This is a genomic window from Acerihabitans arboris, from assembly GCF_010131535.1.
Taxonomy (GTDB): domain Bacteria; phylum Pseudomonadota; class Gammaproteobacteria; order Enterobacterales; family Enterobacteriaceae; genus Acerihabitans; species Acerihabitans arboris.
The window spans coordinates 1-56,487 of sequence record NZ_WUBS01000013.1 but is presented as its reverse complement, the minus strand read 5'-3'; the positions used below and the strand labels follow the sequence as shown (position 1 = coordinate 56,487).

Sequence of the window (56,487 nt, the reverse complement as noted above, 5' to 3'; positions counted from 1 at the left end):
GCCTGGGTCAGGGTCGCCTGACGCAGGCGCGGCTCTTCGCGCCACAAATGGATCAGGGAGGCCATCAGCGCCGGGTAGCCAAGCGGGCTGCGCGTGGCCGCCGCTCCTTTAGGCAGCACAAGGTACATCAGCAGCGCGCCAAGCAGCGCCAACGGCGCGCCGAGCAAAAACATCGCCCGCCAGCCCGCATACCCCGCCACCAGGCCCGCGAGGGTGCGGCTTAGCAGGATGCCGCCCAGCAGGCCGCTCATCACGCTGCCCACCACCGCGCCGCGCCGGGCGGGCGCGGCCAGGGATGCCGCCACCGGCACAATCTGCTGTGCCGCCGTGGCGCCGATGCCTAACAATAACGACGCGCCCAGCAGCGTCCAGCCGGTCGGCGCGAATGCCGCCAGCAGCGAGGCCACCGCCAGCATCAGGAATTGCAGCACGATAAGCGTACGCCGTTCAAACACATCGCCGAGGGGAACCAGCAGCAGCAGCCCGGCCGCGTAACCCAGCTGGGTAACCGTCGGAATCAGCCCGGGACCCGATTGGCCGGTAAAACTTGCCGCGATTGTCACCATCATCGGCTGGTTGTAATAGATATTCGCCACGGCGATGCCGCTGGCCGCCGCCATGGCAAAAATCAGCGGTTGGCCGATCGTGCGGGTTTGCTGTTGGGGCACGCTGGTTACGATAGACATGGTATTTTCCGCCAAGTGAAATGCCGCCGCCCTCGCGACGGCCGTTAACATCAAGATTATCGTCTGGCGGGGATAGCCGGTAGACCCGGGGAATTGATAGCTTTTATTCCTGTTGGGAATAAGTGGCGTTCAGGTCCGTATCCGGCGCCGTTTCCATTACGCCGGCTAAATAGTCCACGAACGCGCGCGCCTTGGCGCTGGCCATGCGGCCGGTGGGAAATACCGCCCACAGATCCATCATCGGCAGATGCCAGTCGTTGAGCACCGTGACCACCTCGCCGCTCGCCTGTTCCGGCGCGAACATCCATTGCGACGCCATGGCCAGCCCCAGGCCCGAGCGCACCAGGGTGCGCATGCCTTCAGCGGCGGAAACCCGTATCCGGCCCAGGGCATTGATGGTGCAAATCTCTTCGCCGCGGGTGAATATCCACCTGGCGCCGCCGCCCCGGCTCTGGGTATATACCACCGCCTGATGGGAGAGCAGATCTTCCGGGTTTTTTGGCTCGCCGCGGCGGGCAAAATAGGCGGGCGTGCCGACAATCTGCAAGGGCGCCGCGCCAAGCTTGCGCGCAATCAGGCTGGAGTCGCTCAGCGCGCCCAGGCGCAGGCCTACATCGATGCCCTCGGCAATCAGGTCGATATGACGGTCGTCGAGCACCACGTCGACATTGAGCTCCGGATGACGGGATAAAAAGGGGCCGAGATGCGGCAAAATATGCATGCGGGCAAAGGTTACCGGCGCGCAGATCCGCAGCCGACCGGTTAAACCATGGCCCGCGCCGCGCACCGCCGCTTCGGCCTGGTTAATATCGTCAATGGCCCGCTTGGCGCTCTGATAATACTCTTCGCCCGCCTCGGTGGGCGTGAGGCCGCGGGTCGAACGCAGCAATAGCCTGACGCCGAACCGCTCCTCGAGTTGCGCAATGGTTTTGGAGACCGCCGGCTGGCCGATATTAAGCCGTCGGGCGGCGGCGGAAAATGAGCCGGTTTCCAATACATAGACAAACGTTTCCATTGCCGCTAATCGATCCACGATATTCCTCCGGGGAATGGACGACATCACTGTCGCCAGTGTACCCGCCGCGGCCGATGGTGTGCCAGCGGCTTTTCAGGCCGCCGCCACGCAGGAATCGGGATAATCGTCGATGGGGCGATAGCCCGGCGAGCGTGGCCGCGCCCCATTGCGCTTAATTGATTTCTGGGTGCTGGGCCGCCAGTGCCTGCCGTTTCTTTTCCAGTTGCTGGATTTGGTTATCGATATCCTCGATGCGATGCTCGATATTATCGTACTGTTCCTGCAACAGCTCTTTTGCCTCGGCTTTGTCCGCGGCCGCCGGCGCCGCGCCTTTCAGGGGCAGGTTGGCGGTTTCTTTCATATACAGCCCGGTCAGCAGGCCGACGACGGCAACCAGCATCAGGTAATAGGCCGGCATATACAGATTCTGGGTTTCCTCGACAATCCAGGCGATAAGCGTCGGGGTCAGGCCCGCCACCAGGATCGAGATGTTAAACGAGATGGCCAGCGCGCTGTAGCGAATATGCGTCGGGAACATGGCCGGCAGGGTCGAGGCCATGACGCCGGTAAAGGCGTTCAGCAGCACCGCCAGTACTAGCAGCCCCAGGAAAATCAGGCCGATCACGCCGCTGTTAATCATGATGAAGCAGGGGATGGCGAAGAGAAACAGCCCGATGCTGCCGCAGATCACAAACGGCTTGCGTCCGTACCGGTCGCTCATCAGCCCGATGACGGGTTGCACAAACAGCATGCCCGCCATGATGGCGATAATAATCAGCACGCCGCGGTTTTCCGAATAATGCAGGCTATGGGATAAATAGCTCGGCATATAGGTCAACAGCATGTAGTAGGTCACATTGGTGGCGATAACCAGGCCGACGCAGCTCAGCAGGCTTTTCCACTGCGTGGCCGCAATCTCGCGAAAGGAAACTTTGGGCGGCGCCTGGAGAGAGCTTTTGGCGTCTTTATCGATGGTGTCGATATGCTGCTGGAAAGTGGGGGTTTCCTCAAGCGCATTGCGTAAATAGATGCCGATAAGCCCCAGGGGCGCGGCCAGGAAAAAGGGTATGCGCCAGCCCCATTCGAGGAAATTGTGTTCCCCCACGATGCTTGAGATAAACACCACGAAGCCCGCGCCTAATACGAAGCCGGCAATGGAGCCGAAATCAAGCCAACTGCCCAGGAATCCGCGTTTCCTGTCCGGCGAATACTCGGCGACAAAGATGGCGGCGCCGGAGTACTCGCCGCCCACCGAAAATCCCTGGGCCAATTTGGCCGCCAATAATAACATCGGCGCCCACATGCCGATGGAGGCATATGAGGGAATCAGCCCGATGCAAAAGGTACTGGCGGACATAATGATGATGGTGACCGACAGCACTTTCTGCCGCCCGAACTTATCGCCCAGCCGGCCAAAAAACAGGCCGCCCAACGGCCTGACCAGAAACGGCACCGAAAAGGTCGCCAGGGCGGCAATCATCTGCACCCCGGGATTGGCACCGGGAAAAAATACCTGTCCCAGGGCGTAGGCGACAAAACCATATACCCCAAAATCAAACCATTCCATGGCGTTGCCCAGGGCGGCCGCGGTAATCGCCTTCTTGAGCTTCACGTCATCAATGATGGTGATGTCCTGGATCCGCATGGGTTTAACGCGTTTTTTTCGTAGTATCAACGTGCACATCCTTGGTACATAAACACTCCCCGGAAACCGTTACATTAGGGGATTCCATCATGCCGGTATGACAAAATTCCCGTGGAGTATAGTGTTTAAATCCCAAGGTGGTTAAATATAATGGATCTTCCCGTCAATAATGGGGCGTTGGGAGGCGACTAAGCGCCGCGTCATGCAGATTCAGGCGTTGCCAGAAATTCTGCTCGCCGTTGCCGCCGGACAGCGGATAGCCGTCCGCCAGGGCGGTCTTGGCCAGCAATGCGCGGCGCGCGGCGGCCGAAAGGTAGGGTAGCGGCGCTTCCAGCAAAACCTCCGCGCCCGCGGGCACGCTGACCGGCCTGGCCTTGGTTTTCTCAGCCGGCAGGCCGTAGGCCATGGAATAACGATAAAACGCGGTCATGTCGCTGTCCCGGTAAGGGTCGGTCTTGGCGTCGCTTTTGGCGCATTCAGCCAGCGTAATGCCGCACTCTTTTTCCAGCGCGCCGCGCAGCTGGCTTTTTGCCTGCTCGAACAGCGCCCGGTACCGCGCGTCATTGAGGAAATGCGCCACGTTGCGCTCGGCCACCATCCGCGAGCCAATGATATCCAGCGGGTAATGCACTCCCAGCACTATGCGGGAAAACCCGTAGCGGGCGCCGCGATCGACCAGCGGCACAAACCGCTCCGGCAGCATCTCCGCCAGCAGCAGGGCATCGGTATAACCGGTATTGGTATGGCCGCTGGGGAACGCGCCCGCGGTGGCGCTGTAGGGGTGGCCATCCTTTACGACCATGTCGTCCGGCACCAGATGGATTTGGTTGCCCAGACGTAAAAAGGGCCGATCGTAGTTAAAATGGTCTTTGGCCGCGGAAGTGCTGATTTCCGAGGTTTTAATCAACGCGGCGGCCCTGGCGATTTCTCCTTTTTCGTAAGCGTCGAGAAAGGCCTTGCCCAGCCGTGGACCCAACGCGTCGGCAAGGAAAAACAGATAATTTTGACCTTCGGCGTCCACCAGCGCCTGCTGGCGCTGTCCCCGGGTGGCGTCGCGGTTAATCTGGGTCACCGTGGCCAGGCTTTGCGCCTGCACCGCCGGCGATAGCCGCGTGAACTCCGCCAACAGCCCGATGCCCGCCTGCTGGTTCTGCTTAACGGCGAAATCATAACCGCTGGCGATCAGCCACTGCTTATCCGCCTGCCGCGGCGTTTGTTTGGCTTTTTCCAGTTGTGGCCGGGTTAGCGTCGCGGCGTCTCCCCGCAGGGCCTGGCGCAGATCCTGCTGGATGCGCTGCTCGAGGGTCACAAACTGCGTATCCCGGCTCGCCGGCGTGGTGGTGTCGACGATCGCGCCGATCCGGCGCGTATCCTGCGCCCCGGGCTGCGCCAGGGCTGAACCGATAAAAAGCATCGCGGTGGATGCGATGACCAGGGAAGAGAGAGGCCGCATGTTGAATCCTTTTAGTCTATTACGCATGGTAAGGGGAATTAACATCACGAAATAAAACTAGGCCGGATTTATGACAGTTTAATGTCGGCGGCGTCTTTAGCCGCCCAGGCCAGGCAGGGCGCCGTTGGCCGCCCGCCGTTGCTTTAGCGATTGGCCGAGTTCCAGTTGGTTCATGCGCACCACTTTCAGCGCCCCGGTAGGGCAGGCTTCGACGCAGGCCGGCCCCCGATCGCGTTCGCCGCAGAGATCGCATTTAAGCGCCGAGGCGCGTCGCGCCACCGGCCGCGTCGCGGTAGCGGCGACAGGGACTGCGCCCACGGTTATCATGCCGTAGGGGCACGCCAGCGCGCAGGTTTTACAGCCGATACACAGGGACTGCCGCACCTGGACGCAGTTGTCGAGATAGTGGATGGCCCCGGTGGGACAGGCGTTGGCGCAGGGGGCGTTTTCGCACTGGCGGCAGAGCACCGGCGTGGTGATCCTTTCGGTCTTGACCACCTTCAGCCGCGGCGCGAAATTCTGCGGGTTAAGGCCCGACGGCCCGCTGTGCGCCGCGGCGCAGGCAATTTCACAGGTGCGGCAGCCAATGCACTGGCTGCTGTCGGCGATAATAAAATGGTTCATAATCCGCCCTCGCCCCGTTTAGCGCACATGCAAATAACAACTGATGCTTTCGGCCGCCTTGCGCCCTTCGGCGATGGCGGTGACGATCAGATCGGCGCCGCGCACGATATCGCCGCCGGCAAAAATCTTGGCATTGCTGGTCTGGTAGGGATAGCCGGACACCGTAGGCGCCACCACCCGTCCCTGTTTATCCAGCACCACGTTATGATCCGCCAGCCAGTTCATACGGTGCGGCTTGAAGCCGAACGCCATGATCACCGCGTCGGCGGCGACCAGATGCTCGGAGCCGGCAATCGCCACCGCCTGCTGCCGGCCGTTTTCGTCCGGTTCGCCCATGGCGGTGGCGATCATGGTGACGCCGGTTACCCGGCCCTGTCCGTCGACTTCAATGCGCAGCGGCTGCTGGTTGAACATGAATTCCGCCCCTTCCTCGCGAGCGTTTTTCACCTCGCGCTTGGAGCCGGGCATATTTTTTTCGTCACGGCGATAGGCGCAGATAACCTGGGAGGCGCCGTGGCGCAGCGAGGTGCGCACGCAGTCCATGGCGGTATCGCCGCCGCCCAGCACCAGCACGGTTTTGCCTTCCATGCTGATATAGGTATGCTCCTCGGTGTCGGGATAGCCCATCAGGTGGCGGGTATTGGCAATCAGGAAGGGCAGGGCGTCCAGCACCCCGTCGGCCTGCTCGTTGTCCAGCCCCGAACGCATCGACTGATAGGTGCCGACCCCCAGGAACAGGGCGTCAAACTCACCTAACAACTGCTCCATGGTGATATCCCGGCCGATCTCGGTATTAAGCCGGAACTCAACGCCCATGGCGCTGAAGATGTCGCGCCGGCGGCTCATCACGCTTTTTTCCAGCTTAAAAGCCGGGATGCCGAAGGTCAGCAGCCCGCCAATTTCCGGATAACGATCGAATACCACCGGCGTAATGCCGCTGCGCACCAGTACATCGGCGCAGCCTAGGCCGGCCGGGCCGGCGCCGATTACCGCCACCCGTTTGCCGCTGGGTATCACCTGCGACATATCCGGCCGCCATCCCATGGTAAAGGCCGTTTCAGTAATATAACGCTCGATATGGCCGATGGTCACCGCCCCCTGCCGGTCGTTCAGGGTACAGGACTGCTCGCACAGGCGATCCTGCGGACAGACCCGGCCGCAGACTTCAGGCAGGCTGCTGGTTTTATGGCTCAGTTCGGCCGCTTCCAGGATCCGCCCCTGGTTGGCCAGTTTAATCCATTGCGGAATCGCGTTATGCAACGGACAGGTCCACTGGCAAATGGTCTGTTCCCCACAGCCAAGGCACCGCTCGGACTGCTCGCCGATCTGCGTTTCGTTAAACGGCTGGTAGATTTCGGCAAAACTGGTCTTGCGTTTCTCGAGCGCGATTTTAGTCGCTTCCAGCCGTGGCGCTCGTGGCATATCGAGCAGGTTAATGGTGGGATGCAGGCTGCGCGCGTTTGCCAGGGCCGGCGCGCTGGCCGGACGCGCGCCGGCTATCAGGTAGCTGGCCGGATCTTTTAACGCGGCGGCGAGACGCTTTTGCCGTTGCTGCTCGGCGATCTGCTGTTCATCCACCAGCGTCAGCGCCCGGGTCGGGCAGGCGCCGACGCAGGCCGGCTCGTAATGGTCCGCCGCGCATAAATCGCATTTTTGCGCTTCGGTTCTTTCATAGGCTTCCGCCAGGCGTTGGCTGGCGGGTTGTACGGTCTCGGTCACCACCGTCATCATGCCGAACGGACAGGCGATAACGCAGCTTTTGCAGCCGATGCATTTTTCCTGCAATACCTGGATGGAGTCATGGCTGCGTACTATGGCGTCGTTGGGGCAGGCGCTGGCGCAGGGCGCGTCTTCGCAATGATGGCAAGAAACCGCGATGCTGGCTTTTGTCCCCTTGATGACTTTTAGCCGCGGCGTAAAATATTCGCGCTTGGTGGGGAACTGGCCGCCATGATGGGCGACGACACAGGCCACTTCACAACTGCGGCAGCCAATACAGGTTGCTGATTCTGCCACGATAAATCGGTTCATAACGTCTTTCCTGCCGTGGCAAGCCCCACGGCGCAGCGATAATGGTTATTTTGCCCGCGCCGCAATACTCAAGCTGGATAAGCGTGCCGCAAATAATAGCCCTATATTTATAAAGGTTACTGTTTCAGCAATGCAATCTTTTTTACGCGGGAAAGACGGATGTTGCGCACTTTTACCACCACTTTGTGCAGGGCGCGAAAAAGGGGGCTGGCGCTTGGGGTATATGCACAAGCGCCAGGGAGATAAATCCACGGCGTCGCCAGGTGGACAAAAGATGCGTTTTTGGGCAAACGTCCGGAAATTTAGGCATCCCGACCATGATCGGCCGGAGACATTTCGTTATACTTATTAACTATTTGTTCACGGGCGGGCTCCGGTCCTGCCGCCCTTTGTCGTGAGTATGATGTCCATGCCTGGTTCTTCACCTCAGCCGGCCGCCAGCGGATGGCGTCTTAACCTGAATATTCTCTCCATCGTTGTCTTCAATTTCGTTAACTACCTGTCTATCGGCCTGCCGCTGGCGGTATTGCCCGGTTATGTGCATAACCATATGGGATACAGCGCGTTTTGGGCCGGCCTGGTGATAAGCCTGCAATATCTCGCCACCTTGCTGAGCCGTCCCTGGGCCGGACGTTATGCCGATCGCGTAGGACCAAAGCCTGTTGTCGTGCTGGGCCTGTTCGGCTGTCTGTTAAGCGGGGTCTTCTACCTGTTTTCCCTGATTGGCGACGCGCTGCCGTTCGCGGCGTTAATCCTGCTATGCGCCGGGCGGGTGATCCTCGGCATCGGGCAAAGTTTTGTCGGCACCGGCGCGACCCTATGGGGCGTGGGGGCGGTCGGCTCGCTGCATATCGGCCGGGTGATTTCCTGGAACGGGGTGGCAAGCTATGGCGCTCTGGCCATAGGCGCTCCGCTGGGAGTATGGCTGTATTATCTCGGCGGCCTGGGATTATTGTCGGGGACGATTATCCTGGTTTGCGCTCTGGCGATTATGGCGGCGATACCACGACCACGGGTGAAAACCGCGTCCGGCAAGCAGATCCCTTTTAAGGCGGTGGTTAGTCTTATCTGGCGTTATGGGCTGGTGCTGGCGTTCGCATCCGGCGGTTTTGGCGTGATCGCCACGTTTATTACCCTGTTTTATGCCGATAAAGGCTGGAACGGCGCCGCTTTTGCCCTGACGTTGTTCAGCATCGCGTTTGTCGGCACCCGGTTGTTTTTTCCCAATAGCATTAATCGCTATGGTGGATTACGGGTGTCCATGGCCTGCTTTGGCGTCGAAGCCGCCGGCCTGCTGCTGGTATGGCTGTCGGGCGTGCCCTGGATGGCGGAAGTAGGCGCATTCCTGACCGGCGCCGGTTTCTCGCTGGTTTTCCCCGCGCTCGGCGTGGTGGCGATGAAGGAAGTGCCGTCGCAAAACCAGGGCAGCGCGCTGGCCACCTTTACCGCGTTTATGGATTTGTCATTGGGAGTCGTGGGGCCGCTGGCCGGGGTGTTGATGGCCCATGCCGGCGTCTCGTCGATCTATCTGGCCGCCGCCGTGCTGGTGCTGGTTGGGCTGCTGATGACGCTCTCGCTCCGGCGTCGGATACTGCGCGACAAGGCGTCAGGCCAGGCGTGAATCGTCCGGCCCTTGCGGGCCGGGGAACTTGCGGTCAACACGTTTTCGGCGCGGGCGCCGGGATCGGCGGGTTATTTAATGACCACGGTTTTGAGGATTGATTCGGCCGCGGTTTGCGCCGTTTGCTGGTTTTCAGCCGGCAGGGTGATTTGCATGGTCAGCAGATGATTATCCACTTTACCGAAGGCCACTGACGAATAAGCCGGTTTGCCGCCGCTGGAGACAATGCTGTCAAATTGCTGCAACGTCTGGCCGTTAACGGTGATGGCCTTATTGGTGACCACCTGCAGATCCGGGTCGCGGGAACGCTGCTGCTCCTCCAGACGCTGGGCCAGTACATCAAGTCCTTCGGTGGTGTTGTCGCCCAGGATGACGATAACCGCTTTATGGCCGGATTCATCGGCATAGACGTGCATATTATTGGCCTGGGTGCCCACTTTGCCGCTCTGATCGCTCATATCCCCGGGCAGGGCGAAGGTGAGCTTCCCTTCCAGCAGGCTGACTTTGGTTTCCGCCTGGGCATGCGCCGCGCCGTTGTTGACCGTGGCGTTCCGATCGTTCTTATTGTCACAGGCCGCCAGCCCGATAACCAGTAAACCGATGCCAAAATACTTCGCTGCTTTCTGCATAAATTTCCTTGAATACTCCATTTATTCAGCCGTTCCGCTGTTTACAATCCGATGAGCCAGAGAAGACAATCAACTGATTACCATAGTTTTTCTCAAGCCAGATCTTATTTTCCTCTTCATTATCCTGCGCTTCGATTCGCGTCTGCTGATAATGATTTGATATAAGAAACAATAGCATCCCCTGGAAGCGGCTGCCCGATTTTACGTTAATGGTGTGATATCCCCGCGACTTTGCCCAGGTTTCCTGCGCGGCCAGCAGCGCGCGCGCCACGCCCCGACGACGGAAGCCGGGCAAGACCCCGCCTAGCCAGAGGTGGAATTCAGCGGTGTTCAGGGCGTAACCCGCAATAAAACCGACGGGTCGACCGTTGACTTCAGCTACCAGCATAAGATGCGGCCGGTGTTGCAGCCGCATTTCGATATCCATCAGGGAATGGTGCGCGTTCAGCTCCGGTAACTGAGCATACAATAGATGAATCTCTTTCGCGCTGGCAGTACGGTGGTTAATTATCATGGCAATCTCCCAAAAGCGAGTAAGCCAAGAATAACGCAATACAGAGGTTAACTCAGTTGGAGAAATCCGTTATTGCCCGGCCGTGCCATTCGCTTAAGCAGCATATTCAGCAGGATCCCGTACATGGGTAAGAAAAATACCAGGCTAATCAGTAGCTTGAAGCTATAATCCACCAAGGCGATTTCCACCCAGTGGGCGGCCATAAACGGGTCGGTGCTTTTATAAAAGGCGATAAAAAAGAACGCCAGCGTATCGCTGATATTACCCAGCAGGGTGGAGGCCGCGGGCGCCACCCACCATGGGAAACCACGGCGCAGCCGGTTAAACACGTGGACGTCGAGGATCTGGCCCAGGGCGTATGCCATAAAACTGGCGCAGGCGATCCGGGCCACAAACAGGTTAAGCTGGGCGAGCACGGCCACGCCCTGCCATTCCCCCTGGTAAAACAACGAAGACACGATATAGGATGCCACCAGGGCCGGCACCATCACCGCCAGGATAATCCTGCGGGCCAGCGGCGCGCCGAAAATCCGCACCGTCAGATCCGTTGCCAGGAAGATAAAGGGAAAGGTAAAGGCGCCCCAGGTGGTCTTGAAGCCGAAAATAGACACCGGCAGCTGCACCAGGTAGTTGCTCGACGTGATGATGATGATATGGAATAACGCCAGCCAGAGCAGCGCATGCAGCCGCTGGCGGGGGGTGAATGTGAACATATGGCGGCCTTTTTTAATCAATGGGGTGAGGGAACCCAGAACGATAACCGCGCCGATTGGCTAAAAATGAGCTACTTATGGGCGCGGCGCGCATAATACCCGGTTACATTAAAAATGCAACCGTTGAGTTTATCATCAAATTCAGCCAAGCTTGCATGCAATAACACCCCAGGCGTCAGATTGGTGGCAAAAAAGCACATAGCTTGAGACGGGTAACCCGTAAGCTCCGGGCTGCGCAGTTTTGTCTGCCAATGCTGAGTGCACATTACCGAATATTGGAAGCCTTATGTCAGATCCCTATGCCGATGCCGATCTCACTCTCGATGCCCAGGGCCTGCGCTGCCCTGAACCGGTCATGATGGTGCGCAAAACCGTGCGCCAGATGCAAAGCGGCCAAACGCTGCTGGTCATCGCCGACGATCCGGCCACCACCCGCGACATTCCCGGTTTCTGCCGTTATATGGACCATCAGCTGCTGGCGCAGACCACCGGCGAGCTGCCTTACCGCTACCTGTTGCGCAAAGGTTGATCAGAAGTACAGGGAGCGCACAATCAAAAAGTGGCCGGCAAAATAACTGGCCGCAATAACCGCCTTCGCCGCCCCGAAAGGGTAGCGAAAATGGCTGATTAACCACAGTACGGTCGTCAGCAGCAGCAGGCTCGCGCCGGCCAGCAGGGAAAAGCTGTTATCGGTACTGCGCGCGAAGTACTGCTCGCCGGCGATCCAGACCATCAGCAGCGTCATGCCGATATAGGTGCAGATCGGCCACCGCAGCTCAGCCAGGCGCGTCCACAGCACCGCAATCAGCGCCGCCCCGATAATCAGCAGCGCAATCGGCAGCGGCCAGAAAACGGTAAAGTTCATCTGGCTGGCAAAACCTATGGTATACAGCAGATGCGACAGGAAATAGGCGCCGATAACGTACATCATCCGCTCGTTGGTCAGCAACTGCAGCGCGTCGGCGACCATGGTCGCCACCAATCCCAGGATAATCAGGTAGCCGGCAACGGTTAGCACCGGCGCCTGCGCGGCCAGCGCCAGCAGCAGCAGCAGGGTGACCGGCTTGAACAACCAGCGTTGCCATACCGGACCGCGGTAGGTAGCGTCAACATACAGCCATCCCGAAAATACGACTGCGATAAATGACCAGAGCATAATAATTATCCTTATGTGCGGTGAGGGGGCGTTCCCTGATGTCTCATGTGTTATGACTGGAGCGGATTGTGGCGATCGTTAACCCAGTGTAGGGGATCGGTGCGGGTTTAACCCGGATTCAGTCACTGAGTGTGTTGTTACTGCGCTTTATGCTATGTTAGCGCCACAATTTTTCCATGCAAATGTCAATTACCCAGAATGGTGGGAGATAGCCGGGTTATGAGCAGTGAACAGCCCTTATATCGGATTCAATTTATCAATAATGGCAAAAACTATCAGCTTTACGTGCGCGAACTCAGTCAAAGCCCGATGTTCGGTTTTATCGAAATCGGCGAGTTTGTGTTTTACAGCCAAAGCGCCGTATTGGTCGATCCCTCCGAAGAGAAGCTAAAGACCGAATTTGCCGGCGTCAGCCGCAGCTACATTCCGCTGCACGCGGTGATCCGGATTGACATCGTGACCGAAAAGGGCAGCGCGCGTATCTCCGATCTCGGCGATAACGTCACCGCATTTCCTTATCTTCCGGGCAAGAAGCCTTCGTAACCCCCCCCGCCCCTCGTGTTATTTACCGGGGCCGGCCGGTTTTTGCGCGCGCTGTTTTTTTTGCCAGGCCAGCATTTCAAATACGCCGAATAAAAACATGCGCGCCTGAAAGACGCGACTAAGTTTCGGTTCGTCCCGGGTCAGGGTGGCTTTCAGCAATGTCAACTGTAATCCGTGCATGATCACCATAAAAACCATAGCGATATCAAGAAAATATTTCAACGGCCGCGGGAAGGGGTGAATCAGGTTAAACACCAGGAAGCCCCAGATGAGCAACATCAGCAAACGGCCCAGATTAATCCACATCATCATGCTCCTGAAGGTTGCCGTGACGGATATACAGTCGGTAAGCCACCTGGCCGGCGACTTTTTCCCGATGCAGCCGCCAGTGCGCCGGCACCGTTATGCCGTGGTTTTCGGTTTCGGCCTCTATATAAATCCACGCCCCTGGGGCCAGCCAGTCGTTCTGTTCCAGTAATCGCACCGTTTGGTCGATAAGTCCATGGCGAAAAGGCGGATCGAGAAACACCAGATCGTAAGGGGTGCCCGGCTGCGCCAGCCAGCGCAGGCTGTCGGTAACCATCACCTTGCCGTTGGCGGCGCCCAGCAGCGTAATATTTTTTTCCAGTTGGCCGGCAACCGATCGATCCTGCTCCAGCAGCGTGGCGACGCCGGCGTGGCGGGACAAGGCTTCCAGGCCCAGCGCGCCGCTGCCGGCGAAACAATCCAGGCACCGGGCGCCCTGGATCATCGGCGCCAGCCAGTTAAATAACGTTTCCCGCACCCGGTCGGTGGTCGGGCGCAGCCCCGGACTGTCCGGCACCGGCAGTTTACGTCCGCGCCATTGGCCGCCGATAATCCGGATTTGCCCGGCGGGACGCGAAGGGATTTTTTTTGCCATAGGTGTCTTGTTGTTTGCCAAATCAGTGAAAATGCCGAGTCGGGGCCTGTAATCGGCTATTCTACCGGCCCGGCGGCCCGGGGGGAATGTTAATTCGCCCTGATGTGTCAACGGGCGGGAAAAGCCAACGCCGGGCGTGTTGAGCGGCGGCGAAAGTGATAAACTATCAGGTTTATCAGTCACGTTATTCATCCGCCATGATTTTTCGGCGAGGAGTGTAGTCGCAAATGGCAAAAGAGAAAAAACGCGGGTTCCTTTCCTGGTTAGGCATAAAGCGCCAGGATGACGAACAGGAACAGGAAAAACCGGCCAGTCAGGATGCGCGGGCCGATGACGCCGCCGCGCGGCAGGCCGACGTGGCGCCCCTGGCCGACGATACGGCGGCCCGCGATACCGCCAGGGATATCGTCGATATCACCGGGCGGGTGGCGGCGCGGCAAACCGCCGGCGCGGGCCGCCAGGCAGCCGATCCCGCCTCCCGGGGCCGGCCGGAAGCCTACGCCGGTCATGATGACGGGCGTGATGAAGCGGGCCTGGCCCTTGCCTGGGACGTTCGTCCCGATCAAGGCGGCCTGCCGGCGGAAGGGGATCTCGCCGCGGTTGACGGGGATCATGCCGACGCCCGGGAAGCTGACCTGGCTTTTGCCGGGGACGTTTGCCCCGAGCAAGGCGAGCTGCCGGCGGAAGAGGATTTTGCCGGGGTTGGCGAGGATATCGCCGACGCCGAAGAAAACGCGCCGGTGGCCTGGGCCGCTCCCGCAGGGTTGCCGGCGGGCGGACTACCGTCCGGACAATCCATTGAACAACCCATTGAACAACCCATTGAACAACAGCGTCCGGCCCGAGAGGGTTTTTTTGCCCGCTTGAAGCGGGGGCTGCTCAAGACCAGACAAAATCTCGGATCCGGATTTATCGGATTGTTTACCGGTAAGAAAATAGACGATGATCTGTTTGAACAGCTTGAAGAACAACTGCTGATTGCCGACGTCGGTATGGACACCACCCGCAAGCTTATCACCGGCCTGATTGAACATGCCGACCGCCGGCACCTGAAGGATGCGGATACACTCTACGTTAAATTAAAAGAAGAAATGGGTGCTATCCTCGCCAGGGTCGATCGGCCGCTGGACGTGGGCGGCAAAACGCCGTTTGTTATCCTTATGGTCGGGGTAAACGGGGTCGGCAAGACCACGACTATCGGTAAGCTGGCGCGCCAGTACCAGATGCAGGGCAAAAGCGTGATGCTGGCGGCGGGCGATACCTTCCGCGCGGCGGCGGTGGAGCAGCTGCAGGTCTGGGGCCAGCGTAACCAGATCCCGGTCATCGCGCAGCATACCGGCGCCGATTCCGCATCGGTGATTTTCGATGCCATCCAGGCGGCCAAGGCTCGCGGCGTCGATGTACTGATCGCCGATACCGCCGGGCGCCTGCAGAACAAGAGCCATCTGATGGATGAGCTGAAGAAGATTGTGCGGGTCATGAAAAAACTGGACGACGACGCCCCCCATGAGGTTATGCTGACCCTCGACGCCAGTACCGGCCAGAATGCCATCAGCCAGGCAAGGTTATTTAACGAAACGGTGAAGCTTACCGGCATTACCCTGACTAAACTGGACGGTACCGCCAAGGGCGGCGTGATTTTCGCGGTGGCCGACCAGTTCGGCATTCCGATCCGTTATATTGGCGTGGGCGAGGGGATTGAGGATCTGCGGCCGTTTAAAGCCGATGACTTTATCGAGGCGCTGTTTTCACGGGATGTCACCCAGGACGTTGCACAAGAAGATTGATTGGTTGCCCAAGAGGGCTCATTTTGCCCGAGAGGATTAATTAGGATGATTCGCTTTGAACACGTCAGCAAAGCGTATCTTGGCGGACGACAGGCGCTGCAAAGTGTCAATTTTCATCTTCGTCCGGCCGAGATGGCCTTTCTGACCGGCCATTCAGGCGCGGGGAAAAGCACCCTGCTGAAACTGATATGCGGTATTGAACGGCCTAGCGCGGGTCATATCTTTTTTGGCGGCCACGACATCAGCCGCCTGAAAAATGGCGAGGTGCCTTTTTTACGTCGCCAGATCGGCATGATCTTCCAGGATCACCATCTGCTGCTCGATCGCACCGTCTATGACAATGTGGCGATGCCGCTGATTATCGCCGGCGCCAGCGTCGAGGATATCCGGCGCCGCGTTTCGGCGGCGCTGGACAAGGTCGGCCTGCTGGATAAGGCGCGTAATTTCCCCATCCAGCTGTCGGGCGGAGAGCAGCAGCGCGTCGGCATTGCCCGGGCGGTGGTGAACAAACCCGCGGTGCTGCTGGCGGATGAGCCTACCGGTAACCTGGACGACGCCCTGTCGGAGGAAATTTTACGCTTGTTCGAGGAATTTAACCGGGTCGGGGTGACGGTATTGATGGCCACCCATGACCTGAGCCTGATCGCCCGGCGGCGCTATCGTATCATGTCCCTCAGCCAGGGCAGGCTAGACGGGGGCGCAGATGGCCAATAAACTTAACCGACCCAAGGGCGCGCGCGGCGCCAAGCCGGTCACGGGCAAGAGCAAAAGCAAGGCGCTGCAGGGCGGCTGGCGTGAACAGTGGTCCTATGCCTGGAAAAACGCCCTGGCGGATTTGCGCCTGCAGCCCCTGGCGACGCTATTAACTATTGCGGTAATTGCCATTTCGTTGACCTTGCCTAGCGTATGTTACCTGGTATGGAAAAATGTCAGCCAGGCGGCGGAACAATGGTATCCCACGCCGCAGTTGACCATCTACCTGGACAAAGCCCTGGATGACGACGCGGCGCTTAAGGTGCTCGATCGCCTCAAGCAGGAAGCCGGCGTGGAAAAGGTCAACTACCTGTCCCGCGAGGAGGCGATGGGGGAATTCCGCAACTGGTCAGGCTTTGGCGGCGCGCTGGATATGCTGGAAGAGAATCCGTTGCCGGCGGTGGCCATTATTACGCCTAAACTGGATTTCCAGAGCGCCGACACCCTCAAGACCCTGCGTGACCGGGTCGCGGCGGTGCCGGGGGTAAGCGAGGTGCGCATGGATGATAGCTGGTTTGCCCGCCTGGCGGCCTTGACCGGGCTGGTGGGGCAAGTCGCCGCCATCATCGGGCTGCTGATGATTATCGCGGTGTTCCTGGTTATCGGTAACAGCATCAGGCTGAGTATTTTCAGCCGGCGCGAAACCATTAACGTAATGAAGCTGCTGGGCGCCACCGACGGCTTTATCCTGCGGCCGTTTCTTAACGGCGGCGCGCTGCTGGGCCTGGGGGGGGCGATCCTGTCGCTGATCCTGTCGGAAACCCTGGTCTGGCGGCTGGAGTCGGTGGTGGCTAAGGTCGCCGCGGTATTCGGCACCTCCTTTGCGCTGCACGGGCTGGACTGGGAAGAGACGCTGCTGCTGCTGCTGATTTCCGCCATGATAGGCTGGGTGGCCGCCTGGCTGGCGACAGTACAGCATTTACGCCGTTTTACACCCCAGTAACGTTTTTTTGTTATAATAGGGCATTGGATGTTGCGACCGCACTAGCTGATCCCCGTAGATTATGGTTATGGACTAAAATAGCCGTGGGCTAAAAATGGCAATGAACTAAGGTGTTCATCCCCGGTCTCACTATTGGCTATCTGATATTAAGCCAACCCATCAACCGGGTACGCCATCAGGCAGGCAGCGGCAGAACATGTTACGAGAGGACTTGAATGATTAAAGATATGCAAGCTTTGGCCCTGGTTCCCCAAGGCAGTCTGGAGGCCTACATTCGGGCAGCCAACGCCTATCCTATGCTTACGGCGGAGGAAGAGCAGTCACTGGCTGAACAACTGCATTATCAGGGCGATCTGGAAGCGGCCAAGCGGCTGATCCTGTCACACCTGCGCTTTGTCGTTCATATTGCGCGTAATTATTCCGGTTATGGCCTGCCGCAGGCTGACCTGATCCAGGAAGGCAACATCGGGCTGATGAAGGCGGTTCGCCGCTTTAATCCTGAAGTCGGGGTGCGCCTGGTCTCTTTTGCCGTACATTGGATTAAAGCTGAAATCCACGAATATGTACTGCGCAACTGGCGCATCGTGAAGGTTGCCACCACCAAGGCGCAGCGTAAGCTGTTCTTCAACCTGCGTAAAAGCAAGCAGCGCCTGGGATGGTTTAACCAGGACGAAGTGGAAATGGTGGCCAAGACCCTGGGCGTGACCAGCAAGGATGTGCGTGAAATGGAATCACGCATGGCCGCGCAGGATATGACCTTCGACCCCGCGCCGGATGAAGAAGCCCGTGACGGGCAGGCGATGTCCCCGATGCTGTACCTGCAGGACAAATCTTCCGATTTTGCCGACGGCATTGAAGAGGATAACTGGGACGACCACGCGGCGGATAAGCTCAGCGTAGCGCTGGAAGGGCTGGACGAACGCAGCCAACACATTATCCGCGCCCGCTGGCTTGACGACGACAATAAATCCACGCTGCAGGAATTGGCCGATAAGTATGGCGTGTCGGCGGAGCGTGTGCGCCAGCTGGAGAAGAACGCCATGAAAAAAATGCGCCTGGCGATAGAATCCTGACAGGGTATTGTTAATTAACTAATATTTCAAACGGCCGGTATATACCGGCCGTTCTTATATGCACTTCCAGCGCCGCCGGTGATGCCTCATTAAATATTATTTCTTAAAAATTAATCGCACTGTATTTAGTGGAAAGTTAAAATTAAATTATATTTTCTTTGTGCGTAATGATTAAAATTATTTTTATTAATAATAATCCGAAAAAAAATAGTCTTTTGATATATTCAGTAATCTTCAGGTTCTTATTAAACGAGAGCGGCTTTATCATCGCGCCGGGAGTAGATAAACTTGGACGGCAAAGTTAGTCAAAGTTTATTTATAACATCTTACTATGCCAATAATAAAAATCACCGGGAGATTAAATGGAAAATATAAATAGGGGCGTTTCCTCAAGCAACCAATGCGCCGCTATAAGGTCCGCAGCCGGCAGCATTATTGAGCGCAATCCACTACTGGCCGGCAGATTGCTTGCCGCGCGAAATCCACCCTGTTACCGGCAATGGAGCCAGTATTACCAAAATATGAACTATTATCCTGTCAATTCGGCTATAGTTTACGGACCGGCATACAATACATACATTGCGCCGGTTATCCAATATGGGGACCCGGCCCAGGGTATGCCGATGCATAAGCCAACCAACCTCTCATTATGCCCGTACAGGGTTTATGATATACCTGATCATCCGCAACAGCATCACCATCGGGCACCGCAGGATAATTTATCGACGACGTTCTCGCCCAGACGTTTCACCGGAATCTATCCTGGCCCAATGCGAGAATATAAAAACATAAATACCCCCGTCCAGGCTGAACCTTTGCCTCTCGTTCAGGAAACGCTGGAGCGGGAGCCATTGGATTTAAGCAAGCAGATCACATTAACCTAAGTAAAATGAGAGTGATTTTTTTTCAAAATATGTCCGCTGGCATAAAGGCCGCGTTTATATTACAGCGGCGCTAGTCCTCTACATTCCTGATGCAATATAAATACCCGGGGCGGCATTATGCCATGCCGTCTAGGTTATCCATTATACCGCTGGAACCGGCCGGCCTTAGCGACGTTTGTGCCAGCCGTCCGGCTCCTGGCAAAAACCGCAGGCGGCCATAAACTGCGCCATCACCACCACGTCTTCGAAGGGCTGGTTATTACCCAGCCACCAATGATTGATTTCAGGCAACAGCCGCTGCGCTTCAGTGAACAAATAGAGCCCGACGCCCCGGCGGCGGGTTACCTGGCGCACCATCGGCGCCACCAGGCGTCCTTCGTTCCACTCGTTATCAATGATCACCTGCACCGCGCCCAGCAGCCGGTCGTTAAACCGGGCGGCGAATACCGCGTACGAACCTGACAGCCGGACATTAAGCGCGGCGATATCGGTATTTGGCCAAATCTTCGCCAAATCAATCAGATCTTGCGGCGTAAAACGGAATAACTGTTCAATAGTCAATTTCATGCGTGTAATCACTTAAGACGAAAAAAATAATGTAGCGAATTTGTTGACAAAAGATTGTGTAAATCTTGCTAGGGGCAAACATGGTAAAAAGTGATGCCTATCACACTAATTCCGGGTAAAGGATCTTCCTGAATACTATAACACAGCACGACACGCTAGAAGTTGCTGGAAATACCGATAATAATATCATTATTTTGTGCTGTCCATGCAGGTTATTTCTGAAAGTATAAGTTGATTTACAGCATAATATTTCTGTTTAATAATATGAAAAATAAAAGTTTATTATATAATCTTCAGATTCTGAAGGCTAAAGCATTATTACTTATAATAAAAATACCAAATGGCGGTGTAAAGCCGGCTGAAAAACAGGCAGCAAACACAACAAAAAACGGAGAACAGTGGATGAAATTGAACAAAGGTAACGCTTTGCTGGCCGGCTGTATGGCCTTGGCAATGAGCCATTCCGTCTGGGCGCAAGACATCAAGGTTGCCGTGGTGGGCGCAATGTCCGGTCCGGTCGCCCAATACGGCGACATGGAATTTACCGGGGCGCGCCAGGCGATAGCCGATATCAACGCCAAAGGCGGCATAAAAGGCAATAAACTGGTGGGCGTCGAATATGATGACGCCTGCGATCCCAAGCAGGCGGTGGCGGTGGCCAATAAGGTCATCAATGACGGCATTAAGTATGTCATCGGCCATTTGTGCTCCTCCTCCACCCAGCCGGCGTCCGACATCTATGAAGACGAAGGCATCATCATGATCACCCCGGCGGCCACCAATGCCGATCTGACCACGCGCGGCTACAAGATGATTATGCGCACCACCGGTCTGGACTCCGATCAGGGCCCGACCGCCGCCAAATACATTCTTGATGTGGTGAAACCCAAACGTATCGCCGTGGTGCATGACAAGCAGCAGTACGGTGAAGGCCTTGCGCGCTCGGTACAGGACAGCCTGAAAAAAAATGGCGGTAACGTGGTGCTGTTTGAAGGCATCACCGCCGGCGATAAGGACTTCTCCACGCTGGTGGCGCGCCTGAAAAAAGAGAATGTCGACTTTGTTTACTTCGGCGGATATTACCCGGAAATGGGGCAGATCCTGCGCCAGGCTAAACAGGCCGGCCTGACCGCCAAGTTTATGGGACCGGAAGGGGTGGGTAACTCGTCGTTGTCCAACATCGCCGGCGCCGCCTCCGAAGGCATGCTGGTGACCCTGCCGAAACGTTATGACCAGGTGCCGTCCAACCAGCCGATCGTGGCCGAGCTGAAGGCGAAAAAACTGGATCCTACCGGCCCCTTTGTCTGGACCACCTATGCGGCGGTACAGTCCCTGGCGGCCGGTATGGAAAGCGCCGGCATGGAACCGGCCGATATCGTCAAGGATCTGAAAGCCAAAACAGTGGATACGGTAATGGGGCCGTTGAGCTGGGATGAAAAGGGCGACCTGAAAGGATTTGAATTCGGCGTATTTACATGGCACGCAGACGGTACTTCCACACCGATCAAGTAATCTGCCGTTCCTCCCTGGTTTAAAATATCGCCGCTCCCGGTGGCCTGAGGTCACCGGGAGCGACTACGAAGGTTAAGGTATGTCCGAGCAGTTCCTTTATTTTATGCAGCAGTTGTTCAACGGCCTGACGTTGGGCAGCACCTATGCATTGATTGCCATTGGCTACACCATGGTTTACGGCATTATCGGCATGATTAACTTCGCCCATGGCGAAGTCTATATGATCGGTAGCTATGTCTCCTTTATCGTCATTGCCGCGTTGATGATGATGGGCATCGATGCCGGCTGGTTGTTGATCGGCGCCGGGTTTATCGCCGCGATTGTGATTGCCAGCGCCTACGGCTGGAGTATCGAACGGGTAGCCTACAAACCGGTGCGCTCCTCCAAGCGCCTGATTGCCCTGATCTCCGCCATCGGCATGTCGATTTTCCTGCAGAACTACGTCAGCCTGACGCAGGGTTCCCGGGATCTGGCGCTGCCAAGCCTGGCCAGCGGCCAATGGGTGCTGGGCGAAAGCAACGGCTTTGTCACCAGCATCAGCACCATGCAGTTCACCATCTGGGCGGTGACGTTTGTCGCCATGCTGGCCCTGACGTTGTTTATCCGCTATTCACGCATGGGCCGCGCCTGCCGCGCCTGCGCGGAAGACTTAAAAATGGCCAGCCTGCTGGGCATCAGTACCGACCGGGTGATCTCGCTGACGTTTGTGATCGGCGCGGCGATGGCGGCGGTGGCCGGCGTGCTGCTGGGCCAGTTTTATGGCGTTATCAATCCCTATATCGGCTTTATGGCCGGCATGAAGGCGTTTACCGCCGCGGTGCTGGGCGGTATCGGCAGTATCCCCGGCGCGATGCTGGGCGGGCTGATCCTGGGCGTGGCGGAGGCCCTGACCTCGGCCTACCTGAGCAGCGAATATAAAGACGTGGTTTCGTTCGCCCTGCTGATCGTGGTGCTGCTGGTATTGCCCACCGGTATCCTCGGCCGTCCGGAGGTTGAGAAGGTATGAAGATCAACCATGTGTTAAACGCGCTATTCTGCGCGTTTATGCTGCTGGTGCTGTCCGCCTTTATGATGGGAATGCGTCTTAGCCTGGAAGGCACCCGTCTGGTGGTGCACAACGCGGGCGAAGTGCGCTGGTATTGGATTGGCATCGGCTGCGCGGTAGTGTTCGTGTTCCAGCTGCTGCGGCCGGTTTTCCAGCATAGCCTGAAAAAAATCAGCGGCCCGTCCTGGGTGCTGCCGAGCTTCGACGGCTCCACGCCGCGCCAGAAGTGGCTGGCGCTGGTGATGATTCTGGCCGCCATTGCCTGGCCGTTCCTGGTATCGCGCGGCACGGTGGATATCGCTACCCTGACGCTTATCTATGTGATGCTGGGCCTGGGGCTGAACGTGGTGGTCGGGTTATCCGGCCTGCTGGTGCTGGGCTACGGCGGGTTTTATGCCATCGGCGCCTATACCTACGCGTTGCTCAATCACTATTGCGGCCTGGGTTTTTGGGAAAGCCTGCCGCTGGCGGGGCTGGTTGCCGCCGGTTTTGGGCTGTTGCTGGGTTTTCCGGTGCTGCGGCTGCGCGGCGACTACCTGGCGATCGTCACCCTGGGATTTGGCGAGATTGTCCGCATCCTGCTGCTTAACAATACCGAAATCACCGGCGGGCCGAACGGCATCAGCCAGATCCCGAAACCAACCTTTTTTGGCCTGGAGTTTAACCGCAGCCCGCGCGACGGCGGCTGGGATACCTTTCATAATTTCTTTGGCCTGACCTACGATCCCGGCGACCGGATTATCTTTTTGTATATGGTGGCGCTGTTATTGGTGATTATTACCTTGTTTGTGATTAACCGTCTGCTGCGCATGCCGCTGGGCCGGGCTTGGGAAGCGCTGCGCGAGGATGAAATCGCCTGTCGTTCGCTAGGCCTGAGCCCGACCCGCATCAAATTGACCGCCTTTACCATCAGCGCGGCGTTCGCCGGTTTTGCCGGCACGCTATTTGCCGCGCGCCAGGGGTTTGTCAGCCCGGAATCCTTTACCTTCGTGGAATCCGCCTTTGTGTTGGCCATCGTGGTATTGGGCGGCATGGGATCGCAGTTCGCGGTGATCCTGGCGGCCATTCTGCTGGTGGTATCGCGCGAGCTGATGCGTGACTTGAATCAGTACAGCATGCTGTTGCTGGGCGCGCTGATGGTGCTGATGATGATCTGGCGTCCGCAGGGCCTGCTGCCGATGAAACGTCCGCAGATGAAAATGAAGACCGGTAAAGGAGCGCAGGCATGACCTCCACTGCATTGCAGCCCCTGTTGTCCGTTAAAGCGTTGACCATGCGCTTCGGCGGTTTGCTGGCGGTTAACCAGGTTGAACTGGATTTGTTTCCCGGCGAAATCGTGTCGCTTATCGGCCCCAACGGCGCCGGCAAGACGACGGTATTCAACTGCCTGACCGGTTTTTATCGTCCCACCAGCGGCACCATTATGCTGCGCGATCGGCATCTGGAAGGTCTGCCGGGCCAGACCATCGCCCGGATGGGCGTGGTGCGAACCTTCCAGCACGTGCGGTTATTCCGCGAGATGACGGTTATCGAAAATCTGTTGGTGGCGCAGCATCAGCATCTTAAAAGCGGCGTTTTTGCCGGTTTGCTGAAAACCCGCGCTTTCCGCCAGGCGGAAGCAGAGGCGCAGGATTATGCCGGCACCTGGCTGGAGCGCGTGGGGTTGCTGGAGTTGGCTAACCGTCAGGCGGGCAACCTGGCCTATGGCCAGCAGCGGCGGCTGGAGATTGCCCGTTGCATGGTGACGCGTCCGTCGCTGCTGATGCTCGATGAGCCGGCCGCCGGGCTGAACCCGAATGAGACCGCCGAGCTGAACCTGTTGATTGCCGAACTGCGTTCGCGGCATCAGGTGTCGGTGCTGCTGATTGAGCATGATATGAAATTGGTGATGGGTATTTCCGATCGCATTTATGTGGTTAACCAGGGTATGCCGTTGGCTAACGGCACGCCCGCTGAAATTCGCAATAACCCGGACGTGATTCGGGCCTATTTGGGAGAGGCCTGATGAGTAAGGATGCGGCTATGTTGTCATTGCACCAGGTGTCGGCCCATTACGGTAAAATCCAGGCGTTGCATGAGGTGAGCCTGCACATTAACCCGGGTGAGATCGTGACGCTTATCGGGGCCAACGGCGCCGGAAAAACCACGTTGCTGGGTACGCTGTGCGGCGATCCGCGCGCCTCAAGGGGCAGGATCATGTTTGAGGGGAGCGATATTACCGATTGGCCGACCGCGCGGATTATGCGCGGCTCGATTGCCATCGTGCCGGAAGGACGGCGGGTGTTTTCGCGTATGACGGTGGAGGAGAACCTGGCGATGGGCGGCTTTTTCGCCGAGCGCCAGCAGTATCAGCAGCGGATTGAGCGGGTGTTTGAGCTTTTCCCGCGTTTGCAGGAGCGACGGGTGCAGCGCGCGGGCACCATGTCCGGGGGCGAGCAGCAGATGTTGGCCATCGGCCGGGCGTTGATGAGCCAGCCGCGGCTGTTGTTGCTGGACGAGCCATCGCTGGGCCTGGCGCCGATTATCATCCAGCAGATATTCGATACCATTGAACAGTTGCGCCAGGAGGGTATGACCATATTCCTGGTGGAGCAGAACGCTAACCAGGCGCTGAAGCTGGCTGACCGGGGCTATGTGCTGGAGAACGGGCATGTGGTGCTGGAGGATAGCGGCGAGGCGTTGCTGGCCAACGAGGCGGTGCGGGGCGCGTATCTGGGCGGGTGAGATCGGGGGTATGCGGGCCCGCTTGTCTGGTTTTGTGGGCAGAGGGCCGGTTACTCGGCGGGCAGGAACCCCATGCCCGCTACGACCTCATTGGCGCGCTTTCCCTCTGATTGACCGACGGCGTTAAGCCGATCCGCCGGTTGGCTTTGGCGTTTGCGGGCCTGCGTGTCGGTTCGGCGGGCAGAGGGTCTGTCGCGCGCTGTCATCCCGCTGTCATAATCGTGTTATTTTTCTGTCATTTCAGCATGTCATGTTACAGGCCGGTGAACTTTTCTGGCATTCAGGAGCATGGCATGTTGAAGCACTCTATTCGTATCGTCGCATTAAGCGTGGCGCTGACGCTGGCTGTAAGCACCAGCGCGCAGGCAGTGACCGAAATTCCCTTCTGGCATTCCATGGAAGGCGCGCTGGGCACCGAGGTGGATTCCCTGGCCGCGCGCTTTAACCAGGCGCATCCCGAATACCATGTGGCGCCGGTGTATAAGGGCAATTACGAGCAGGGCCTGACGGCGGGTATTGCGGCGTTCCGTACCGGCACCGCGCCGGCGATTTTGCAGGTGTATGAAGTCGGCACCGCCACCATGATGGCAAGCAAAGCCTATAAGCCGGTTTACCAGGTATTTGAACAGGCCGGTATCAAGAATGACGAGTCGGCGTTTGTGCCCACCGTTTCAGGCTATTACAGCGACAGTAAAACCGGTCATCTGCTCTCCCAGCCCTTCAACAGCTCTACCCCGGTGTTGTATTACAACAAGGACGCCTTTAAAAAAGCCGGGCTGGACCCGGAACATGCGCCCAAAACCTGGCAAGAGCTGGCAGAGGCGGCCGCTAAACTGCGCGCCAGCGGTATGGCCTGCGGTTATGCCAGCGGTTGGCAAGGGTGGATTCAAATCGAAAACTTCAGCGCCTGGCACGGCATGCCGGTGGCTACCCGTGATAACGGCTTTGCCGGCAACGACGCGGAGCTGATTTTTAATAAGCCCGAGCAGGTCAAGCATATCCAACTGTTGTCGGATATGAACAAGAAAGGCGATTTCAGCTATTTCGGCCGTAAGGACGAGTCCACCGAGAAGTTTTATAACGGGTCATGCGGCATGACCACCGCCTCGTCAGGTTCCCTTGCCTCTATCCGCCAGTATGCCAAATTCAACTATGGCGTGGGTATGATGCCTTATGACGCCGACGTGAAGAACGCGCCGCAGAACGCCATTATCGGCGGAGCCAGCCTGTGGGTGATGAACGGCAAGGATGAGGCGACCTATAAAGGCGTGGCCGAGTTCCTGCAGTTCCTGTCCCAGCCGGATATCGCGGCGGAATGGCATCAGAAAACCGGTTATCTGCCCATCACCACCGCCGCCTATGAGCTGACCAAGTCCCAGGGTTTTTATGACAAAAATCCCGGCGCCGATATCGCCACTCGCCAGATGCTGAATAAACCGCCGTTGCCGTTCACCAAAGGGATGCGCCTGGGCAACATGCAGCAAATCCGTACCGTGGTGGACGAAGAGCTAGAGCGCGTCTGGACGGGCAAGGCCACGCCGCAGGAAGCGCTTGATAGCGCGGTAAAACGCGGTAACCAGCTGTTACGCCGGTTTGAGCAGTCGGTGCGTTAAAACTGGGTCAGCGGCCCGCCGTGATATGCGGCGGGTAAATTATTGCTTTGCGGGTTAGGTTGTTTATGGCTATCGCTCCCCATCGCGGATTCAGGCAACGCTGGCTGGCCTATTTTCTGGTGCTGCCGCAGTTGGCGATTACCGCGATCTTTTTCCTTTGGCCGGCGGGAACCGCGCTGTGGTATTCGGTGCAGCAGGTAGATCCGTTCGGCATATCCAATACGTTTGTCGGCCTGGATAATTTTGTCCAGCTGACGCAGGACGATTATTACCTCGACTCCTTGCTGACGACGCTCCTCTTCAGCGCCCTGGTGGCCGGTATCGGCCTGTTGGTGGCGCTGTTCCTGGCGGCGCTGGTGGATTATGTGCTGCGCGGCAAGCGTCTTTACCAGACTTTGCTGCTGTTGCCCTACGCGGTGGCGCCGGCGGTAGCGGCGGTGCTGTGGATGTTCCTGTTCAGTCCGGGCCTGGGGCTTATCAGCTATTTGCTGAACGGCCTGGGGTATCACTGGAATCATGCGCAAAACAGCGGACAGGCGATGTTCCTGGTGGTGTTGATTTCCATTTGGCAGCAGGTGAGCTATAACTTCTTGTTTTTCCTGGCGGCCTTGCAATCTATTCCCCGTTCGCTGGTGGAGGCCGCGGCCATCGACGGCGCCGGACCGGTGCGGCGTTTTGTCGATTTATCGCTGCCGCTGATTACGCCGGTGAGCTTTTTCCTGCTGGTGATTAACCTGGTGTACGCCTTTTTCGATACCTTTCCGGTCATCGACGCGGCAACCGCCGGCGGGCCGGTGCAGGCCACCACCACGCTGATTTATAAAATCTACCGCGAAGGTTTTGCCGGCCTGGATCTCTCCAGCTCCGCCGCGCAGTCGGTGGTGCTGATGATGGTGGTCATTATACTGACGGTGATCCAATTTCGCTTTGTCGAGCGTAAGGTGCGGTATCAATGATAGAACATCGTCGCGGACTGGATATTTTCAGCCATATCATGTTGCTACTGGGCGTTGCCGTTATTCTGCTGCCGTTGTATATCGCGCTGGTGGCGGCCACCATGGATAGCAAGCAGGTATTCCAGGTGCCGTTAAGCCTGGTGCCGGGCGGCCATTTGTGGGACAACATTAGTCATGTCTGGCCAGTGGGCGTGGGCAGTCAGGCGGTGCCGTTCAGCCGGCTGTTGTTCAATAGTTTTGTCATGGCGCTGGGGATCACCCTGGGTAAAATCAGCGTGTCTATGTTATCCGCCTACGCCATCGTTTATTTTCGTTTTCCGCTGCGCAACCTGTTTTTCTGGCTGATCTTCATGACGCTGATGCTGCCGGTGGAGGTGCGTATTTTCCCCACCGTAGACGTGATCGCCAATTTGCATTTGCTTGATAGCTACACCGGCCTGACGCTGCCGCTGATGGCGTCGGCCACCGCCACCTTCCTGTTCCGGCAGTTTTTTATGACCATTCCCCATGAACTGCTGGAGGCGGCGCGCATCGACGGCGCCGGGCCGCTGCGCTTTTTGTGGGATATCCTGCTGCCGCTGTCGAAAACCAATTTGGCGGCGCTGTTCGTGATTATCTTTATCTACGGTTGGAACCAGTACCTGTGGCCGATCCTGATTATCAACAACAGCGGGATGGGCACCGCGGTGGCGGCGATCCGAAGCATGATTACCAGCGGCGACAGCGCCACGCAGTGGAATTATGTGATGGCGGCGATGCTTATGACCATGATCCCGCCCCTGGCAATCGTATTGCTGATGCAGCGCTGGTTCGTGCGCGGCCTGGTTGATAGCGAGAAATAATTATTTATGGCAAGTTTGATTTTACAAGCGGTCGAGAAAAACTATGACGGCAAAACGCCGGTGATAGCGCCGTTAAACCTGGAAGTGGCCGACGGGGAATTTATCGTGCTGGTGGGGCCTTCCGGCTGCGGCAAATCGACATTGCTGCGTATGGTCGCGGGCCTGGAAAGCGTCAGCGGCGGCGATATCTATATCGACGGCGAACGGGTGACCGAACGCGAACCCAAGGATCGCAGCATTGCGATGGTGTTTCAGAATTATGCGCTCTATCCTCATATGAGCGTCTATGACAATATGGCCTATGGCCTGAAAATCCGCGGCTTCGGCAAACAGCATATCCAAACGCTGGTGGAGCGCGTGGCGCAGATGCTGGAGCTTGGGGATCTGCTCAAACGCAAGCCGCGCGAACTGTCCGGCGGGCAACGCCAGCGCGTCGCCATGGGCCGCGCGCTGGTGCGCGAGCCGGCGGTATTCCTGTTTGATGAGCCGTTATCCAACCTGGACGCTAAATTGCGTACCCAGATGCGGCTGGAGCTGCAATTGCTGCACCGCCGCCTGAGAACCACCAGCCTGTATGTCACCCACGATCAGGTGGAGGCCATGACGCTGGCGGAGCGGGTGATCGTGATGAATAAAGGGCGGGTGGAGCAAATCGGCACCCCGACCGAGATTTACCGCCGCCCGGCGTCGCTGTTTGTCGCCGGTTTTATGGGATCGCCCGCCATGAACCTGCTGCCCGGCCGGATCAGCGAGGACGGTGGACGTTTCCAGGTGGCCGGCGGTCCGTCGATCCCCATACCCGCTGTCGGCGCACAATGGCGCGGGCGCGAGTTGACCGCGGGTATCCGTCCGGAGCATATTGAACAGTCAGGGTCCGAACCTGGAGGCCCGGCGCTGGAAATTATTTCCCTTGAACAGCTGGGCGCGGATAACCTGGTCCATGGGCGCTGGGGTGAGCGTTCCATGGTGATACGGCTGCCGCATGATGAGCAGCCGGCCATTGGGACGATACTTTATTTACGGTGTCCTGCCCATGCATGGCACTTTTTTGATCCGTTAAACGGATCCCGGGTGGAATTATGACAAAAAACTGGCCTTATCCGACAATCGTCGCCCATCGCGGCGGCGGCTCGCTGGCCCCGGAGAACACCCTGGCGGCCATTGACACCGGTGCGCGCCATGGACATAAAATGGTTGAGCTGGATGCCAAACTTTCCGCCGATGGACAGATATTTTTACTGCATGACGATACGCTGCAGCGCACCAGCAACGGCCACGGCGTCGCGGGTCACTTTGCCTGGGACGATCTGGCGCGGCTGGACGCCGGGGCGTGGTTTAACGAGCGGTTTCGCGATGAACGCCTGCCGCTGCTGGCGGAAGTTGCGGACCGCTGCGCGCGGCATGGCCTGGCGGTAAATATCGAGATTAAACCCACCACCGGCACCGATACCGGGACCGGTCATGCGGTGGCGCTGGCGGCGGCCCAGCTGTGGCAGGGCCGCGATGTGCCGCCGCTGCTATCGTCGTTTTCCGTCGATGCGCTGGCTGCGGCGTTGCAGGCTGCGCCCGAACTGCCGCGCGGGCTGCTGCTCCACTTTTGGGATGATAATTGGCCGGCGCTGGCGCAGGAGCTCAAATGCAGCGCGCTGCATCTTAATCATGAAGTCTTGACCGAAGAGCGGGTGTCGAAAATCACCGATGCCGGCCTGCATATCCTGGCCTATACCGTCAATAGTCCCTATCGGGCGCGCGCCTTGCTGAGCTGGGGGGTGGATTCCTTGTGTACCGATCGGATTGATTTAATCGGCCCCGATTTCGCCAACAGTTAGCCGATGCGCGCTTAACGCGCCGATGTTCCGGGCTTCGCCAAACCGTGCTACCGGCGCTGGTCCGGACTGCCGCGCGAGCCGGGCCGGACGCTAACCTCCCCCTTTCTGCCCGACGATGGGCAGAGAGCTCTTTGGGCGGGTTTGATCACCGGCTCAGGGGTTTTGCTGCGTTTTTTTCAGCGGCGCATTTTGTTGCGCCCGCTGACGGTCGTTGTCGAGCCGCGTCTTCAACTGATTGCGCTGCGTATCGCGCTGGGCTTCCTGCTGCTGCAGCATGCGGGTCTTCTGCTGCTGCGCATTGGATTGCATCTGCTGCTTTAACTGTTGCTGCGCGGGGCTTTGCGGGAACGGGTCATTGCGCTGCTCCGGCGTGAGCGGTTTAACCGCCGCCGTTACCGCAAACGATGCCAGCATGACCGGCAGTAACAGCCAAAAATAGGTTTTCATGTGCGGCTCCGAGGTAATGACTTCCTTCTATTTTAACCGTTAAACATCTTAAGCGCAGGGTGAAGCGTGCTTATTTGCGCGCGATATTCCATGAAAAAAATTGAAACTGCCGCAAAAATGGTTAATAAGTAAATAAATATAAATCAGCAGGAAGAACAACCCGATGCCTATTCCCTTTGCCGGCCGCTGGTTTACCCTGGCGCTTGCGCTGCTGCTGGCGCTGTCTCCCGCCGACGCCGCGCCGCTGTCCTATGGCGTTGAAAATGATATTCAACATCCGGTGTATGCCCGTCATGGCATGGTGTCGTCGGTGGACGAGGCGGCGACGCGGGTGGGGCTGGATATCCTGCGCGCGGGCGGCAACGCGGTGGACGCCGCGGTAGCGGTGGGGTACGCGCTGGCGGTCACCCATCCGCAGGCGGGTAACCTGGGCGGCGGCGGTTTTATGCTGGTGCGTACCCAAAAGGGCGACACGGTGGCGATTGATTTCCGCGAAATGGCTCCCGCCGGCGCCACCCGGGATATGTTTATCGGCGCGGACGGCAATGCCGATAGTAAACGTTCGTTAACCAGTCCCCTGGCTTCCGGCACGCCGGGTACCGTCGCGGGCATGTCGCTGGCCTTGCGGCGATTTGGAACCCTGCCGCTGGCGCGGGTAATGCAGCCGGCGATCGTCCTGGCGAAGGAGGGCTTTAGCGTTAATAAGGCCCTGGCCGATGATTTAGCCACCTATGGTAAAGAGGCGCTAATCAATCACCCGAACAGCAAAGCGGTATTTTTTAAAGCCGACGGCCAGCCCTACGCGCAGGGGGACACGCTCAAACAGCCGCAGCTGGCCCATAGCCTGGAGCTGATAGCCGCGCAGGGCCCGGAGGCGTTTTACCAGGGCGATATCGCCGGCGAGATTGCCGCCGAAATGCAGCGGGACGGCGGCCTTATCGGCAAGGCGGATCTCGCCGCTTACCGGGCGGTGGAACGCCGGCCGGTATCCGGCAGCTACCGGGGATATGACATTTTCTCCATGCCGCCGCCGTCCTCCGGTGGGATCCATATCATCCAGATCCTGAATATTCTGGAAAATTTTGATTTGGCGCATATGGGCGCCGGCAGCGCCGACGCCATTCAGGTGATGGCTGAAGCGATGAAGTTCGCCTATGCCGATCGCTCGGAGTATCTCGGCGACCCTGATTTTATCAAGGTCCCCGTCCAGGCGTTGACCAGCAAAGCCTACGCCAAGACCCTGGCGCAGCGCATTGATGTTAACCGGGCCAATCCGTCCGCCGCCATCAGGCCCGGCCAGCTGCAACCCTACGAAAGCGATCAGACCACCCATTATTCGGTGGTCGACGGGCAGGGCAACGCGGTGGCGGTGACCTATACCCTTAACACTTATTTCGGCAGCGGCATCATGGCCGGCAACAGCGGCATCCTGCTCAATAACGAAATGGATGATTTCTCGGCCAAGCCCGGCGTGCCGAATATGTACGGGCTGGTGGGCGGCGACGCCAACGCCGTCCAGGCCGGCAAACGACCGTTATCCTCCATGTCGCCGACCATCGTGGTAAAAGAGGGTAAAACCTGGCTGGTCACCGGCAGCCCCGGCGGCAGCCGCATCATTACCACCGTGCTGCAAATTCTGGTCAATACCATTGATTTCCAGATGAATATTGCCGAGGCGAGCGCCGCGCCGCGTTTCCATCAGCAGTGGACGCCGGACCAGCTGCGGGTGGAAAAAGGCTTCAGCCCCGATACCCTCAGGCTGCTGGGTGAAAGGGGGCAAAACGTCAAGGTGTTGCCGGTAATGGGCAGTACGCAAAGTATCATGGTGATGCCCGACGGCACCTTTACCGGCGCCTCCGACCCGCGCACTATCGACGATCTGACCGCCGGTTATTAAGCCTGGGCATCCCCCCGGCGCGGTTTATCCGGCCGGCGTTATGGCGCGGTGTGGAGACGTGGCGGCGTCATAACCGCGCATTACTCTTATTCTCAAGGCGTCAAAGGACGTCATCAGGACTTGTTCGCTTAATAAATGCCCGCTTGTAAACCCTATTAATAAAAATTCCCGGCGCGGATCGGTTAGAATAACGCTTTGGTTTTACAGGATGACCCAACGTGCCGTTGCTTATCATCACTACTATTTTATGGGCGTTTTCGTTCAGCCTGATTGGCGAATACCTGGCCGGGCAGGTTGACAGCTACTTTGCGGTGCTGGTGCGCCTGACGCTTGCGGCGCTGGTGTTTTTGCCCTTCCTGCGCTGGCGCGGTTACCGTGTCAGGCCGCTGCTGCTGTATATGGCGGTAGGCGCCTGCCAGCTGGGCATCATGTACATGATAAGCTACCGGGCCTATCTGTATTTATCGGTGCCGGAGTTTTTACTGTTTACCGTGATGACGCCGCTCTACGTCACGCTGGTGTATGATCTGCTGCGCCGCCGCCGGCTGCGTTGGGGCTACGCGCTGAGCGCCATGCTGGCGGTGGCCGGCGCGGCGATCATCCGCTATGACGGCGTCAGCTTGCACTATTGGCACGGCCTGCTGCTGGTGCAGGCGGCCAATTTGATGTTCGCCGTCGGCCAGGTGGGTTACAAACGGCTGATGGAAGTCTATCCGATGCCGCAGCACACGGCATTCTCCTGGTTTTACCTCGGATCCTTTATCGTGGCGCTGATGGGCTGGGGCTTGTTCGGCAACGCGCAACAGTTGCCCACCACCTCGTTGCAATGGGGCGTGTTGGCGTGGCTGGGAATCGGCGCTTCCGCGCTGGGATATTTTATGTGGAACTACGGCGCCACCCAGGTGGATGCGGGCACGCTCGGCATCATGAACAATTTTCACGTCCCGGCCGGGCTGCTGGTCAACTTCGCCATCTGGCAGCAGCAGCCGCACTGGCCGAGTTTTATCGTCGGCGCCGTGGTTATCATGGCTTCGCTGTGGGTTCACCGCCGCTGGATCGTTGTGCGTCCCGCACATACGGCAGATGCGCGCAGGCGTGTTGACGAGATGAACGAATAAACGCCTCGATCACCGGCTGACGCTGCTCGCCGTCCCTGGCCGCGGCATACAGCCGGCTCCATAGGCCTTTGCCCAGGGTCTTGGTCACAATCAGGCCCTGGCGCTCAAAACTTTCCACCACCCAATGCGGCAGCGCGGCGATCCCCATGCGCGCCGACACCATCTGGATCAGCAGCAGGGTATTGTCCACGCTCTTCAGCACCGGGCTGACGCCCGCCGGCTGCAGGAAATGCCGCCAGATATCCATGCGCTGGCGCTGCACCGGGTAAATCATCAGGACTTCCTCGCTTAAATCCTCGGGCGTTATCTGCTCTTTTAACGCCAGCGGATGATCGGGCGCCAGCACCAGCCGCACTTCATAATCAAACATCGGCACATAAAACAGCCCGCTGCGCGGCAGGATATCAGAGGTCAGCACCAGATCCAGCTCACCCTGCTGCAGGGCGGGCTGCGGATCGAACGTCACGCCCGAACGAAAATCCACCAATACCTGCGGCCACAGCTCGCGGAACTCGGTCAGCGCGGGCGTCAGCCACTGGATACAGCTATGGCATTCAATGGCGAGACGCAGCGTGGTCTGGTGCGGCTCCAGACAGTTTTGCAGCGCCTGCTGTACCTGGGGCAGGATTTGCTCGGCCAGCTGCAGCAGGATTTCCCCCTGCGGGGTAAAACGCAGCGGCTGGCTTTTGCGCACGAACAGCCGGAAACCCAGCCGCTGCTCCAGATCGCTGAACTGGTGCGACAGCGCGGATTGCGTCTGGTGAAGCTGTGACGACGCGGCGGCCAGCGAGCCGCTGTTACGCAGCGCCTGCAGCGTGCGCAGATGTTTAAGTTCGATCATGAGGGTGTTTCACCTGGAAGTGAATAATTTGCGCTTGTGGATAATACAGTACATGGTGATTATGGATGTGTAAACATCCGGACGTCTAAATGGGAGAAGGCAATGACAATTTTAAGTCACACACTGGGTTTTCCGCGCGTGGGTTTGCATCGTGAACTGAAAAAAGCGCAGGAAAGCTATTGGGCGGGGAAATCGTCGCAGCGGGAATTACTGGCCGTGGGCCGCGAACTGCGCGCGCGCCACTGGCAACAGCAAAAAGATGCCGGCGTGGACCTGCTGCCGGTGGGCGATTTTGCCTGGTACGACCATGTCCTGACCACCAGCCTGATGCTGGACAATGTGCCGGCGCGGCATCGCAACGGCGATAGCCCGGCCGACCTGGATACCCTGTTTCGTATCGGCCGCGGCCGGGCGCCGACCGGCGAACCCGCCGCCGCCGCGGAAATGACCAAATGGTTTAATACCAATTATCACTATATGGTGCCGGAATTTACCCTCGGCCAATCCTTCCGGCTGGGCTGGGCGCAGCTGCTTGACGAAGTGGACGAGGCGCTGGCGCTGGGCCATAACGTCAAGCCGGTGCTGCTCGGGCCGGTCAGCTATCTGTGGCTGGGTAAAGTCAAGGGTAAGGCCTTCGACCGGCTGTCGCTGCTGGCCGATCTGCTGCCGGTATATCGCCAGATCCTGGCGGAACTGGCCAACCGCGGCATCGAATGGGTGCAGATTGACGAACCGGCGCTGGTGCTGGAACTGCCGCAGGCCTGGCTGGATGCCTATCAGGTCGCCTACCAGGACCTGCGGGGATCGGTCAAGCTGCTGCTGACCACCTATTTCGACAGTATCGGCCACCATCTGGATACTATTTGCGCCTTGCCGGTCCAGGGCCTGCATGTGGATCTGGTGGCGGGCAAGGATAATCTTGCCGTACTGCACGCCCATCTGCCGGCGGACTGGCTGCTGTCGCTGGGCGTCATCAACGGTCGTAATGTCTGGCGCGCCGACCTCGCCGCCTGCCTTGAGCGCATCCGGCCGCTGGCCGGCCAGCGGCCGCTATGGGTGGCGACCTCCTGTTCGCTGTTGCATAGCCCCATCGATTTAAGCGTCGAGACCCGCCTGGACGAGGAAGTGAAAAGCTGGTTTGCCTTTGCCCTGCAAAAATGCGCCGAGCTGGGACTGCTGCGCGCCGCGCTGGCGCAGCCCGACGACCAGCACATCGGCGCACTGGCGCAATACAGCGCGCCGATCCGCAATCGTCGCCATTCCAGTCGGGTCAACAACCCGCAGGTAAACGCCCGCCTGACTCAGATCTCCGCCCAGGACAGCCAGCGCCGGCAGGCTTATACGCAGCGCGCCGAAGTGCAGCGCCGGCGTTTTGACCTGCCCGCCTGGCCGACCACCACCATAGGTTCTTTCCCGCAAACCGCCGACATCCGCGGCCTGCGCCTGGACTTCAAGCGTGGTCGCCTGGATAAATCCCACTACCGTACCGGCATCGGCGAGCATATCAAGCAGGCGATTGCCGAGCAGGAGCGCCTTGGACTGGATGTGCTGGTGCACGGCGAGGCCGAGCGTAACGATATGGTGGAGTATTTCGGCGAACATCTGGACGGTTTTGTCTTTACGCAAAACGGCTGGGTGCAAAGCTACGGCTCGCGTTGCGTTAAACCGCCCATTATCATCGGCGACATCAGCCGTCCGGCGCCGATTACCGTGGAATGGGCCAGGTATGCCCAATCGCTGACCGACAAGCCGGTGAAAGGCATGCTGACCGGGCCGGTAACCATCCTGTGCTGGTCGTTCCCGCGCGAGGACGTGAGCCGCCAGACTATCGCCCGGCAGATCGCCCTGGCGCTGCGTGACGAAGTGGCCGATTTGGAGCAGGCGGGCATCGGCATTATCCAGATCGATGAGCCGGCGTTGCGTGAAGGGTTGCCGTTGCGCCGGTCCGAATGGCCGGCCTATCTGGCATGGGCGGTGGAGGCTTTCCGTCTGAACGCCGCCGTGGCCCAGGATGACACCCAGATCCATACCCATATGTGCTACTGCGAGTTTAACGACATCATGGATTCCATCGCGGCCCTGGATGCCGACGTGATTACCATTGAAACCTCGCGCTCGGATATGGAACTGTTGGAAAGCTTCAAGGAATTCGATTATCCGAATGAGATCGGACCCGGCGTGTATGATATCCATTCCCCGAATGTGCCGAGCGAAGAGTGGATCGTGGCGCTGCTGCGCAAGGCCGCCGAACGTATCCCGGCGGAACGCCTGTGGGTAAACCCGGATTGCGGCCTGAAAACCCGCGGCTGGCCGGAAACCCGCCAGTCGCTGGCAAACATGGTCAGCGCCGCAAAACGACTGCGCGCCGAACGCGGCTAACTCGTGTTTGGGCGTGATGTCAAAATCCCCCCATACCCGTTTCAAATGCATAAGCTGTCTAAAGGCGCCCAGGCGCCTTTTTTATTTCACGCCATATTGATCAAACCATGCCAGCATGCGCCGCCAGCCGTCGATGGCTGACGGCGCATGGTAACTGGCGCGGTAATCGGCGTTAAACGCGTGCCCCGCATTGGGATAGACCATGATTTCGGCGGTGGCGCCCGCCGCGCTTAATGCCTGGCGCATGGCGTCGATAGTGTCCTGTGGAATGCTGTTATCCTGCCCGCCGTACAGCCCCAGCACCGGCGCGGTAAGCTCCGATGCCGCCTCCACCGGGTGTCGTGGGGTGGTCAGGGTCTTGTCGCCCACCAATTTGCCATACCAGGCCGCCGCCGCCTTCAACTGCGGATTATGGGCGGCGTAAAGCCAGGCTATGCGCCCCCCCCAGCAAAAACCGGTGACCGCCAGGCGCCGGCTATCGCCGCCATGGCGCCCGGCCCAGTGAGCGGTATGATCCAGGTCGGCCATGACCTGGGAATCCGGCACCTTGCTCACCAATTGCTGGAACAAGGTCGGGACATCGTCAAAAGCGGTCGGATCCCCCTGGCGAAAATAGAGCTCCGGGGCAATAGCCAGATAGCCTTGTTTTGCCAGGCGGCGGCAGAGATCGCGGATATGTTCATGCACGCCAAATATTTCCTGGATCACCAGCACGATCGGCAACGGCTCGCGTTGGCCGGCGGGTCGCGCCATATAGGCCGGCATGTCCTTGCCTTGGGTGGTGATAGTCGTCCGGGCCGCGACCAGATCGACATCGTCGGTATGGATCGTCGTGGAGGCGAGCGTGCCGACGGCCGGCGCAAACCCGGCGCAAGATGTTTCCGAAGCGGTAGTGTCGTCAGGAGTCATTGGGCTGCCTTGGTTTCCAGTGATATTGCAGCATTCATTATAGCCAAGTCGGCCGGTTGTTGAACCGTCGGTACCGGCCATTTTTTAAGCCATGAAAAAAAGTACGATTAAAATCGTGATAGGCATCATGTTGACTATTAGAAAGAGCTTTTTTTAAAAGTTTTTACTATTCAGTCCAGTTAAAGTTAAGACTAATAAAGAGATGGGGATTATCTCAGGGAAAGTTTTACGCACCGTCCTTTACAGGAGTATTTCACCATGGTTAGTGTGTTTTTTTTACCTTCTTTTTTCCACAATGCCCCCCATAATAATGATGATATCGCCTGCCGGAATCATTCAAATATCCTGAAGCGCTTGAAAACTAATCTAAAAATTATGAGTAATAACACCATGGCCTTGCCCGATTTATTATATTCGATGAGCCGGATAGCCTATGCCGCCGAAAAATTATGCGAAAGGACCTACTATCATAAGCTGGCACGCTTATTAAAATCGGTGGGGAATATCACCGGGGGCGTCGCCAAGATGGGGTTTTTCCTGCGGGCCATTCCCGGAAAAGGCATCTCATCCGCCTTTGCCGGCCGGCATGACGATAATCAGGGACCCAGGGGTAACAATCCGCGGTTTGCCAACCTGCTTCAGGGGGTCGCTGACAGTCATATTCCTGATTTGATCAATACGCTGGCTCATCCCGCTAGAAGGGGGGTATCGGTCAGTGAGGTCGTCCAGGTGGCTACCGATATTTATCTCATCAGCGGGACAAAAAATGAAAAAATATCCTTTTATTTAAGGATTGTTAAAACAACGGTGGATTTTTTTATCAGCATAAAAAATGCTGCCGGTAATGCCGTGGCTGCATATAAAATCTTAATTAACAGGGTGAAAGAGAGTATTGGTCATGCGATTTCCTCGATAGTGTCATTTTTTTGCTTATATTTTTTTCAATATTAAAAAACGGTGAGCAACGAATTGGTTTATTTTTCAGCTGTCGATTTACCTTAGGTTAAAGAATCTACCTCATGAATATATCCGAAACCGTTTGCGGGCTGGCACCCCAGTTGGCCACCCTTGCCCAGGGCGCAATGGTCGGATGCGCCGTGATCGGGCTGGGCTCCAGCCCGCTGGCCGGTTTTTTGGCGGGAGCGGGCGCGGCGTTTACCATCGCGGCTACGGTAACGGGATCAATGACTATTTTAGCCCAGGTTCATGATTAGCTTGCCGACGCGGTGGATAAAGGCGCGGCTCCCCTATTGGAGGACATATCCTGGTTTTCCCGGCGGCACCTTTATACTATGCCGCAAACCTGCCTTGATAAGGTTGATGAGTTGATGAATTCCAGCGCGGGCGCCGTGCGTGAGATATTGGCGGCCGGTATTGGTGAACACCCGATGATTAAATATCTTCTGATAGCATTCCCGATTTTTGATGCGCTGCATTGATGCGGGTCTCAATTCCGTCCCTGTCCGTACCGGAGTGCAAGCTAAGGATATCGCGCTGCAGACGATGTTTATCCGTCTGGTCGGGGCGCGGTTTAAAACAACTTAAACCGCACCCAATACAAATCACTTTTAGCGGTGATCGCGGTTGCAAAAAAATACCTGTATATTTAGAGTGCTGTGCGTAAATTATATCTCCTCGCCCATTTTTTGGCTCTTCAATAAAAAGAAAAGGGTTATTTCTTTTTATAGTAGTAAGGAAACCATTATCAAGTGTAATTAATAGCTATGTTAAAAGGGCAACGGTAGTCAATATTAATATCACGGGAGAATCGTCATGAGCATACCTGCCAGTAATTTCATGTCCGCCAGTATAATAGACCAGCCAATCGTTAAAGAGAAATCCGCCACGGGCAATAATACTTTAGCCGCGCGTGTCACCGGGGTAAAAAATGATCAGGCGGCCCCGGCTTCCGCCGGCTCGCCTTCTTCCACCATCACCCGTTTTCTGGGGAACGTGGTCTCGGGGCTGGTCAGCGTCGGCAACCGGGTAGGGCGCTTTTTCGGCATCAAGGGGAATACATCCCAAATCATGCCGCTGTTCGCCACCGGTATCAAAATTGCACAGTACGGCGTCGCCACGCTGCTGTATGAGGTGATGTCCCTGATGAGGGAGCAGGCTTTACCGATACTGGATACCTGGCTGAGAAGAATTATTGACGATGGGGGGCGGATGACGCCTCTCGAGGTGTTCAGCAGCTTAATCGCGGCCATTCGTGACAACGAGAAAATCAAACTACTCTTTCATGATGTGGTAACGGCTTAATTTAACGCGCTGATTGTGAAGTGTCGCCGGACAATGGCAGGCAAAAAATGGATAATATCGGCATTATACGCGTGCTAATATCTTATTTTCAGAGGTTTCTGCCATGTCCGCTTCCGACGTCTTTCATCTTGGCCTGACGCATTCCGATTTGCGCGGCGCCACCCTGGCCATCATTCCCGGCGATCCGCAACGGGTGGAAAAAATCGCCCGCCTGATGGCGGACCCCGTGCACCTGGCCACCCATCGCGAATTCACTTCATGGCGCGCCGGGCTTGCCGGCAAAACGGTGATTGTCTGCTCGACCGGCATCGGCGGGCCGTCCACCTCCATTGCCGTGGAGGAATTGGCGCAATTGGGCATCCGGACATTCTTGCGCGTGGGCACCACCGGCGCCATCCAACCGAATATCCCGGTAGGGGATGTGCTGGTCACCACCGCCGCGGTGCGGCTGGACGGCGCCAGTCTGCATTTCGCGCCGATGGAGTTCCCCGCGGTGGCGGACTTCGGCTGTACTACCGCCCTGGTGGCGGCGGCCAGGCATCTTGGGACCGGGGTGCATATCGGCGTGACCGCCTCGTCGGATACCTTTTATCCGGGTCAGGAACGCTACGACACCTTTTCGGGACGAGTGGTCAATCGTTTCAAGGGTTCCATGCGGGAGTGGCAGGATATGGGGGTGATGAACTATGAAATGGAGTCCGCCACCTTATTGACCATGTGCGCCGTCCAGGGCTTGCGGGCCGGCATGGTGGCCGGGGTGATCGTCAACCGTACCCAGCAGGAAATCCCCGACGCGCTGACCATGAAACAAGCGGAAAGCGCCGCGGCTGGCATCGTAGTGGAGGCCGCCCGGCTATTGCTCGCCTGAGCATTCGCCACGACCGGGATAAACTTTCCGGTCGTTTTGTCCCGGTTTAACCTGACCGCGCGTTAACATGGCAAGATAGGATGCAAACTCCCCTTACCGGTCTTCCCGGTACTTCACCGCCCTGCGCCAAGGGAGCCGCCTTGTCATTGGATGAAATCATTGCCCATACCACCGAGTTTGTCCGCCAGCATCAGTTCTGGGCGATCCCGCTCGTGTTTATCCTTGCCTTTGGCGAATCGCTGGCGTTTTTATCGCTGCTTCTGCCCGCAACCGTTATGCTGCTGGCACTGGGGGCGCTCATCGGCGAGGCCGGCATCGATTTCTGGCCTGTCTATGCCTCGGCGGTGGCCGGGGGATTTTTTGGCGACTGGCTCTCATACTGGCTTGGGTATCACTACCAGGAGCGGCTTGGGCAATTCTGGCCGTTTTCCAGGCATCCCCATATGCTGGCGCGTGGGCAGGCTTTTTTCGATCGCTGGGGCATTGCCGGCGCCTTCTTCGGGCGCTTTTTTGGGCCGCTGCGCGCGGTGGTGCCCTTGATCGCCGGCATTTGCGGCATGCCGCGCTTATATTTCCAGCTGGCGAATTTCGGCTCGGCCGCGGTATGGGCATTTGGCCTCCTGGCCCCCGGCGCGTTCGGTATTCAATGGATTAGCCGCTTCATCGGCTGATAAAACCTGCTGGACATCTATACAGTTCACCCTTAACGTGGCAGTCAGTATTGTTTTGGGCGGAGGTAGCATGGATATCAGCCTGTTTTACGGTCTGGGGGGCGCGGTAATCGGGGCGGTGGTCGGCCTGCTTGTCGCCGCAACCCGATCGCAAAAGCAGCAGGGACAAGCCGAGGCGGAACTGCGCCTGCGGGCGCAGTCCCTGGCGGCGGCGCAGCAGGAGCTGGAGCGTTCGCAATCGGCGTATGGCCAATGCGAGCAGCAACTGCGGGCCTCGGAGCGGGAGATGCGCGAGCTTTATGGTCGTCTCGCCACCGCCGAGGAACGGCTTGCGCCGTTGGCGCACTGGCGCGGCGAGTGCGAGCAACTGGATCAGGAGCTGCGGGCGCAGCGCGAGGTGAACAGCGCGCAGGAAGCAGAGCTGCGTGAAGTTACCATCCGCCTCGAGGAAACCCGCCTCGGCGCCGAGGAGAAGCAGCGCCTGCTGGTTAACAGCGAACAACGGCTGGTCGCGCAGTTCGAAAACCTGGCCAACCGGATTTTCGAGCAAAGCGGACGCAAGGTGGACCAGTTGAACCGGCAGAGCCTGGATTTGCTGCTGGCGCCCCTGCGCGAGCAGCTGGACGGATTCCGCCGGCAGGTGCAGGACAGCTTTGGACAAGAGGCGCGGGAACGGCACACCCTGACCCATGAGATCCGCAACCTGCAACAGCTCAACGCCGAAATGGCGCGGGAGGCGGTTAACCTCACCCGCGCGTTGAAAGGTGATAATAAAACCCAGGGTAACTGGGGTGAGGTGGTATTGAGCCGGGTGCTGGAAGCCTCCGGCCTGCGGGAAGGCCATGAATACCAGACCCAGGTGAATATCCAGGTCGATGCCGCCCACCGCATGCAGCCCGACGTGATTGTGCGCCTGCCCCAGGGCAAGGACGTGGTCATCGATGCCAAAATGTCGCTGGTGGCCTACGAGCGCTTCTTTAACAGCGACGATGAGCTCGAGCGGCAAGCAGCGTTGCTGGAGCATATCAATTCGCTGCGCGGCCATATGCGGCTGCTGGGCAGAAAAGATTACCAACAATTGCCCGGTTTACGTTCACTCGATTATGTGTTGATGTTTATTCCCGTCGAACCGGCCTTTATGCTGGCTATTGATAAGCAGCCGGATCTGATTGGCGAGGCGCTGAAGCTTAATATCATGCTGGTCAGTCCCACCACGTTGCTGGTGGCGTTGCGCACCATCAATAACCTGTGGCGCTATGAGCACCAGAGCCGCAATGCCCAGCACATCGCCGAGCGGGCGGGGCGCCTGTACGACAAGATGCGCCTGTTCGTCGACGATATGACCGCCATCGGGCAAAGCCTCGACAAAGCGCAGGCCGGCTACAGGCAGGCCATGAATAAACTGGCGCAGGGGCGTGGTAATATTATCAGCCAGGCCGAGGGTTTCAGGGCGCTTGGCGTCGAAATCAAGCGTCCCATCAATCCGGCGCTGGCGGAGGAATCCGGGCATCATCCTTATACCGACCTGCCGGGACGGGAAGAACCGCGTGAGGGCGCGGACGCCGATGCGGCGCCGTTGCCCGGCGACGCAGGCGCAGGCGGTGGAACCGGCGTGAAACCCGCCTGGGATGAATTGCCGCCGTCGATTGACGACGACGCCCCGGTGGCGGAAACTTTGCAACGGGCGCAGGGAGAATACCCGCTCGGGTAGAGGGTGTCGGAGTGGGGCTTTCGGCCCGCTTCTGTTACACTTCTCTGATAACTGATGAAGCAAGGCAAAAAACATGGCAGATGAAGACAAGCGTGAAACGACCCATTTCGGCTTCCGCACTGTTGCTAAAGACGAGAAGGCGGTCATGGTGGCGGATGTCTTTCATTCCGTCGCGGCAAAATATGATTTGATGAATGACCTGATGTCGTTCGGCATACACCGTCTCTGGAAGCGTTTTGCCATTCATTGCAGCGGCGTGCGCCGTGGGCAGAAGGTGCTGGATCTGGCCGGCGGCACCGGCGACCTGACCGCGAAGTTTTCCCGCCTGGTGGGCGAGGAAGGCGAAGTGGTGCTGGCCGACATCAACGATTCCATGTTAAAGGTGGGCCGCGAGAAACTGCGCAACAAAGGCATCATCGGCAACGTACGCTACGTGCAGGCCAATGCCGAAGCGCTGCCGTTCCCGGACGATACCTTTGATTGCATCACCATCTCCTTCGGCCTGCGCAACGTTACCGAAAAAGAGCAGGCGCTGCGCTCCATGTACCGGGTGCTTAAACCCGGCGGCCGCCTGCTGATCCTGGAATTCTCCACGCCGTTGTTCAAGCCGTTGAACAAGGCCTACGACCTCTACTCCTTCCATGTCTTGCCGCGCATTGGCGAGATGGTGGCGCGCGACGCCGGCAGCTACCGCTACCTGGCGGAATCCATCCGCATGCATCCGGATCAGGAAACGCTGAAAGCCATGATGCTGGACGCCGGTTTTGACAGCGCGGAGTATTTCAATATGACCGGAGGTATCGTTGCCCTGCATCGCGGTTACAAATTCTGATCGGGAAATGACATGTTGATGCTATTGATTACCGCAACGCTTGAAACCGCGCTGGAACGTCTGCTGTATCAAGACAGGTTAATGAAGCCTGCTCGCCAGCGTCTGAAGGGCAAGGTGCTGCGCTTTGAGCTGGCTGAACTGGACAGCCCGGTAGTGCTGGTGTTCGGCGAGCTGCGGGTGGATGTGCTGGCCGCCTGGGATGGTCCGGCCGACTGTACCGTCAAAACGCATCTCTCCGCCTTGCCGGCCCTGCGCCGGCGCCGGCGGTTACCGTTATTGATCAAACAAGGCTCACTGGAAGTTGACGGGGATTTACAGGTGGTGCAGCAGTTTGTCGCGCTGCTGGATATGGCGGAAGTCGACCCGGCGGAGCTGCTGGCGCCGTATCTCGGCGATATTGTCGCCGAAGGGCTGACACAAAAATTACACGCCCATGCCCGCGGGCTGCGCCTGGGTTTGCGCGACCATCAGGTCAGGCTGGGCCAGACGATTACCGAGGAGTGGCGATTATCCCCCTCCTCCCTTGAACTGGTGTGGTTCAGCGACGAAGTGGATGCGGTAAACCGGGCTGGGGCCTCCTTGGTGGTACGCCTGGAAAAACTGGAGTCCGGCCGATGATTGTGGGAGAACTACGCCGCCTGTATAGCATTGTGCGGGTGCTGCTCAGCTACGGGCTTGACGAACTGATCCCCAAGATACGCCTGACCCTGCCGCTGCGCCTGGGGCGCGGGCTGGTGTTCTGGATACCCAACCAGCATATCGACGAGCCTTTGGGGGTTCGGTTGCGCCTGGCGCTGCAGGATCTGGGACCGGTATGGATCAAGTTCGGCCAAATGTTATCGACCCGGCGCGATCTGTTTCCACCGGTGATTGCCGACCAACTGGCCATGTTGCAGGACCGGGTCAAGCCTTTTGACGGCGCGCTGGCGCGCCAGCATATCGAAAAAGCCATGGGGCAGCCGCTGGAAGCCTGGTTCGACGACTTCGATCAGGTTGCCCTGGCCTCCGCTTCCATTGCCCAGGTCCATACCGCGCGCTTAAAAGAAAACGGTAAAGAGGTGGTGATCAAGGTGATCCGCCCGGACATCATGCCGATGATCAAGGCCGATATGCGCCTGATGTACCGCCTGGCCAGCTGGCTGCCCCGCCTGTTGCCGGACGGCCGCCGCCTGCGCCCGGTGGAAGTGGTGCTGGAATATGAAAAAACCTTGCTCGATGAGCTGAACCTGCTGCGTGAGGCGGCGAACTGCATTCAGCTCAGGCGTAATTTTGATCATAGCCCGATGCTGTATATCCCTGAGGTTTATCCGGATTACTGCAGCGAAACCATGATGGTGATGGAGCGGATCTACGGTGTGCCGGTTTCCGACGTGGCGGCGTTGGAAAAACAGGGCACCAATATGAAATTATTGGCCGAACGAGGCGTACAGCTCTTCTTTACGCAGGTGTTTCGTGATAGTTTTTTTCATGCGGACATGCATCCGGGCAATATTTTCGTCAGTTTTGAACATCCGGAGGATCCGCAATATATCGGTATCGATTGCGGTATTGTCGGATCGCTGAATAAAGAAGATAAGCGCTACCTGGCCGAGAATTTTATCGCTTTTTTCAATCGCGATTACCGTAAGGTGGCGGAACTGCATGTGGACTCGGGCTGGGTGCCACCCGATACCAATGTGGAGGATTTTGAATTTGCCATCCGCACCGTATGTGAACCGATATTCGAAAAACCCCTGGCGGATATCTCCTTCGGTCACGTATTGCTGAATCTGTTTAACACTGCCCGGCGTTTTAATATGGAAGTGCAGCCACAGTTGGTGTTATTGCAAAAAACGCTGCTCTATATTGAGGGCATCGGCCGACAGCTCTACCCTCAGCTGGACCTGTGGAAAACGGCCAAACCCTTCCTGGAAACCTGGATCAAGGATCAGGTGGGGATCCCGGCGATTTTACGCGCGCTAAGGGAAAAAGCCCCGTTTTGGGCGGAGAAACTGCCCGAACTGCCGGAACTGATTTATGACGGGTTCAAACACCATAAATCACTGCAAAAGAGCGTGGACAAGCTGACGGTCGAGCTAAAGGGACAGCATGTCCGGCAGGGTCAGGCGCGTTTTTTATTCGGCATTGGCGCCACGCTGCTGCTTTGCGGTACTTTTTTATTATCACTGGGCAACGAGATGTCATCGTTCCCCGCCTGGTTAATGGCTGCCGGCATTGTAAGCTGGATCGTTGGCTGGAAACGCACTGCGTAAATTTTGCGGGTCCGGCAAAATCCGGTAACTCGAATTAACCCCTAAACAGAGGTGACATCATGGGCGGCATCAGTATTTGGCAATTATTAATTATCGCGGTCATAGTGGTGTTGCTGTTCGGCACCAACAAGCTACGCGGCATGGGCGCTGATTTGGGCGCATCCATCAAGGGCTTCAAAAAAGCCATGGGCGACGAAGACAAACCTACTGCGCCGCAGGCGGATAAAACCGGCCAGGATGCGGATTTCGCCGCGAAAACCATTGCGGAAAAGCCGCAGCCGCCGCAGCAGTCCCAGCCGGACGAATCGGTAAACAAAGACAATAAGCAGGTATAAGCTGTGTTCGACATTGGATTTGGTGAACTGGCCCTGGTATTCGTGATCGGGCTGGTAGTACTCGGCCCCGAGCGCCTGCCGGTGGCAGTCCGGACCGTGGTCGGTTGGATCCGGGCTTTGCGCTCGCTGGCATCCACGGTACAAAATGAATTGAGCCAGGAGCTTAAGCTGCAGGAGCTGCAGGACAGCCTGAAAAAAGTCGAGCAAGCCAGCAAGGACAGCCTTTCGCCGGAGCTGAAAGCCTCGATGGAGGAGTTGCGCGAGGCGGCCGATTCCATGAAAAAAAGCTTTCACAGCAAAATGATCCCTGACGCCGGGGCCGAGCACCAGACGATTCATAATCCGTTAATAACCGATCCTGAAGCGATTCATGACGGCGTGACGCCGGCGGAAGGCGCCAGCCAGGCCGAGGCGCCGCCGATGGCGCCCGAACCGGCAATACAAATCAGTGTAGCTCCGGCGCAAGGCGCCAGCCAGGCCGAGGCCCCGGCCATGGCTCCCGCCCCCGTGCAGGACGCGGCTACTCCCACTCCCCCTAAAAATAATGATCGCTCATAATGGCCGTTGAAGATACCCAACCGCTTATCAGCCATTTGATTGAGCTGCGTAAGCGATTACTGTACTGCATTCTCAGTGTACTGGCGGTGTTCCTGGTCCTGGTCTATTTTGCCAATGACATTTACCAGATCGTTTCGGCACCTTTGATCAAACATTTGCCGGTCGGTGCCAGTATGATCGCAACCGACGTGGCGTCGCCGTTCTTTACGCCTATCAAGCTGACGATCATCGTGTCGGTATTTGCCTCCGCTCCCCTGCTGCTGTACCAGGTCTGGGCCTTTATCGCGCCGGCGTTATATAAGCACGAGCGGCGGCTGATGACGCCGTTGCTGTTCTCCAGCACGCTGCTGTTTTATGCGGGCATGGCGTTTGCTTATTTTATCGTTTTCCCGCTGGCGTTTAGCTTCTTTTCCCATACCGCGCCGCGCGGAGTGTTGATTGCAACCGACATTAACAATTACCTCGATTTTGTCATGGCGCTGTTCATGGCCTTCGGCGTGTCGTTCCAGGTGCCGATAGCCATCGTGCTGCTGTGCTGGACCGGCGTGGTGACCCCGGAGGATCTGAAGAAAAAACGGCCTTATGTGCTGGTCGGCGCTTTTGTGGTTGGTATGCTGCTGACGCCGCCGGACGTGTTTTCCCAGACGCTGCTGGCGATCCCGATGTACCTGCTGTTTGAGATCGGCCTGTTTTTTGCCCGCTTTTACGTCGGCAAGGGGCGTCGCGGGCAGGAAGATACCCCGGACGAAAATACCGAAGATCCCAAGGATGGGGACTAAGCGGGATTTTTCAGCAGTCTGAGCCGCCCATTTGGGCGGTTCTTGTTTTAAGAGAATAATCTAAACGCCGCCAGCTCCACGGACGGCGTTGTTCAGGAGAAGACTATGAGCAATGTATTCGGCACGTTCCCCCATCGCCGCCTGCGCAGGGTTCGCCGCTATGATTTCAGCCGCCGCCTGGTGGCCGAAAACCAGCTGACCGTCAATGACCTGATTTATCCGGTGTTTGTGATGGAAGGCAAACAGCGCCAGCAGGAAGTGCCATCCATGCCCGGGGTATATCGCATGACCCTCGACGTGCTGATCAAGGAAGCGGAAGCGGTGGCCAAGCTTGGCGTGCCGGTGCTGTCGCTGTTCCCGGTCATTGAAACGCCCTATAAATCGCTATTGGCGGAAGAAGCCTATAATCCCGAAGGCCTGATCCCACGCGCTATTCGCGCGCTGAAGGACGCGGTGCCGGAATTGGGACTGCTGACCGATGTGGCGCTTGATCCTTACACCATCCACGGCCAGGACGGCATTATCGACGACCAGGGTTATGTGGTTAACGACATCACCAGGGAAATCCTGGTGCGCCAGGCGCTGTGCCATGCCGAAGCGGGCGCGGAAATCGTCGCTCCCAGCGATATGATGGACGGGCGCATCGGCGCGATACGCGAAAAATTCGAGCAGCAGGGACTGGTCAATAACCAGATCATGGCGTATTCGGCCAAATACGCATCTTGTTATTACGGCCCGTTTCGCGATGCGGTAGGCTCGAGCGCCAACCTGAAAGGCGGTGATAAAAAGACCTACCAAATGGATCCGGCCAACAGCGATGAAGCGTTGCAGGAAGTCGCCCAAGACCTGCAGGAAGGCGCCGACATGGTGATGGTGAAACCGGGCATGCCTTATTTGGATATGATTTACCGGGTAAAGGAAACTTTTGGCGTGCCGACCTTCGCTTACCAGGTATCCGGCGAATACGCCATGCATATGGCGGCAATCCAGAACGGCTGGCTGCAGGAAAAACCGGCCATCATGGAGTCGCTGCTGTGCTTCAAGCGCGCCGGCGCCGACGGCATCCTGACCTACTTCTCCAAACGCGTAGCCCAATGGCTGCATGACGATAGTTTGCGACGTTGATACGTTAACCGCTCTCATCTGTTCGCAGACATGAGCGGCTGATTAATCATGGAAGAGGCGCAGCAGGAATGACCGGCCATGCTATTGATACGCAATCCCGCCACCCTTTACGGGCAAACACCCTGGGCTATAGAACCTTTTGGAATTGCTTGTTGTCGATGCTTTGACAGACCTGCTTATTGAGGAAATTCAATAGCAGCATTGAGCGCGCCTCACCGTCGGGTTCGGTATAAATCGCCTGCAATCCTTCAAAGACGCCGGCGGTAATCATCACCAGATCGCCAATATAAGGCGTTTGCGGGTCGGTCACCCCTTCGTAGGCATGATTGCGCAGCTCAAGGATCACCTCAGGCGCAATGGTTACCGGCAGGTTGCCGAAACGGACGAAATGGCTCACGCCACGGGTAGCGCTGATGGTGGTGGTGTGGATACGTTCAGGATCAAACTCGATAAACAGGTAGTTAGGAAACAATGGCTCGCTGACGGCGGCGCGTTTGCCCCGGATGATTTTTTCCAGGGTGACCATAGGCGTCAGGCAGCCCACGGCCTGCCGTTCCAAATGTTCTTTAGCCCGCATCATCTGGCCGCGCTTACAATACAACAAATACCATGCTTCCATAATCTAATGCACCTACATTACCGGTAACACAGCATATCAAAGGCCCTAATAAATAAACAGCGCGACATTTGATATTGCAAGATCGGCCGGCGCAAAAAAAAACAGCATATTTACCGTGAATTTTGACAAAAGGGCGGCATGGCTGTTAAACAGACTTTATAATGCAAAGATAACCCGGCACCCGATGACGCTATGAAATACCGAGACTTGCGCGATTTTCTTTCCTTGCTGGAACAGCGGGGAGAATTGAAACGAATCACCCTGCCCATTGATCCCTATTTGGAAATGACGGAAATTGCCGATCGCACCCTGCGCGCGGGCGGCCCGGCTTTGCTGTTTGAACATCCCACAGGCTACGCCATGCCGGTGTTGTGCAATCTGTTCGGCACGCCCGAGCGGGTGGCGCTGGGCATGGGGCAGGAGAGCGTTTCGGCGTTACGGGACGTGGGTAAACTGCTGGCCTTCCTGAAGGAACCGGAGCCGCCTAAAGGCTTTCGCGATTTGCTGGATAAGGCGCCGAAATTCCGCCAGGTGCTGAATATGCCGACCAAACGGTTAAGTTCCGCGCCTTGCCAGGAGCAGATCTGGCAAGGCGAGGATGTCGATCTCGGCCGTATTCCGATCATGCACTGCTGGCCGGGCGACGTGGCGCCGTTGATTACCTGGGGCCTGACGGTCACCCGCGGGCCGCATAAGGAGCGCCAGAACCTGGGCATTTACCGCCAGCAGGTACTGGGTAAAAACAAAGTCATCATGCGCTGGCTGTCGCATCGCGGCGGCGCGCTGGATTTCCAGGAGTGGCGCGCGGCTAACCCGGGCAAACGCTTCCCGGTGGCGGTGGCGTTGGGCGCCGATCCGGCCACCATACTGGCGGCGGTGACGCCGGTGCCCGATAGCCTGTCCGAATACGCGTTCGCCGGCCTGCTGCGCGGTTATAAAACGGAAGTGGTCAAATGCATTTCCTGCGATCTCGATGTGCCCGCCAGCGCCGAAATCGTGCTGGAAGGTTATCTTGAACCGGGTGAAACGGCGACGGAAGGCCCCTATGGCGATCATACCGGCTACTACAACGAGGTGGATGAGTTCCCGGTATTTACCATTACCCATATCACCCAGCGCCGGGACGCCATCTATCATTCCACCTACACCGGCCGTCCGCCGGATGAACCGGCGGTAATGGGCGTGGCGCTGAATGAAGTCTTCGTTCCCATTTTACAAAAACAGTTTCCGGAAATTGTCGATTTTTACCTGCCCCCCGAAGGCTGCTCATACCGCCTGGCGGTGGTGACCATCAAGAAACAATACGCGGGCCATGCCAAACGGGTCATGATGGGGGTCTGGTCGTTCCTACGTCAATTCATGTATACCAAATTTGTCATCGTATGCGATGATGACATCAATGCGCGTGATTGGCAGGATGTTATCTGGGCCATCACCACCCGGATGGACCCCGCGCGCGATACGGTGTTAATGGAAAATACACCAATAGATTACCTGGATTTTGCCTCGCCGGTTTCCGGATTGGGTTCAAAAATGGGAATGGACGCCACCAACAAATGGCCGGGGGAAACCTCGCGCGAGTGGGGCACCCCAATTCGCATGGATGATGGGGTTCGCGCCCGCGTTGATGCTATCTGGGACGACCTGGCCATATTTAATGACAGTGGTAAAGGGTTGTGATATTTCAGACCCTCCATTCCGTTTTGCTTAATAGCCCGACAGAGGGAATGCATGACAACATTGACCTGTAAGGTCACTTCCGTGGATGCCATTACCGATACGGTGTATCGGGTATGTTTGGTACCGGAAGCGGCTTTTAGTTTTCGCGCCGGTCAGTATCTGATGGTAGTGATGGATGAACGCGATAAACGCCCCTTTTCCCTGGCGTCGACCCCCATGGAAAACTCGGTAATCGAGCTGCATATCGGGGCTTCCGAACTTAATCTGTATGCGATGGCCGTCATGGATCGTATCCTGAAAGATCGTGAAATCACCGTAGATATACCCCATGGCGAAGCCTGGCTGCGCGACGATACCGATCGTCCGATGGTGCTGATTGCCGGGGGTACCGGTTTCTCTTATGCCCGTTCCATCCTGCTGACCGTCCTGGCCAATCAACCGGAGCGGGAAGTGGCCATTTATTGGGGCGGCAGGGAATTACAGCACCTTTACGACCTGGGCGAGCTGGAAGCGCTGACGTTGCAGCATCCGCGCCTGAAGGTGGTGCCGGTGGTCGAGCAGCCGGACGAAAACTGGCAGGGCCGGACCGGAACGGTCCTCAGCGCGGTAATGCAGGACTACGGCTCGCTGGATCATTATGATATCTATATCGCCGGTCGTTTCGAAATGGCTAAAATCGCCCGCGAGCGTTTTTGCGCTGAACGCGGCGCCATCCCCGGCCGGATCTTCGGCGATGCGTTTGCCTTTATCTGATCGCCTCCGGCGGGAGGGTTTATCCGCCGGGACGCTATGTTAAGATGGCGGCAATTGCGCGGTAAAATAAGGCCAGACCATGGAATCTTTTTCTATTCTTTACCAGGACCATCTCGCGACGCTGCAAAAGCGCGCGCGCGAGGTGCTTGCCCGGCATAACCTGGATGCGTTGCTGATCCATTCCGGCGAACCGATCACGGCGTTTCTTGACGATCACGATTATCCCTTCAAGGTCAATCCGCAGTTCAAGGCCTGGCTGCCGGTTACCGGCGTGCCGCACTGCTGGTTGTGGGTCGACGGCGTCAATAAGCCTAAACTCTGGTTCTACCTGCCGGTCGATTATTGGTATAGCGTCGAGCCGTTGCCCGAAAGCTTCTGGACGCCTTATATCGATATTATCCCGATCAGGGATCCCGACGAAATCAGCCAACTGCTGCCGGCGTCGCGTGATAAAGTCGCCTACCTGGGATCGTCGCCGCGGCGGGCGGCGGAACTCGGCCTGAAAGCCGATCAACTCAATCCCCAGCCGGTGCTGGATTATCTGCATTTTCACCGCGCCTATAAAACCGACTATGAGCTGGCCTGCATGCGCGCGGCGCAGAAGACGGCGGTCATGGGGCATCGGGCCGCGCATGAGGCGTTCCTGGCCGGCATGAGCGAGTTCGATATCAATATCGCCTATCTATCGGCCACCGGCCATCGCGATTTTGACGTGCCCTACGGCAATATTATCGCCCTGAACGAACATGCGGCGGTATTGCATTACACCAAACTCGATCAACAGCTGCCTGAACAGGTACGCAGCTTCCTGATTGATGCCGGCGCCGAATACCATGGGTATGCGGCCGATCTTACCCGCACCTACGCGGCGCAAAAAGAGTCTGAGTTCGCCGAACTGGTTGCCGCCATGGACACCGAGCAACAGGCCCTGATCGGCACCGTCGAGGCCGGCGTCAACTACATCGAATATCATATCCAGATGCACCGGCGCATCGCCGGGCTGCTGAATCAATTTGATATCGTGACCGGCCTTGACGAAGAGACAATGGTCAGCGAAGGCATCACCGGCCCGTTCCTGCCCCATGGGCTGGGGCATCCTCTGGGGCTGCAGGTGCATGATGCCGGCGGCTTTTTGCAAGACGATCGCGGCGCCCGCCTGGCGGCGCCGGGGCTTTACCCCTACCTGCGCTGTACCCGCGTCATGCAGCCGCGCATGGTAATGACCATTGAGCCGGGCCTGTATTTTATCGAATCGCTGCTGGCGCCCTGGCGCGCCGGCGCCTTTGGCCGGCATTTCAATTGGCGGCGCATCGAGATGTTCAAAGCTTATGGCGGTATCCGTATCGAGGATAATATCGTCATTGGTGATAAGCAGATTGAAAATATGACACGCGATCTGAAGCTGGCATAATGCACGCCTATTTTGTTCCCGCGGCGCCGGTAACGGCGTCCATGGAGATCAAAAAAAGCCGTTTCATTATCCTCTTGTCCCCCACGCAGGGCATCGAGGCCGTCAAGGCGTTTGTCCAGCAAAACCGCGACGCGCATCCCGGGGCGGTCCATTATTGCTGGGCCTGCATCGCCGGGCCTCCGCTGGATTCCCAACAGCTTGGCTTTTCCGATGACGGCGAGCCGCCAGGCAACGCCGGCAAACCCATGCTGGCGCGACTGATGGGCTCGGGGCTGGGGGAGGTTACGGCGGTGGTGGTACGCTACTATGGCGGAATCAGGCTGGGTACCGGCGGGCTGGTTAAAGCCTACGGCGGCGGCGTGCAGCAGGCGCTTAAACTCATTAACCGGGCGGAGAAAATTCCCCAGGCCGAATTTATGGTGTCATGTGGCTACGAGCAGCAGGCCTGGATTGACGCGATGATCAAGCAGACCGGGGGCCGCGTCGTCCAGAGCGATTATGGTGAATCCATTATACTTAGGGTGGCGATCCCTTTCGGCCGGGTCGCACTGGCTGAGGAAAAGCTGCGCGATCTCAGTCGGGGCGCATTGCAACTAACGCCCATTGCCCAATAGCTTTCTCCCCGGCTACAGTTAATCAAATTATTAAGGATCGTGCTGAAATGCATTTTCGCGCCATAATCCGTATCGTCGGCCTGCTCGTCATGCTCTTCTCCGGAACGATGATCGTTCCCGGCCTGGTGGCGTTGATCTACCGGGATGGCGCCGGCAGCGCCTTCACGCAAACGTTTTTCTTTGCCCTGTTGATCGGCCTGGCGCTGTGGTTGCCGAACCGTCAGCAGAAGCACGAGCTGAAATCCCGGGAAGGGTTCCTGATTGTCGTGCTGTTCTGGACGGTTTTGGGCAGCGTGGGGGCATTGCCGTTCCTGTTTGCCGAACATCCCCAGTTGACGGTAACCGACGCGTTTTTTGAATCGTTTTCCGCGCTGACCACCACCGGCGCCACCTCGCTGGTGGGGCTCGACAGCCTGCCCAAGGCCATCCTGTTTTATCGCCAGATGCTGCAGTGGTTTGGCGGCATGGGCATCATCGTGCTGGCGGTGGCAATCCTGCCCATCCTGGGCGTCGGCGGGATGCAGCTCTACCGCGCCGAGATGCCCGGCCCGCTGAAAGACAACAAAATGCGCCCGCGCATCGCTGAAACCGCCAAAACCTTATGGCTTATCTATATCTCCCTGACTATCGTCTGCGCACTGGCGTTATGGGGGGCGGGCATGTCGGTTTTCGATGCCATCAGCCACAGTTTCTCCACCATCGCGCTAGGGGGATTCTCAACCCATGACGCCAGTATCGGTTATTACAACAGCCCGATGATCAATACCATCGTGGCGGTTTTCCTGCTGATTTCCGGTTGTAACTACGGGCTGCACTTTGCCGTCCTGAGCGGCCACAACCTGCGGGTCTACTGGCGCGATCCGGAGTTCAGGATGTTTATCAGCGTGCAGTTTATCCTGGTGATGGTGTGTACCCTGATCCTCTGGCGCTACGATGTTTACCAAAGCGGCTTGCAAACCCTGAACCAGGCTTTTTTCCAGGTGGTTTCCATGGCCACCACCGCCGGTTTTACCACCGACAGCATCGCCCGCTGGCCGCTGTTCCTGCCAATATTGTTGCTGTGCTCGGCGTTTATCGGCGGCTGCGCCGGCTCAACGGGCGGCGGTTTGAAGGTTATCCGCATCCTGCTGCTGTACCTGCAGGGTTCGCGGGAATTGAAACGTTTGGTGCACCCCAACGCCGTCTATACTATCAAGCTCGGTAACCGGGCGTTGCCGGAGCGCATCCTGGAAGCGGTATGGGGGTTCTTTTCCGCTTATGTATTAGTCTTTATCGTCAGCATGCTGGCCATTATCGCCACCGGCGTCGATAATTTTTCCGCCTTTGCCGCGGTAACCGCGACGCTGAATAACCTCGGTCCCGGACTTGGGGTGGTGGCGGAGAATTTTTCGTCCATGAACGCGGTGGCGAAATGGATCCTGATCCTGACCATGCTGTTCGGCCGCCTGGAGGTCTTTACCCTGCTGGTGCTGTTTACGCCGACTTTTTGGCGCGAATAACCAAGGATGTGTTATGCATACACTGATTCTCTATTCCACCCATGACGGCCAGACGCTGAAAATAGCCCGGTTTATCGCCGGGCGGCTGGCGGGCAACGATACCTGCGAGGTGGTCGATCTGGGCCAGGCGGGGCAGATCGACCTGCTGCGCTACGATCGGGTGCTGATCGGCGCCGCGATCCGCTATGGGCACTTCGCCGCCGAGCTGCATGATTTTATCAAACAGCACCTGGCCTGGCTTAACCAGCGGCCCAGCGCTTTTTTTGCGGTTAACCTGACGGCGCGTAAAGCGGATAAACGTACCCCGCAGACCAACGCCTACACGCGCAAATTTCTCGCGGCCACGCCCTGGCGGCCCGATCGCTGCGCCGTGTTCGCCGGCGCGCTGCGCTATCCGCGCTATCGCTGGTTAGATCGGATCATGATCCAGCTGATCATGCGGATGACCGGCGGTGAAACCGATAGCTCGAAAGAAGTGGAATATACCGACTGGCAACAGGTTGGCGCTTTTGCCCAGGATTTTGCCGGTTTAACCAGCAAATCCGGCCTCAAGTAACATGAAATGCATTAGTTTGTCGAAAAATAAACCGATCGGCCAAAAATAAGCAATTAGCGCTTGTCAGGCGGCGGGAATTCCCTATAATGCGCCTCCACTGACCGGGAACAAACGCTAACGCGATGCCGGGTCGGGAAGGGAACAGCGCCCCGTCCGGGCAAATAAAAGCTTGACTCTTCAACGGGAAAGCGTAATATACGCAACCCGCGCCAGGTGAGATTTACGCACGCTGGCCATGCTCTTTAACAATTTATCAGACAATCTGTGTGGGCACTCACAAGACCGTATCGAAACACAAAAATACCAAGTCTT

Annotated in this window: 56 protein-coding genes and 1 pseudogene (1 of these 57 only partly in view); 40 read left to right on the top strand and 17 right to left on the bottom strand. The window is 57.7% G+C overall.

From position 1 onward, the window contains the following. The 6 genes from GRH90_RS17715 to aegA form a co-directional block, all read right to left on the bottom strand. A protein-coding gene (locus tag GRH90_RS17715; RefSeq protein ID WP_162367291.1) for an MFS transporter crosses the window boundary here: on the bottom strand, window positions 1-686 show its 5' portion. It extends 511 nt beyond the left edge of the window; only the first 686 of its 1,197 coding nucleotides appear in the window; its start codon is at window positions 684-686; the stop codon falls past the left edge of the window. A gap of 103 nt (window positions 687-789) precedes the next feature. Next, window positions 790-1,719: a LysR family transcriptional regulator gene (locus GRH90_RS17710; protein WP_162367290.1), complete on the bottom strand. Its 930-nt coding sequence runs from the start codon at window positions 1,717-1,719 to the stop codon at window positions 790-792. Window positions 1,720-1,873: 154 nt separating this feature from the next. Next, window positions 1,874-3,376, bottom strand: a complete 1,503-nt coding sequence (gene proP / locus GRH90_RS17705) for a glycine betaine/L-proline transporter ProP (protein WP_162367289.1) — start codon at window positions 3,374-3,376, stop codon at window positions 1,874-1,876. Window positions 3,377-3,509: 133 nt separating this feature from the next. Next, window positions 3,510-4,799, bottom strand: a complete 1,290-nt coding sequence (locus GRH90_RS17700) for an acid phosphatase (protein WP_162367288.1) — start codon at window positions 4,797-4,799, stop codon at window positions 3,510-3,512. 96 nt (window positions 4,800-4,895) lie between these two features. Further along, the gene (locus GRH90_RS17695; RefSeq protein WP_162367287.1) at window positions 4,896-5,423 is read right to left on the bottom strand and encodes a 4Fe-4S dicluster domain-containing protein; all 528 of its coding nucleotides are present in this window, start codon (window positions 5,421-5,423) and stop codon (window positions 4,896-4,898) included. Window positions 5,424-5,441: 18 nt separating this feature from the next. Then, window positions 5,442-7,454: a formate-dependent uric acid utilization protein AegA gene (gene aegA, locus GRH90_RS17690; RefSeq protein WP_162367286.1), complete on the bottom strand. Its 2,013-nt coding sequence runs from the start codon at window positions 7,452-7,454 to the stop codon at window positions 5,442-5,444. Between the two features lie 409 nt (window positions 7,455-7,863). On the opposite strand from aegA, the gene GRH90_RS17685 reads away from it, so the two are divergent. Continuing rightward, window positions 7,864-9,075, top strand: coding sequence for an MFS transporter (locus GRH90_RS17685; RefSeq protein ID WP_162367285.1), 1,212 nt, complete (start codon window positions 7,864-7,866; stop codon window positions 9,073-9,075). A gap of 71 nt (window positions 9,076-9,146) precedes the next feature. Here GRH90_RS17685 and GRH90_RS17680 read toward each other — a convergent pair whose 3' ends face one another. From GRH90_RS17680 to GRH90_RS17670, 3 genes are read right to left on the bottom strand one after another with little or no spacing between them, the layout of a single operon-like run. Beyond that, on the bottom strand, window positions 9,147-9,704 hold the full coding sequence (locus tag GRH90_RS17680) for a DcrB family lipoprotein (RefSeq protein WP_162367284.1): 558 nt from the start codon (window positions 9,702-9,704) through the stop codon (window positions 9,147-9,149). A 25-nt stretch (window positions 9,705-9,729) separates the two neighbouring features. Next, window positions 9,730-10,218, bottom strand: coding sequence for a GNAT family N-acetyltransferase (locus tag GRH90_RS17675; RefSeq protein ID WP_162367283.1), 489 nt, complete (start codon window positions 10,216-10,218; stop codon window positions 9,730-9,732). Window positions 10,219-10,265: 47 nt separating this feature from the next. After that, a complete protein-coding gene (locus tag GRH90_RS17670) occupies window positions 10,266-10,931 on the bottom strand; it encodes a 7-cyano-7-deazaguanine/7-aminomethyl-7-deazaguanine transporter (RefSeq protein WP_162367282.1) in 666 nt (221 codons plus the stop codon). 286 nt (window positions 10,932-11,217) lie between these two features. Here GRH90_RS17670 and tusA point away from each other — a divergent pair, with 286 nt between their 5' ends. Beyond that, window positions 11,218-11,460 (top strand): sulfurtransferase TusA, encoded by a 243-nt coding sequence (tusA, locus tag GRH90_RS17665; RefSeq protein WP_162367281.1) that lies wholly within the window; start codon window positions 11,218-11,220, stop codon window positions 11,458-11,460. Here the strand turns inward: tusA and GRH90_RS17660 are convergent, their stop codons facing one another. Further along, window positions 11,461-12,087, bottom strand: coding sequence for a lysoplasmalogenase (locus GRH90_RS17660; RefSeq protein WP_162367280.1), 627 nt, complete (start codon window positions 12,085-12,087; stop codon window positions 11,461-11,463). Window positions 12,088-12,306: 219 nt separating this feature from the next. On the opposite strand from GRH90_RS17660, the gene GRH90_RS17655 reads away from it, so the two are divergent. Further along, the gene (locus GRH90_RS17655; RefSeq protein WP_162367279.1) at window positions 12,307-12,630 is read left to right on the top strand and encodes a DUF1820 family protein; all 324 of its coding nucleotides are present in this window, start codon (window positions 12,307-12,309) and stop codon (window positions 12,628-12,630) included. Between the two features lie 18 nt (window positions 12,631-12,648). On the opposite strand, the gene GRH90_RS17650 is transcribed toward GRH90_RS17655, so the two are convergent. After that, a complete protein-coding gene (locus GRH90_RS17650; protein ID WP_178113208.1) occupies window positions 12,649-12,939 on the bottom strand; it encodes a DUF1145 family protein in 291 nt (96 codons plus the stop codon). After that, window positions 12,926-13,531, bottom strand: a complete 606-nt coding sequence (gene rsmD / locus GRH90_RS17645; protein ID WP_162367278.1) for a 16S rRNA (guanine(966)-N(2))-methyltransferase — start codon at window positions 13,529-13,531, stop codon at window positions 12,926-12,928. The genes GRH90_RS17650 and rsmD overlap by 14 nt, the downstream gene beginning before the upstream one ends. A gap of 227 nt (window positions 13,532-13,758) precedes the next feature. Between rsmD and ftsY the strand changes: the two genes are divergently transcribed. The 5 genes from ftsY to GRH90_RS17620 all read left to right on the top strand — a co-directional run bounded on the left by ftsY (window position 13,759) and on the right by GRH90_RS17620 (window position 18,971). Continuing rightward, a complete protein-coding gene (gene ftsY / locus GRH90_RS17640; protein ID WP_162367277.1) occupies window positions 13,759-15,318 on the top strand; it encodes a signal recognition particle-docking protein FtsY in 1,560 nt (519 codons plus the stop codon). Between the two features lie 45 nt (window positions 15,319-15,363). Then, window positions 15,364-16,032 (top strand): cell division ATP-binding protein FtsE, encoded by a 669-nt coding sequence (ftsE, locus tag GRH90_RS17635; RefSeq protein WP_162367276.1) that lies wholly within the window; start codon window positions 15,364-15,366, stop codon window positions 16,030-16,032. Beyond that, complete coding sequence (ftsX, locus tag GRH90_RS17630; protein WP_162367275.1) at window positions 16,022-17,014, top strand: permease-like cell division protein FtsX; 993 nt, start codon at window positions 16,022-16,024, stop codon at window positions 17,012-17,014. Before ftsE ends, ftsX begins: the two co-directional genes overlap by 11 nt. A 215-nt stretch (window positions 17,015-17,229) precedes the next feature. Then, entirely contained in the window at window positions 17,230-18,087 is an 858-nt protein-coding gene (gene rpoH / locus GRH90_RS17625; RefSeq protein ID WP_162367274.1) for an RNA polymerase sigma factor RpoH, read from the top strand. A gap of 362 nt (window positions 18,088-18,449) precedes the next feature. Continuing rightward, window positions 18,450-18,971 carry a hypothetical protein gene (locus GRH90_RS17620; RefSeq protein ID WP_162367273.1) on the top strand — a complete coding sequence of 174 codons (522 nt, stop codon included), beginning with the start codon at window positions 18,450-18,452 and terminating at the stop codon, window positions 18,969-18,971. 165 nt (window positions 18,972-19,136) lie between these two features. On the opposite strand, the gene panM is transcribed toward GRH90_RS17620, so the two are convergent. Continuing rightward, entirely contained in the window at window positions 19,137-19,538 is a 402-nt protein-coding gene (panM, locus tag GRH90_RS17615) for an aspartate 1-decarboxylase autocleavage activator PanM (RefSeq protein ID WP_162367272.1), read from the bottom strand. Window positions 19,539-19,940: 402 nt separating this feature from the next. Between panM and GRH90_RS17610 the strand changes: the two genes are divergently transcribed. The 10 genes from GRH90_RS17610 (at window position 19,941) to ugpQ (ending at window position 30,059) form a co-directional block, all read left to right on the top strand. Further along, window positions 19,941-21,050 carry a branched-chain amino acid ABC transporter substrate-binding protein gene (locus GRH90_RS17610; protein WP_162367271.1) on the top strand — a complete coding sequence of 370 codons (1,110 nt, stop codon included), beginning with the start codon at window positions 19,941-19,943 and terminating at the stop codon, window positions 21,048-21,050. Window positions 21,051-21,129: 79 nt separating this feature from the next. Continuing rightward, entirely contained in the window at window positions 21,130-22,056 is a 927-nt protein-coding gene (livH, locus tag GRH90_RS17605) for a high-affinity branched-chain amino acid ABC transporter permease LivH (RefSeq protein ID WP_162367270.1), read from the top strand. After that, window positions 22,053-23,324: a high-affinity branched-chain amino acid ABC transporter permease LivM gene (locus tag GRH90_RS17600; protein WP_162367269.1), complete on the top strand. Its 1,272-nt coding sequence runs from the start codon at window positions 22,053-22,055 to the stop codon at window positions 23,322-23,324. The genes livH and GRH90_RS17600 overlap by 4 nt, the downstream gene beginning before the upstream one ends. After that, window positions 23,321-24,100, top strand: coding sequence for a high-affinity branched-chain amino acid ABC transporter ATP-binding protein LivG (livG, locus tag GRH90_RS17595; RefSeq protein WP_162367268.1), 780 nt, complete (start codon window positions 23,321-23,323; stop codon window positions 24,098-24,100). Before GRH90_RS17600 ends, livG begins: the two co-directional genes overlap by 4 nt. After that, window positions 24,100-24,819: a high-affinity branched-chain amino acid ABC transporter ATP-binding protein LivF gene (gene livF, locus GRH90_RS17590; RefSeq protein ID WP_178113206.1), complete on the top strand. Its 720-nt coding sequence runs from the start codon at window positions 24,100-24,102 to the stop codon at window positions 24,817-24,819. Before livG ends, livF begins: the two co-directional genes overlap by 1 nt. Window positions 24,820-25,112: 293 nt before the next feature. Beyond that, the gene (gene ugpB, locus GRH90_RS17585; protein WP_162367266.1) at window positions 25,113-26,432 is read left to right on the top strand and encodes a sn-glycerol-3-phosphate ABC transporter substrate-binding protein UgpB; all 1,320 of its coding nucleotides are present in this window, start codon (window positions 25,113-25,115) and stop codon (window positions 26,430-26,432) included. A gap of 65 nt (window positions 26,433-26,497) precedes the next feature. Continuing rightward, complete coding sequence (ugpA, locus tag GRH90_RS17580; protein ID WP_162367265.1) at window positions 26,498-27,388, top strand: sn-glycerol-3-phosphate ABC transporter permease UgpA; 891 nt, start codon at window positions 26,498-26,500, stop codon at window positions 27,386-27,388. Beyond that, window positions 27,385-28,230, top strand: coding sequence for a sn-glycerol-3-phosphate ABC transporter permease UgpE (gene ugpE, locus GRH90_RS17575; RefSeq protein ID WP_162367264.1), 846 nt, complete (start codon window positions 27,385-27,387; stop codon window positions 28,228-28,230). Before ugpA ends, ugpE begins: the two co-directional genes overlap by 4 nt. Window positions 28,231-28,236: 6 nt before the next feature. After that, the gene (locus tag GRH90_RS17570; protein WP_162367263.1) at window positions 28,237-29,313 is read left to right on the top strand and encodes a sn-glycerol-3-phosphate import ATP-binding protein UgpC; all 1,077 of its coding nucleotides are present in this window, start codon (window positions 28,237-28,239) and stop codon (window positions 29,311-29,313) included. Next, window positions 29,310-30,059 carry a glycerophosphodiester phosphodiesterase gene (gene ugpQ / locus GRH90_RS17565; RefSeq protein WP_162367262.1) on the top strand — a complete coding sequence of 250 codons (750 nt, stop codon included), beginning with the start codon at window positions 29,310-29,312 and terminating at the stop codon, window positions 30,057-30,059. Before GRH90_RS17570 ends, ugpQ begins: the two co-directional genes overlap by 4 nt. A gap of 153 nt (window positions 30,060-30,212) precedes the next feature. Here ugpQ and GRH90_RS17560 read toward each other — a convergent pair whose 3' ends face one another. Continuing rightward, window positions 30,213-30,506: a DUF2756 domain-containing protein gene (locus GRH90_RS17560; RefSeq protein ID WP_162367261.1), complete on the bottom strand. Its 294-nt coding sequence runs from the start codon at window positions 30,504-30,506 to the stop codon at window positions 30,213-30,215. A 163-nt stretch (window positions 30,507-30,669) separates the two neighbouring features. Between GRH90_RS17560 and ggt the strand changes: the two genes are divergently transcribed. Continuing rightward, window positions 30,670-32,403: a gamma-glutamyltransferase gene (gene ggt, locus GRH90_RS17555; protein ID WP_162367260.1), complete on the top strand. Its 1,734-nt coding sequence runs from the start codon at window positions 30,670-30,672 to the stop codon at window positions 32,401-32,403. Window positions 32,404-32,621: 218 nt separating this feature from the next. Next, window positions 32,622-33,521 (top strand): carboxylate/amino acid/amine transporter, encoded by a 900-nt coding sequence (locus tag GRH90_RS17550; protein ID WP_162367259.1) that lies wholly within the window; start codon window positions 32,622-32,624, stop codon window positions 33,519-33,521. Here the strand turns inward: GRH90_RS17550 and metR are convergent. Then, the gene (metR, locus tag GRH90_RS17545; RefSeq protein WP_162367258.1) at window positions 33,427-34,362 is read right to left on the bottom strand and encodes an HTH-type transcriptional regulator MetR; all 936 of its coding nucleotides are present in this window, start codon (window positions 34,360-34,362) and stop codon (window positions 33,427-33,429) included. The genes GRH90_RS17550 and metR overlap by 95 nt on opposite strands. A gap of 102 nt (window positions 34,363-34,464) precedes the next feature. Here metR and metE point away from each other — a divergent pair, with 102 nt between their 5' ends. Then, window positions 34,465-36,741, top strand: a complete 2,277-nt coding sequence (gene metE, locus GRH90_RS17540; protein ID WP_162367257.1) for a 5-methyltetrahydropteroyltriglutamate--homocysteine S-methyltransferase — start codon at window positions 34,465-34,467, stop codon at window positions 36,739-36,741. 81 nt (window positions 36,742-36,822) lie between these two features. Here metE and GRH90_RS17535 read toward each other — a convergent pair whose 3' ends face one another. Then, window positions 36,823-37,650, bottom strand: a complete 828-nt coding sequence (locus GRH90_RS17535; RefSeq protein ID WP_162367256.1) for a dienelactone hydrolase family protein — start codon at window positions 37,648-37,650, stop codon at window positions 36,823-36,825. Window positions 37,651-37,908: 258 nt separating this feature from the next. On the opposite strand from GRH90_RS17535, the gene GRH90_RS17530 reads away from it, so the two are divergent. The 13 genes and pseudogenes from GRH90_RS17530 (at window position 37,909) to hemB (ending at window position 49,043) form a co-directional block, all read left to right on the top strand. Then, a complete protein-coding gene (locus GRH90_RS17530) occupies window positions 37,909-38,601 on the top strand; it encodes a hypothetical protein (RefSeq protein WP_162367255.1) in 693 nt (230 codons plus the stop codon). Window positions 38,602-38,669: 68 nt separating this feature from the next. Beyond that, complete coding sequence (locus GRH90_RS17525) at window positions 38,670-38,864, top strand: hypothetical protein (RefSeq protein WP_162367254.1); 195 nt, start codon at window positions 38,670-38,672, stop codon at window positions 38,862-38,864. 559 nt (window positions 38,865-39,423) lie between these two features. Further along, entirely contained in the window at window positions 39,424-39,912 is a 489-nt protein-coding gene (locus tag GRH90_RS17520; protein ID WP_162367253.1) for a hypothetical protein, read from the top strand. A 103-nt stretch (window positions 39,913-40,015) separates the two neighbouring features. After that, a complete protein-coding gene (gene udp, locus GRH90_RS17515) occupies window positions 40,016-40,780 on the top strand; it encodes a uridine phosphorylase (protein ID WP_162367252.1) in 765 nt (254 codons plus the stop codon). Window positions 40,781-40,920: 140 nt separating this feature from the next. Next, window positions 40,921-41,451 (top strand): DedA family protein, encoded by a 531-nt coding sequence (locus GRH90_RS17510; RefSeq protein WP_162367411.1) that lies wholly within the window; start codon window positions 40,921-40,923, stop codon window positions 41,449-41,451. Between the two features lie 70 nt (window positions 41,452-41,521). After that, window positions 41,522-43,009: pseudogene (rmuC, locus tag GRH90_RS17505) on the top strand (DNA recombination protein RmuC); the annotation flags it as partial. A 226-nt stretch (window positions 43,010-43,235) separates the two neighbouring features. Continuing rightward, complete coding sequence (gene ubiE, locus GRH90_RS17500; RefSeq protein WP_162367250.1) at window positions 43,236-43,994, top strand: bifunctional demethylmenaquinone methyltransferase/2-methoxy-6-polyprenyl-1,4-benzoquinol methylase UbiE; 759 nt, start codon at window positions 43,236-43,238, stop codon at window positions 43,992-43,994. Between the two features lie 12 nt (window positions 43,995-44,006). After that, the gene (gene ubiJ / locus GRH90_RS17495) at window positions 44,007-44,612 is read left to right on the top strand and encodes a ubiquinone biosynthesis protein UbiJ (protein ID WP_162367249.1); all 606 of its coding nucleotides are present in this window, start codon (window positions 44,007-44,009) and stop codon (window positions 44,610-44,612) included. Further along, window positions 44,609-46,246, top strand: coding sequence for a ubiquinone biosynthesis regulatory protein kinase UbiB (gene ubiB / locus GRH90_RS17490; RefSeq protein ID WP_162367248.1), 1,638 nt, complete (start codon window positions 44,609-44,611; stop codon window positions 46,244-46,246). The genes ubiJ and ubiB overlap by 4 nt, the downstream gene beginning before the upstream one ends. A 59-nt stretch (window positions 46,247-46,305) precedes the next feature. Beyond that, on the top strand, window positions 46,306-46,581 hold the full coding sequence (gene tatA / locus GRH90_RS17485; RefSeq protein WP_162367247.1) for a Sec-independent protein translocase subunit TatA: 276 nt from the start codon (window positions 46,306-46,308) through the stop codon (window positions 46,579-46,581). Window positions 46,582-46,584: 3 nt separating this feature from the next. Beyond that, window positions 46,585-47,139 carry a Sec-independent protein translocase protein TatB gene (gene tatB / locus GRH90_RS17480; RefSeq protein WP_162367246.1) on the top strand — a complete coding sequence of 185 codons (555 nt, stop codon included), beginning with the start codon at window positions 46,585-46,587 and terminating at the stop codon, window positions 47,137-47,139. Continuing rightward, window positions 47,139-47,918 carry a Sec-independent protein translocase subunit TatC gene (tatC, locus tag GRH90_RS17475; RefSeq protein ID WP_162367245.1) on the top strand — a complete coding sequence of 260 codons (780 nt, stop codon included), beginning with the start codon at window positions 47,139-47,141 and terminating at the stop codon, window positions 47,916-47,918. Before tatB ends, tatC begins: the two co-directional genes overlap by 1 nt. Window positions 47,919-48,023: 105 nt before the next feature. Next, the gene (gene hemB, locus GRH90_RS17470) at window positions 48,024-49,043 is read left to right on the top strand and encodes a porphobilinogen synthase (protein WP_162367244.1); all 1,020 of its coding nucleotides are present in this window, start codon (window positions 48,024-48,026) and stop codon (window positions 49,041-49,043) included. 127 nt (window positions 49,044-49,170) lie between these two features. Here the strand turns inward: hemB and rfaH are convergent, their stop codons facing one another. Beyond that, entirely contained in the window at window positions 49,171-49,662 is a 492-nt protein-coding gene (gene rfaH, locus GRH90_RS17465; protein WP_162367243.1) for a transcription/translation regulatory transformer protein RfaH, read from the bottom strand. A 192-nt stretch (window positions 49,663-49,854) separates the two neighbouring features. Between rfaH and ubiD the strand changes: the two genes are divergently transcribed. The 6 genes from ubiD to hemG all read left to right on the top strand — a co-directional run bounded on the left by ubiD (window position 49,855) and on the right by hemG (window position 56,175). Then, window positions 49,855-51,342: a 4-hydroxy-3-polyprenylbenzoate decarboxylase gene (ubiD, locus tag GRH90_RS17460; protein ID WP_162367242.1), complete on the top strand. Its 1,488-nt coding sequence runs from the start codon at window positions 49,855-49,857 to the stop codon at window positions 51,340-51,342. Window positions 51,343-51,393: 51 nt separating this feature from the next. Beyond that, window positions 51,394-52,095, top strand: a complete 702-nt coding sequence (fre, locus tag GRH90_RS17455) for an NAD(P)H-flavin reductase (RefSeq protein WP_162367241.1) — start codon at window positions 51,394-51,396, stop codon at window positions 52,093-52,095. A gap of 79 nt (window positions 52,096-52,174) precedes the next feature. Beyond that, entirely contained in the window at window positions 52,175-53,506 is a 1,332-nt protein-coding gene (gene pepQ / locus GRH90_RS17450) for a Xaa-Pro dipeptidase (protein ID WP_162367240.1), read from the top strand. After that, entirely contained in the window at window positions 53,506-54,120 is a 615-nt protein-coding gene (locus GRH90_RS17445) for an IMPACT family protein (protein WP_162367239.1), read from the top strand. Before pepQ ends, GRH90_RS17445 begins: the two co-directional genes overlap by 1 nt. A gap of 47 nt (window positions 54,121-54,167) precedes the next feature. Further along, the gene (trkH, locus tag GRH90_RS17440) at window positions 54,168-55,619 is read left to right on the top strand and encodes a Trk system potassium transporter TrkH (protein WP_162367238.1); all 1,452 of its coding nucleotides are present in this window, start codon (window positions 54,168-54,170) and stop codon (window positions 55,617-55,619) included. 13 nt (window positions 55,620-55,632) lie between these two features. Beyond that, window positions 55,633-56,175: a menaquinone-dependent protoporphyrinogen IX dehydrogenase gene (gene hemG / locus GRH90_RS17435; RefSeq protein WP_162367237.1), complete on the top strand. Its 543-nt coding sequence runs from the start codon at window positions 55,633-55,635 to the stop codon at window positions 56,173-56,175. Window positions 56,176-56,487: the final 312 nt, after the last annotated feature.

Bases quoted from the DNA above. Each gene is read 5' to 3' on its own strand.
- udp (WP_162367252.1), top strand. From the start codon at position 40,016: ATGTCCGCTTCCGACGTCTTTCATCTTGGCCTGACGCATTCCGATTTG.
- GRH90_RS17570 (WP_162367263.1), top strand. From the start codon at position 28,237: ATGGCAAGTTTGATTTTACAAGCGGTCGAGAAAAACTATGACGGCAAA.
- ugpQ (WP_162367262.1), top strand. From the start codon at position 29,310: ATGACAAAAAACTGGCCTTATCCGACAATCGTCGCCCATCGCGGCGGC.
- GRH90_RS17695 (WP_162367287.1), bottom strand. From the start codon at position 5,423: ATGAACCATTTTATTATCGCCGACAGCAGCCAGTGCATTGGCTGCCGC.
- GRH90_RS17670 (WP_162367282.1), bottom strand. From the start codon at position 10,931: ATGTTCACATTCACCCCCCGCCAGCGGCTGCATGCGCTGCTCTGGCTG.
- metR (WP_162367258.1), bottom strand. From the start codon at position 34,362: ATGATCGAACTTAAACATCTGCGCACGCTGCAGGCGCTGCGTAACAGC.
- ubiE (WP_162367250.1), top strand. From the start codon at position 43,236: ATGGCAGATGAAGACAAGCGTGAAACGACCCATTTCGGCTTCCGCACT.
- GRH90_RS17525 (WP_162367254.1), top strand. From the start codon at position 38,670: ATGAATATATCCGAAACCGTTTGCGGGCTGGCACCCCAGTTGGCCACC.
- rsmD (WP_162367278.1), bottom strand. From the start codon at position 13,531: ATGGCAAAAAAAATCCCTTCGCGTCCCGCCGGGCAAATCCGGATTATC.
- ftsY (WP_162367277.1), top strand. From the start codon at position 13,759: ATGGCAAAAGAGAAAAAACGCGGGTTCCTTTCCTGGTTAGGCATAAAG.
- ftsE (WP_162367276.1), top strand. From the start codon at position 15,364: ATGATTCGCTTTGAACACGTCAGCAAAGCGTATCTTGGCGGACGACAG.
- ugpE (WP_162367264.1), top strand. From the start codon at position 27,385: ATGATAGAACATCGTCGCGGACTGGATATTTTCAGCCATATCATGTTG.
- trkH (WP_162367238.1), top strand. From the start codon at position 54,168: ATGCATTTTCGCGCCATAATCCGTATCGTCGGCCTGCTCGTCATGCTC.
- tusA (WP_162367281.1), top strand. From the start codon at position 11,218: ATGTCAGATCCCTATGCCGATGCCGATCTCACTCTCGATGCCCAGGGC.
- ubiB (WP_162367248.1), top strand. From the start codon at position 44,609: ATGATTGTGGGAGAACTACGCCGCCTGTATAGCATTGTGCGGGTGCTG.
- ubiD (WP_162367242.1), top strand. From the start codon at position 49,855: ATGAAATACCGAGACTTGCGCGATTTTCTTTCCTTGCTGGAACAGCGG.
- panM (WP_162367272.1), bottom strand. From the start codon at position 19,538: ATGAAATTGACTATTGAACAGTTATTCCGTTTTACGCCGCAAGATCTG.
- GRH90_RS17655 (WP_162367279.1), top strand. From the start codon at position 12,307: ATGAGCAGTGAACAGCCCTTATATCGGATTCAATTTATCAATAATGGC.
- fre (WP_162367241.1), top strand. From the start codon at position 51,394: ATGACAACATTGACCTGTAAGGTCACTTCCGTGGATGCCATTACCGAT.
- hemG (WP_162367237.1), top strand. From the start codon at position 55,633: ATGCATACACTGATTCTCTATTCCACCCATGACGGCCAGACGCTGAAA.
- metE (WP_162367257.1), top strand. From the start codon at position 34,465: ATGACAATTTTAAGTCACACACTGGGTTTTCCGCGCGTGGGTTTGCAT.
- GRH90_RS17675 (WP_162367283.1), bottom strand. From the start codon at position 10,218: ATGATAATTAACCACCGTACTGCCAGCGCGAAAGAGATTCATCTATTG.
- livF (WP_178113206.1), top strand. From the start codon at position 24,100: ATGAGTAAGGATGCGGCTATGTTGTCATTGCACCAGGTGTCGGCCCAT.
- GRH90_RS17610 (WP_162367271.1), top strand. From the start codon at position 19,941: ATGAAATTGAACAAAGGTAACGCTTTGCTGGCCGGCTGTATGGCCTTG.
- ugpB (WP_162367266.1), top strand. From the start codon at position 25,113: ATGTTGAAGCACTCTATTCGTATCGTCGCATTAAGCGTGGCGCTGACG.
- GRH90_RS17445 (WP_162367239.1), top strand. From the start codon at position 53,506: ATGCACGCCTATTTTGTTCCCGCGGCGCCGGTAACGGCGTCCATGGAG.
- hemB (WP_162367244.1), top strand. From the start codon at position 48,024: ATGAGCAATGTATTCGGCACGTTCCCCCATCGCCGCCTGCGCAGGGTT.
- GRH90_RS17700 (WP_162367288.1), bottom strand. From the start codon at position 4,799: ATGCGGCCTCTCTCTTCCCTGGTCATCGCATCCACCGCGATGCTTTTT.
- rfaH (WP_162367243.1), bottom strand. From the start codon at position 49,662: ATGGAAGCATGGTATTTGTTGTATTGTAAGCGCGGCCAGATGATGCGG.
- ftsX (WP_162367275.1), top strand. From the start codon at position 16,022: ATGGCCAATAAACTTAACCGACCCAAGGGCGCGCGCGGCGCCAAGCCG.
- GRH90_RS17620 (WP_162367273.1), top strand. From the start codon at position 18,450: ATGGAAAATATAAATAGGGGCGTTTCCTCAAGCAACCAATGCGCCGCT.
- ubiJ (WP_162367249.1), top strand. From the start codon at position 44,007: ATGTTGATGCTATTGATTACCGCAACGCTTGAAACCGCGCTGGAACGT.
- livG (WP_162367268.1), top strand. From the start codon at position 23,321: ATGACCTCCACTGCATTGCAGCCCCTGTTGTCCGTTAAAGCGTTGACC.
- GRH90_RS17650 (WP_178113208.1), bottom strand. From the start codon at position 12,939: ATGATGTGGATTAATCTGGGCCGTTTGCTGATGTTGCTCATCTGGGGC.
- GRH90_RS17560 (WP_162367261.1), bottom strand. From the start codon at position 30,506: ATGAAAACCTATTTTTGGCTGTTACTGCCGGTCATGCTGGCATCGTTT.
- GRH90_RS17660 (WP_162367280.1), bottom strand. From the start codon at position 12,087: ATGCTCTGGTCATTTATCGCAGTCGTATTTTCGGGATGGCTGTATGTT.
- GRH90_RS17680 (WP_162367284.1), bottom strand. From the start codon at position 9,704: ATGCAGAAAGCAGCGAAGTATTTTGGCATCGGTTTACTGGTTATCGGG.
- GRH90_RS17535 (WP_162367256.1), bottom strand. From the start codon at position 37,650: ATGACTCCTGACGACACTACCGCTTCGGAAACATCTTGCGCCGGGTTT.
- GRH90_RS17520 (WP_162367253.1), top strand. From the start codon at position 39,424: ATGAGCATACCTGCCAGTAATTTCATGTCCGCCAGTATAATAGACCAG.
- tatC (WP_162367245.1), top strand. From the start codon at position 47,139: ATGGCCGTTGAAGATACCCAACCGCTTATCAGCCATTTGATTGAGCTG.
- GRH90_RS17600 (WP_162367269.1), top strand. From the start codon at position 22,053: ATGAAGATCAACCATGTGTTAAACGCGCTATTCTGCGCGTTTATGCTG.
- aegA (WP_162367286.1), bottom strand. From the start codon at position 7,454: ATGAACCGATTTATCGTGGCAGAATCAGCAACCTGTATTGGCTGCCGC.
- pepQ (WP_162367240.1), top strand. From the start codon at position 52,175: ATGGAATCTTTTTCTATTCTTTACCAGGACCATCTCGCGACGCTGCAA.
- tatA (WP_162367247.1), top strand. From the start codon at position 46,306: ATGGGCGGCATCAGTATTTGGCAATTATTAATTATCGCGGTCATAGTG.
- ugpA (WP_162367265.1), top strand. From the start codon at position 26,498: ATGGCTATCGCTCCCCATCGCGGATTCAGGCAACGCTGGCTGGCCTAT.
- GRH90_RS17685 (WP_162367285.1), top strand. From the start codon at position 7,864: ATGCCTGGTTCTTCACCTCAGCCGGCCGCCAGCGGATGGCGTCTTAAC.
- livH (WP_162367270.1), top strand. From the start codon at position 21,130: ATGTCCGAGCAGTTCCTTTATTTTATGCAGCAGTTGTTCAACGGCCTG.
- GRH90_RS17530 (WP_162367255.1), top strand. From the start codon at position 37,909: ATGGTTAGTGTGTTTTTTTTACCTTCTTTTTTCCACAATGCCCCCCAT.
- ggt (WP_162367260.1), top strand. From the start codon at position 30,670: ATGCCTATTCCCTTTGCCGGCCGCTGGTTTACCCTGGCGCTTGCGCTG.
- rpoH (WP_162367274.1), top strand. From the start codon at position 17,230: ATGATTAAAGATATGCAAGCTTTGGCCCTGGTTCCCCAAGGCAGTCTG.